70 protein-coding genes and 1 other annotated feature (2 of these 71 cut by a window edge) are annotated in these 56,426 nt (G+C 46.4%); of the genes, 1 reads left to right on the plus strand and 69 read right to left on the minus strand.

Features of this window, described 5'->3' with window-relative positions:
- The 63 genes from JNUCC31_RS10805 to JNUCC31_RS11115 all read right to left on the minus strand — a co-directional run.
- On the minus strand, nt 1–640 hold the 5' portion of the coding sequence (locus JNUCC31_RS10805) for an Mrp/NBP35 family ATP-binding protein (protein ID WP_192271079.1). It extends 461 nt beyond the left edge of the window; 640 of the gene's 1,101 nt are visible here — the first part of the coding sequence; its start codon is at nt 638–640; its stop codon lies off the left edge, out of view.
- Between the two features lie 80 nt (nt 641–720).
- A complete protein-coding gene (cwlD, locus tag JNUCC31_RS10810) occupies nt 721–1,476 on the minus strand; it encodes an N-acetylmuramoyl-L-alanine amidase CwlD (protein ID WP_192271081.1) in 756 nt (251 codons plus the stop codon).
- Between the two features lie 68 nt (nt 1,477–1,544).
- Entirely contained in the window at nt 1,545–2,714 is a 1,170-nt protein-coding gene (gene sat / locus JNUCC31_RS10815) for a sulfate adenylyltransferase (protein ID WP_192271083.1), read from the minus strand.
- A gap of 85 nt (nt 2,715–2,799) precedes the next feature.
- Nucleotides 2,800–3,492: a phosphoadenylyl-sulfate reductase gene (locus JNUCC31_RS10820; RefSeq protein ID WP_192271085.1), complete on the minus strand. Its 693-nt coding sequence runs from the start codon at nt 3,490–3,492 to the stop codon at nt 2,800–2,802.
- Nucleotides 3,493–4,161: 669 nt separating this feature from the next.
- Nucleotides 4,162–4,554 carry a 30S ribosomal protein S9 gene (gene rpsI, locus JNUCC31_RS10825; RefSeq protein ID WP_024633563.1) on the minus strand — a complete coding sequence of 131 codons (393 nt, stop codon included), beginning with the start codon at nt 4,552–4,554 and terminating at the stop codon, nt 4,162–4,164.
- Between the two features lie 19 nt (nt 4,555–4,573).
- Nucleotides 4,574–5,011, minus strand: a complete 438-nt coding sequence (gene rplM, locus JNUCC31_RS10830) for a 50S ribosomal protein L13 (protein WP_024633564.1) — start codon at nt 5,009–5,011, stop codon at nt 4,574–4,576.
- Nucleotides 5,012–5,217: 206 nt separating this feature from the next.
- Nucleotides 5,218–5,991 carry a tRNA pseudouridine(38-40) synthase TruA gene (truA, locus tag JNUCC31_RS10835; RefSeq protein WP_192271087.1) on the minus strand — a complete coding sequence of 258 codons (774 nt, stop codon included), beginning with the start codon at nt 5,989–5,991 and terminating at the stop codon, nt 5,218–5,220.
- 159 nt (nt 5,992–6,150) lie between these two features.
- Nucleotides 6,151–6,516 carry a 50S ribosomal protein L17 gene (rplQ, locus tag JNUCC31_RS10840; RefSeq protein WP_017692102.1) on the minus strand — a complete coding sequence of 122 codons (366 nt, stop codon included), beginning with the start codon at nt 6,514–6,516 and terminating at the stop codon, nt 6,151–6,153.
- Nucleotides 6,517–6,550: 34 nt separating this feature from the next.
- A complete protein-coding gene (locus JNUCC31_RS10845; RefSeq protein ID WP_024633566.1) occupies nt 6,551–7,495 on the minus strand; it encodes a DNA-directed RNA polymerase subunit alpha in 945 nt (314 codons plus the stop codon).
- 136 nt (nt 7,496–7,631) lie between these two features.
- Nucleotides 7,632–8,027 carry a 30S ribosomal protein S11 gene (rpsK, locus tag JNUCC31_RS10850; protein ID WP_017692100.1) on the minus strand — a complete coding sequence of 132 codons (396 nt, stop codon included), beginning with the start codon at nt 8,025–8,027 and terminating at the stop codon, nt 7,632–7,634.
- A gap of 19 nt (nt 8,028–8,046) precedes the next feature.
- Nucleotides 8,047–8,415 carry a 30S ribosomal protein S13 gene (gene rpsM / locus JNUCC31_RS10855; RefSeq protein WP_062329455.1) on the minus strand — a complete coding sequence of 123 codons (369 nt, stop codon included), beginning with the start codon at nt 8,413–8,415 and terminating at the stop codon, nt 8,047–8,049.
- 20 nt (nt 8,416–8,435) lie between these two features.
- Nucleotides 8,436–8,549 carry a 50S ribosomal protein L36 gene (rpmJ, locus tag JNUCC31_RS10860; protein WP_003333770.1) on the minus strand — a complete coding sequence of 38 codons (114 nt, stop codon included), beginning with the start codon at nt 8,547–8,549 and terminating at the stop codon, nt 8,436–8,438.
- Between the two features lie 152 nt (nt 8,550–8,701).
- The gene (infA, locus tag JNUCC31_RS10865; RefSeq protein WP_017692098.1) at nt 8,702–8,917 is read right to left on the minus strand and encodes a translation initiation factor IF-1; all 216 of its coding nucleotides are present in this window, start codon (nt 8,915–8,917) and stop codon (nt 8,702–8,704) included.
- Nucleotides 8,918–8,920: 3 nt separating this feature from the next.
- On the minus strand, nt 8,921–9,226 hold the full coding sequence (locus JNUCC31_RS10870) for a KOW domain-containing RNA-binding protein (protein ID WP_062329458.1): 306 nt from the start codon (nt 9,224–9,226) through the stop codon (nt 8,921–8,923).
- 10 nt (nt 9,227–9,236) lie between these two features.
- Nucleotides 9,237–9,989, minus strand: coding sequence for a type I methionyl aminopeptidase (gene map / locus JNUCC31_RS10875; protein WP_024633569.1), 753 nt, complete (start codon nt 9,987–9,989; stop codon nt 9,237–9,239).
- 4 nt (nt 9,990–9,993) lie between these two features.
- On the minus strand, nt 9,994–10,638 hold the full coding sequence (locus JNUCC31_RS10880) for an adenylate kinase (RefSeq protein ID WP_024633570.1): 645 nt from the start codon (nt 10,636–10,638) through the stop codon (nt 9,994–9,996).
- Between the two features lie 90 nt (nt 10,639–10,728).
- Nucleotides 10,729–12,027 (minus strand): preprotein translocase subunit SecY, encoded by a 1,299-nt coding sequence (gene secY, locus JNUCC31_RS10885; RefSeq protein ID WP_192271089.1) that lies wholly within the window; start codon nt 12,025–12,027, stop codon nt 10,729–10,731.
- On the minus strand, nt 12,027–12,467 hold the full coding sequence (gene rplO, locus JNUCC31_RS10890) for a 50S ribosomal protein L15 (protein WP_192271091.1): 441 nt from the start codon (nt 12,465–12,467) through the stop codon (nt 12,027–12,029). The genes secY and rplO overlap by 1 nt, the downstream gene beginning before the upstream one ends.
- A 43-nt stretch (nt 12,468–12,510) precedes the next feature.
- Complete coding sequence (gene rpmD, locus JNUCC31_RS10895) at nt 12,511–12,696, minus strand: 50S ribosomal protein L30 (RefSeq protein ID WP_017692092.1); 186 nt, start codon at nt 12,694–12,696, stop codon at nt 12,511–12,513.
- A 12-nt stretch (nt 12,697–12,708) separates the two neighbouring features.
- Entirely contained in the window at nt 12,709–13,206 is a 498-nt protein-coding gene (gene rpsE, locus JNUCC31_RS10900) for a 30S ribosomal protein S5 (RefSeq protein ID WP_024633574.1), read from the minus strand.
- A 27-nt stretch (nt 13,207–13,233) separates the two neighbouring features.
- Entirely contained in the window at nt 13,234–13,602 is a 369-nt protein-coding gene (rplR, locus tag JNUCC31_RS10905; protein WP_062329465.1) for a 50S ribosomal protein L18, read from the minus strand.
- A 117-nt stretch (nt 13,603–13,719) separates the two neighbouring features.
- The gene (gene rplF / locus JNUCC31_RS10910) at nt 13,720–14,262 is read right to left on the minus strand and encodes a 50S ribosomal protein L6 (protein ID WP_024633576.1); all 543 of its coding nucleotides are present in this window, start codon (nt 14,260–14,262) and stop codon (nt 13,720–13,722) included.
- 30 nt (nt 14,263–14,292) lie between these two features.
- Nucleotides 14,293–14,691 carry a 30S ribosomal protein S8 gene (rpsH, locus tag JNUCC31_RS10915; protein ID WP_017692088.1) on the minus strand — a complete coding sequence of 133 codons (399 nt, stop codon included), beginning with the start codon at nt 14,689–14,691 and terminating at the stop codon, nt 14,293–14,295.
- Between the two features lie 32 nt (nt 14,692–14,723).
- Nucleotides 14,724–14,909 (minus strand): type Z 30S ribosomal protein S14, encoded by a 186-nt coding sequence (locus tag JNUCC31_RS10920; protein WP_013312154.1) that lies wholly within the window; start codon nt 14,907–14,909, stop codon nt 14,724–14,726.
- Between the two features lie 73 nt (nt 14,910–14,982).
- Nucleotides 14,983–15,525 carry a 50S ribosomal protein L5 gene (rplE, locus tag JNUCC31_RS10925; protein ID WP_062329467.1) on the minus strand — a complete coding sequence of 181 codons (543 nt, stop codon included), beginning with the start codon at nt 15,523–15,525 and terminating at the stop codon, nt 14,983–14,985.
- A gap of 32 nt (nt 15,526–15,557) precedes the next feature.
- Nucleotides 15,558–15,911 (minus strand): 50S ribosomal protein L24, encoded by a 354-nt coding sequence (gene rplX / locus JNUCC31_RS10930; protein ID WP_024633578.1) that lies wholly within the window; start codon nt 15,909–15,911, stop codon nt 15,558–15,560.
- A gap of 39 nt (nt 15,912–15,950) precedes the next feature.
- The gene (rplN, locus tag JNUCC31_RS10935) at nt 15,951–16,319 is read right to left on the minus strand and encodes a 50S ribosomal protein L14 (RefSeq protein ID WP_024633579.1); all 369 of its coding nucleotides are present in this window, start codon (nt 16,317–16,319) and stop codon (nt 15,951–15,953) included.
- Between the two features lie 35 nt (nt 16,320–16,354).
- Nucleotides 16,355–16,621 (minus strand): 30S ribosomal protein S17, encoded by a 267-nt coding sequence (rpsQ, locus tag JNUCC31_RS10940; RefSeq protein WP_017692084.1) that lies wholly within the window; start codon nt 16,619–16,621, stop codon nt 16,355–16,357.
- A 48-nt stretch (nt 16,622–16,669) separates the two neighbouring features.
- Nucleotides 16,670–16,867, minus strand: coding sequence for a 50S ribosomal protein L29 (gene rpmC / locus JNUCC31_RS10945; protein ID WP_017692083.1), 198 nt, complete (start codon nt 16,865–16,867; stop codon nt 16,670–16,672).
- A complete protein-coding gene (rplP, locus tag JNUCC31_RS10950; RefSeq protein ID WP_017692082.1) occupies nt 16,857–17,291 on the minus strand; it encodes a 50S ribosomal protein L16 in 435 nt (144 codons plus the stop codon). The genes rpmC and rplP overlap by 11 nt, the downstream gene beginning before the upstream one ends.
- Before the next feature lie 2 nt (nt 17,292–17,293).
- Complete coding sequence (gene rpsC / locus JNUCC31_RS10955; RefSeq protein WP_024633582.1) at nt 17,294–17,959, minus strand: 30S ribosomal protein S3; 666 nt, start codon at nt 17,957–17,959, stop codon at nt 17,294–17,296.
- A gap of 15 nt (nt 17,960–17,974) precedes the next feature.
- Nucleotides 17,975–18,307 (minus strand): 50S ribosomal protein L22, encoded by a 333-nt coding sequence (rplV, locus tag JNUCC31_RS10960; protein ID WP_024633583.1) that lies wholly within the window; start codon nt 18,305–18,307, stop codon nt 17,975–17,977.
- Nucleotides 18,308–18,342: 35 nt separating this feature from the next.
- Complete coding sequence (gene rpsS / locus JNUCC31_RS10965; protein ID WP_024633584.1) at nt 18,343–18,621, minus strand: 30S ribosomal protein S19; 279 nt, start codon at nt 18,619–18,621, stop codon at nt 18,343–18,345.
- A 71-nt stretch (nt 18,622–18,692) separates the two neighbouring features.
- A complete protein-coding gene (gene rplB, locus JNUCC31_RS10970) occupies nt 18,693–19,523 on the minus strand; it encodes a 50S ribosomal protein L2 (RefSeq protein WP_192271093.1) in 831 nt (276 codons plus the stop codon).
- A 31-nt stretch (nt 19,524–19,554) separates the two neighbouring features.
- Nucleotides 19,555–19,845: a 50S ribosomal protein L23 gene (gene rplW / locus JNUCC31_RS10975; RefSeq protein ID WP_024633586.1), complete on the minus strand. Its 291-nt coding sequence runs from the start codon at nt 19,843–19,845 to the stop codon at nt 19,555–19,557.
- Nucleotides 19,845–20,468, minus strand: coding sequence for a 50S ribosomal protein L4 (gene rplD / locus JNUCC31_RS10980; RefSeq protein WP_192271095.1), 624 nt, complete (start codon nt 20,466–20,468; stop codon nt 19,845–19,847). The genes rplW and rplD overlap by 1 nt, the downstream gene beginning before the upstream one ends.
- Before the next feature lie 25 nt (nt 20,469–20,493).
- Entirely contained in the window at nt 20,494–21,117 is a 624-nt protein-coding gene (gene rplC / locus JNUCC31_RS10985) for a 50S ribosomal protein L3 (RefSeq protein WP_192271096.1), read from the minus strand.
- Nucleotides 21,118–21,162: 45 nt separating this feature from the next.
- Nucleotides 21,163–21,471 (minus strand): 30S ribosomal protein S10, encoded by a 309-nt coding sequence (gene rpsJ / locus JNUCC31_RS10990; RefSeq protein ID WP_017692074.1) that lies wholly within the window; start codon nt 21,469–21,471, stop codon nt 21,163–21,165.
- 436 nt (nt 21,472–21,907) lie between these two features.
- Complete coding sequence (tuf, locus tag JNUCC31_RS10995) at nt 21,908–23,098, minus strand: elongation factor Tu (RefSeq protein ID WP_062329473.1); 1,191 nt, start codon at nt 23,096–23,098, stop codon at nt 21,908–21,910.
- A 98-nt stretch (nt 23,099–23,196) separates the two neighbouring features.
- Nucleotides 23,197–25,275: an elongation factor G gene (gene fusA / locus JNUCC31_RS11000; RefSeq protein WP_192271097.1), complete on the minus strand. Its 2,079-nt coding sequence runs from the start codon at nt 25,273–25,275 to the stop codon at nt 23,197–23,199.
- A 47-nt stretch (nt 25,276–25,322) separates the two neighbouring features.
- Nucleotides 25,323–25,793 carry a 30S ribosomal protein S7 gene (rpsG, locus tag JNUCC31_RS11005; protein ID WP_007432586.1) on the minus strand — a complete coding sequence of 157 codons (471 nt, stop codon included), beginning with the start codon at nt 25,791–25,793 and terminating at the stop codon, nt 25,323–25,325.
- A 90-nt stretch (nt 25,794–25,883) separates the two neighbouring features.
- Nucleotides 25,884–26,306 (minus strand): 30S ribosomal protein S12, encoded by a 423-nt coding sequence (gene rpsL / locus JNUCC31_RS11010; protein ID WP_056697677.1) that lies wholly within the window; start codon nt 26,304–26,306, stop codon nt 25,884–25,886.
- A gap of 153 nt (nt 26,307–26,459) precedes the next feature.
- Entirely contained in the window at nt 26,460–26,708 is a 249-nt protein-coding gene (locus JNUCC31_RS11015; protein ID WP_192271098.1) for a ribosomal L7Ae/L30e/S12e/Gadd45 family protein, read from the minus strand.
- A 204-nt stretch (nt 26,709–26,912) separates the two neighbouring features.
- Nucleotides 26,913–30,527, minus strand: coding sequence for a DNA-directed RNA polymerase subunit beta' (gene rpoC, locus JNUCC31_RS11020; protein WP_192271099.1), 3,615 nt, complete (start codon nt 30,525–30,527; stop codon nt 26,913–26,915).
- Between the two features lie 112 nt (nt 30,528–30,639).
- Nucleotides 30,640–34,185, minus strand: a complete 3,546-nt coding sequence (gene rpoB, locus JNUCC31_RS11025; RefSeq protein ID WP_062329482.1) for a DNA-directed RNA polymerase subunit beta — start codon at nt 34,183–34,185, stop codon at nt 30,640–30,642.
- A gap of 393 nt (nt 34,186–34,578) precedes the next feature.
- A complete protein-coding gene (locus JNUCC31_RS11030; protein ID WP_192271100.1) occupies nt 34,579–35,196 on the minus strand; it encodes a class I SAM-dependent methyltransferase in 618 nt (205 codons plus the stop codon).
- Nucleotides 35,197–35,291: 95 nt separating this feature from the next.
- The gene (gene rplL, locus JNUCC31_RS11035) at nt 35,292–35,654 is read right to left on the minus strand and encodes a 50S ribosomal protein L7/L12 (RefSeq protein WP_062329486.1); all 363 of its coding nucleotides are present in this window, start codon (nt 35,652–35,654) and stop codon (nt 35,292–35,294) included.
- Between the two features lie 73 nt (nt 35,655–35,727).
- A complete protein-coding gene (rplJ, locus tag JNUCC31_RS11040) occupies nt 35,728–36,231 on the minus strand; it encodes a 50S ribosomal protein L10 (RefSeq protein ID WP_062329488.1) in 504 nt (167 codons plus the stop codon).
- 23 nt (nt 36,232–36,254) lie between these two features.
- Nucleotides 36,255–36,402: a sequence feature (ribosomal protein L10 leader region), on the minus strand.
- A gap of 67 nt (nt 36,403–36,469) precedes the next feature.
- Nucleotides 36,470–37,162 (minus strand): 50S ribosomal protein L1, encoded by a 693-nt coding sequence (gene rplA / locus JNUCC31_RS11045; protein WP_024633597.1) that lies wholly within the window; start codon nt 37,160–37,162, stop codon nt 36,470–36,472.
- A gap of 95 nt (nt 37,163–37,257) precedes the next feature.
- Nucleotides 37,258–37,683, minus strand: a complete 426-nt coding sequence (gene rplK, locus JNUCC31_RS11050) for a 50S ribosomal protein L11 (RefSeq protein WP_024633598.1) — start codon at nt 37,681–37,683, stop codon at nt 37,258–37,260.
- A gap of 68 nt (nt 37,684–37,751) precedes the next feature.
- Nucleotides 37,752–38,285 carry a transcription termination/antitermination protein NusG gene (gene nusG / locus JNUCC31_RS11055; RefSeq protein ID WP_024633599.1) on the minus strand — a complete coding sequence of 178 codons (534 nt, stop codon included), beginning with the start codon at nt 38,283–38,285 and terminating at the stop codon, nt 37,752–37,754.
- A gap of 22 nt (nt 38,286–38,307) precedes the next feature.
- Nucleotides 38,308–38,499, minus strand: coding sequence for a preprotein translocase subunit SecE (secE, locus tag JNUCC31_RS11060; RefSeq protein WP_024633600.1), 192 nt, complete (start codon nt 38,497–38,499; stop codon nt 38,308–38,310).
- A 21-nt stretch (nt 38,500–38,520) separates the two neighbouring features.
- Complete coding sequence (gene rpmG, locus JNUCC31_RS11065) at nt 38,521–38,670, minus strand: 50S ribosomal protein L33 (RefSeq protein WP_072735843.1); 150 nt, start codon at nt 38,668–38,670, stop codon at nt 38,521–38,523.
- A gap of 303 nt (nt 38,671–38,973) precedes the next feature.
- Nucleotides 38,974–39,618 carry an RNA polymerase sporulation sigma factor SigH gene (gene sigH, locus JNUCC31_RS11070; protein WP_024633601.1) on the minus strand — a complete coding sequence of 215 codons (645 nt, stop codon included), beginning with the start codon at nt 39,616–39,618 and terminating at the stop codon, nt 38,974–38,976.
- 171 nt (nt 39,619–39,789) lie between these two features.
- A complete protein-coding gene (locus JNUCC31_RS11075) occupies nt 39,790–40,311 on the minus strand; it encodes an NYN domain-containing protein (RefSeq protein ID WP_053779220.1) in 522 nt (173 codons plus the stop codon).
- 5 nt (nt 40,312–40,316) lie between these two features.
- Nucleotides 40,317–41,063 (minus strand): 23S rRNA (guanosine(2251)-2'-O)-methyltransferase RlmB, encoded by a 747-nt coding sequence (rlmB, locus tag JNUCC31_RS11080; protein WP_062329492.1) that lies wholly within the window; start codon nt 41,061–41,063, stop codon nt 40,317–40,319.
- 85 nt (nt 41,064–41,148) lie between these two features.
- Nucleotides 41,149–41,682: a Mini-ribonuclease 3 gene (locus tag JNUCC31_RS11085; protein ID WP_228469618.1), complete on the minus strand. Its 534-nt coding sequence runs from the start codon at nt 41,680–41,682 to the stop codon at nt 41,149–41,151.
- A complete protein-coding gene (cysS, locus tag JNUCC31_RS11090) occupies nt 41,667–43,067 on the minus strand; it encodes a cysteine--tRNA ligase (RefSeq protein ID WP_192271101.1) in 1,401 nt (466 codons plus the stop codon). Before cysS ends, JNUCC31_RS11085 begins: the two co-directional genes overlap by 16 nt.
- A gap of 26 nt (nt 43,068–43,093) precedes the next feature.
- Nucleotides 43,094–43,762 carry a serine O-acetyltransferase gene (cysE, locus tag JNUCC31_RS11095; protein ID WP_192271103.1) on the minus strand — a complete coding sequence of 223 codons (669 nt, stop codon included), beginning with the start codon at nt 43,760–43,762 and terminating at the stop codon, nt 43,094–43,096.
- 597 nt (nt 43,763–44,359) lie between these two features.
- Complete coding sequence (gene gltX / locus JNUCC31_RS11100; protein WP_192271104.1) at nt 44,360–45,823, minus strand: glutamate--tRNA ligase; 1,464 nt, start codon at nt 45,821–45,823, stop codon at nt 44,360–44,362.
- A 35-nt stretch (nt 45,824–45,858) separates the two neighbouring features.
- Nucleotides 45,859–46,335, minus strand: a complete 477-nt coding sequence (gene ispF, locus JNUCC31_RS11105; protein ID WP_192271105.1) for a 2-C-methyl-D-erythritol 2,4-cyclodiphosphate synthase — start codon at nt 46,333–46,335, stop codon at nt 45,859–45,861.
- Nucleotides 46,332–47,024 (minus strand): 2-C-methyl-D-erythritol 4-phosphate cytidylyltransferase, encoded by a 693-nt coding sequence (ispD, locus tag JNUCC31_RS11110; protein ID WP_192271106.1) that lies wholly within the window; start codon nt 47,022–47,024, stop codon nt 46,332–46,334. Before ispD ends, ispF begins: the two co-directional genes overlap by 4 nt.
- A 102-nt stretch (nt 47,025–47,126) precedes the next feature.
- Nucleotides 47,127–48,212, minus strand: a complete 1,086-nt coding sequence (locus JNUCC31_RS11115; RefSeq protein ID WP_192271107.1) for a PIN/TRAM domain-containing protein — start codon at nt 48,210–48,212, stop codon at nt 47,127–47,129.
- A gap of 174 nt (nt 48,213–48,386) precedes the next feature.
- Between JNUCC31_RS11115 and JNUCC31_RS11120 the strand changes: the two genes are divergently transcribed.
- Complete coding sequence (locus tag JNUCC31_RS11120) at nt 48,387–48,782, plus strand: nucleoside triphosphate pyrophosphohydrolase family protein (RefSeq protein ID WP_192271108.1); 396 nt, start codon at nt 48,387–48,389, stop codon at nt 48,780–48,782.
- 110 nt (nt 48,783–48,892) lie between these two features.
- On the opposite strand, the gene pssA is transcribed toward JNUCC31_RS11120, so the two are convergent.
- The 6 genes from pssA to mcsB form a co-directional block, all read right to left on the minus strand.
- Nucleotides 48,893–49,624, minus strand: coding sequence for a CDP-diacylglycerol--serine O-phosphatidyltransferase (gene pssA / locus JNUCC31_RS11125; RefSeq protein WP_192271109.1), 732 nt, complete (start codon nt 49,622–49,624; stop codon nt 48,893–48,895).
- Between the two features lie 43 nt (nt 49,625–49,667).
- A complete protein-coding gene (gene disA, locus JNUCC31_RS11130; RefSeq protein WP_062329505.1) occupies nt 49,668–50,744 on the minus strand; it encodes a DNA integrity scanning diadenylate cyclase DisA in 1,077 nt (358 codons plus the stop codon).
- A gap of 13 nt (nt 50,745–50,757) precedes the next feature.
- Nucleotides 50,758–52,125, minus strand: a complete 1,368-nt coding sequence (radA, locus tag JNUCC31_RS11135; protein WP_192271111.1) for a DNA repair protein RadA — start codon at nt 52,123–52,125, stop codon at nt 50,758–50,760.
- Nucleotides 52,126–52,443: 318 nt separating this feature from the next.
- Nucleotides 52,444–52,917 carry an IS200/IS605 family transposase gene (gene tnpA / locus JNUCC31_RS11140; protein ID WP_138227108.1) on the minus strand — a complete coding sequence of 158 codons (474 nt, stop codon included), beginning with the start codon at nt 52,915–52,917 and terminating at the stop codon, nt 52,444–52,446.
- Nucleotides 52,918–53,143: 226 nt separating this feature from the next.
- Nucleotides 53,144–55,606: an ATP-dependent Clp protease ATP-binding subunit gene (locus JNUCC31_RS11145; protein ID WP_192271113.1), complete on the minus strand. Its 2,463-nt coding sequence runs from the start codon at nt 55,604–55,606 to the stop codon at nt 53,144–53,146.
- Between the two features lie 197 nt (nt 55,607–55,803).
- Nucleotides 55,804–56,426 carry the 3' portion of a protein-arginine kinase McsB gene (gene mcsB, locus JNUCC31_RS11150; RefSeq protein WP_192271115.1) on the minus strand. The gene runs 448 nt beyond the window's last position, so 623 of the gene's 1,071 nt are visible here — the last part of the coding sequence; the start codon falls outside the window, past its right edge — the gene reads right to left on this strand; the stop codon is at nt 55,804–55,806.

Raw genomic sequence — 56,426 nt, forward strand, 5'->3', positions numbered from 1 at the left:
CTAACATTGGTCCACGCCAAATCACCGGATTGTTCTCTCGAATAAAGAATCCCATGGACATTACTTTTACACCAAACCGCTCTACAGGCTGAATGATTCCATCCTCGACGACTGGATATTCTTCAATCCCCATCATATCAGGTACACTGAAGCCGTATATATCTGCATCAATCAAACCAACCTTCTTGCCTTGACGTGCCAGAGCTGCAGCCAGATTAACGGTTACGGTTGATTTGCCGACGCCTCCCTTACCACTTGCGATCGCAATAAAGCGAACCCCGGAATCAGGACTTAACAATTCATGCCCATCCAGCCCTGCTGCGTGGCCTTTTACAAGCACTTCGTCCTGCTCACCCTCATCTTCAGCCTGTCCCATATTCAGGCTCTCACGCTCATGCTCAGACGCTGCACGCAGACGAATATGTACATCATTCACTCCGTGTTGGGACAACAGATTGCGCGCGGCATCACTAAGGGCAGTGGTCTCCTCTGAGCGGTTCTCCAACGTCACAATGGTAAGAGCAACATGATTTTCTTTAACCATGACATCGCGGACCCACTGGAGTTCAGTCAAACTTACTCCCAATTGCGGTTCCAGTAATGGCTGCAATAGTTCAAGTATCTGTTCTTTTGATAACATCAGACAGCACCTCAGCTTTATCTATTGGCATGTAATTTAGGTATGCTGGTCCAATTATATCATTACCTTTCTCATAATGACTAACTTTTAGGTCGTTCTCCTGAGGAATAACGGAGAATGCCGTTATAGATCGATGCAGCCACTTTGCGCTGATAGGCTTCATCGGCAAGCATGCGCGCCTCTTCCGGATGAGAAAGGAATCCTACCTCCACAAGTGCCGAAGGGATTTTTAGAGCCTGGAGCAAGTAAACCGTATTAACCGTTTTAGCTATTCGATCTGTATTCTCCAAATTACGAATCATTTCTTGCTGGAGCAGGTTGGCCAGCCCCTCATTGTCAGGATGGTTCGGTGTATAAAAAACTTGCGCGCCACTCCACCGGTTCGAAGGAACACTATTCATGTGAATACTGATAAAAAGATCCGCTTGTTTATCTTCGATTCTTCTTACCCTCTGTTTCAGATCCTCCGTCTTGCGTTTGGAGTAGCCTTTGGTATCTGAAGCAGCCAGATCGGTGTCTATTTCTCGGGTCATCACAACCAAGGCCCCAGCCTGCTGCAGATAATCGCGTACATATAGGGCAATGGACAAATTGATGTCTTTCTCAATGACTCCCTGCTTACTGACTGCTCCCCCATCTGGTCCTCCATGCCCGGCATCAATGGCTATGACTTTACCTGCTAACGGCAAACTCCAGTAACCGGACATTTTGGATGAAGGGAGTTCATACGTAACTACCGCAACAAACATCGCAAGCAGGCAGAGACTTAGCATGACCCTCTTGATTGTACGCAACCTGATCCAGACCACAAAGTGCTTCCCCATATTTTTACGCATAAAAAAACCACCTCGTCCCTATAAATGATTCTAATCATCTATATGGGACAAGATGGACAAATATACCGTTAGGAGCGGACTTGCTCAGCCATTCCTTCGATCAGCACCTCAGCTACCTCAGGACGCGTAAATTCAGGTGGAGGGCATTGACCGTCTCGAAGCAACCCACGTACTTTGGTGCCGGACAGCGCCATATGATGTTCTTTATCATGAGGGCAGGTTTTGCTTGATGCCATGTTGCCACATTTGGTACAGAAAAAACTATGCTCGAAAAACAAAGGAGTGATCCCGAGTTCTTCGGCTGTAAAGTTAGTAAAGATCTCCTGAGCTTCATACGTTCCATAGTAGTCACCCACACCTGCATGGTCACGGCCTACAATAAAGTGGGTACAACCGTAATTTTTGCGAACCATAGCATGGAAAATTGCCTCACGTGGACCAGCATACCGCATCGCAGCCGGGAACACCCCGAGAAATGCACGATCGGCCGGATAATAGTTCTCCAGCAAAACCAGGTAACTCTTCATTCGCACATCAGCAGGCACATCATCTGACTTCGTTTCCCCTACAAGCGGGTTTAAGAACAGAGCGTCTACTATCTCCATTGCGCTCTTCTGAATGTACTCATGGGCACGATGGACCGGATTGCGTGTCTGAAAACCGACAACCGTCTTCCACCCCTTATCCTGGAACGTTTTCCGTGTCTCAGCGGGATCAAAGTAAAACTGTTCGAATTTGGCCGGTTTGGGGCGATTCAGCACTTGAATTGGACCTCCTACATACGTTGCAGGTCGTTCCAGCAGTTTTTTCACACCCGGGTGCTCTGGATCATCCGTCTTGAAGACACGACGTGCTTCTTCACCCTGATCTACTTGGTATAAGCTCTTCACTTCCAGCAGACCATAGGTTACCCCGTCATCATCGCCAATAAGTGCCACAGTCTCACCGATCTGGAGCGATGCAGCCTGCTGTTCATCTACAGCCAGAGTAATCGGTATACTCCATACTGTTCCGTCAGCAAGACGCATACGAGATATAACCGACAAATAGTCTTCCTCATTCATGAAACCCTGAAGCGGTGAAAATGCACCCACACCAATCAGATCCAAATCGGAAATGGTCCAGCTGTTGATACGTAGAGAGGAAAGTTTCTCACTCTCCCGTAATAATTGTTCCCGTTCTTCTCCTTGTACGACACGCTGAATCAGCGTACCTCCATGAGGCAGAATCGAAGTCATCTTGTCAGCTCCCTATTACTTCATTTTTTATATCCCAAGATTGAATTCATAGCACTATAACATCTAACGCATATTCTAAACGGATTTATTTATGAAGCCCACATTCCGTTTTATCATTTCCAGACCAGCGTCCTGCTCGTGGATCTTCTCCAGGCATAACCTGACGTGTGCAATACTCACAGCCGATACTCGGATAATTCTGATCATGCAGTGGGTTGTACACGACGTTATTGGCACGAATATAATCCCATACATCTTCTGTTGTCCAGTGGGCAATCGGGTTGAACTTCATGAGACCGAACTTGGAATCATATTCAACCTTCTTCGAATTTGCACGGGTTGGAGCCTGATCCCTCCGTATTCCGGTAATCCATGCATCATACTGTGAAAGGATGCGTGTCAGTGGCTCAACCTTACGAATGTTACAGCAAGCATTCGGATCTGATTTCCACAATTGCTCTCCATGTTGAGCTGCCTGCTCTTCAGGAGTAATTTTCGGAGTAACACGTACAAAATCAAGATTGTATTTCTCTTTCATTTTGTCACGTGTTTCGTATGTTTCCTTAAAATGAAAATCAGTATCAAGATAAAATATATCCGTAGATGGGCTGATCTTCTGAAGCATATCTACAAGTACAACATCTTCCGCACCGAAGCTGCATGCAAAAGTGATATTTGGAAACGTCTCAATGGCATAACGAATAATATCCTCTGGACTCGCATGCTCCAACTCTTCAGCTTTCTTGCGTGCAAGGTCTTCCTTCTCCAACAAGTTCATCTCTGCATTTCCCCCATTCTGCTTTTCAACAACTACTAAAGCCGACTAATCTAATATGAATTATGTATAGTATAAATCTTTCATTGGGGATGTCAATGCCTCCCATGTGGTAAATTACTTCAGTTAGAGCCCATTTTTTGTTTGTTCACCTGAGTATAATTTGGTCTTAATTATGCATTCAATTGATTATATGGTAAATTCATTCATGGGTTGTATCATCGATTTTCACCTTATCCCTTTTTCCTCATTATCAAAATCCATTGCCAGTGCTGGGTTTATGGGGCCAAATGGATAAAACAAAGTATAGAACCATTCTATAGATCCTAAGAGATAAAGAATATAATAGAGGATTTGGTATTGAAATAAGAGTGCGATGGTAATCTTCATTTGTAAGGGTCCTTTATCAAAACCATAAGAAAAACTGATGAGAATGAGGTGCGAAAAATGAGTCGATTACAAAACATTGTGATATTCTAAGCGAGAATTGGGTTAGGGGATTTGGGAGAATCGGATTATAGGAATATAGGAATATTAGTGGGAGAAGAACATTACAGAGGAACCTGAAGCCACTCTGCTGCATCACCTGTGTAGTGAGCAATTTAATGTAGCCTAATTAGGCTGTAAAATACAAAAAAGCCTTTGACCGAGGCCAAAGGCTTACAATGCATATTAACGTTTGGAGAACTGAGGTGCGCGACGTGCGGCTTTGAGACCGTATTTTTTACGCTCTTTCATCCGTGGGTCACGAGTCAGGAATCCTGCTTTTTTCAGGGAAGCACGGTATTCCGGATCTGCTTTGAGCAGAGCGCGGGAAATACCATGACGGATTGCGCCGGCTTGACCGGAGATACCGCCACCATGAGCGATAACAAGAACATCATAGTTGCTGAGTGTTTCTGTAAGGTTCAATGGTTGTTTTACGATCAGTTTGAGTGTTTCCAAACCGAAGTATTCATTAATATCACGTTTATTGATGACAATGCGTCCTTCACCCGGTACAAGGCGAACACGAGCTACCGAATGTTTACGACGACCTGTCCCATAGTATTGTACTTGTGCCATGAAACTGTCCTCCTTTTAATTAACCGCGAAGTTCGTAAACTTCTGGTTTTTGTGCTGCATGTGGATGCTCAGTGCCTCTGTACGCTTTAAGTCTCAGCTTCATTTTCTCGCCCATGCGAGTTTTAGGAAGCATACCGCGAACAGCCAATTCCAACATACGTTCCGGTTTGTTTTTAACCATCTCTTCAGCTGTAGTTACTTTCAAACCACCTGGGTGCATCGAGTGACGGTAGTATTTCTTACCTTGCATTTTTTTACCAGTCAATACAATTTTCTCTGCATTGATGATAACAACGAAATCGCCAGTGTCCACATGTGGAGTGAATTGTGGCTTATGTTTGCCGCGGATCAAAGCAGCTGCTTCGCTGGCCAAACGTCCGAGCGTTTTGCCTTCGGCATCAATGATGTGCCATTGGCGCTCAACTTCGTTAGGCTTCGCCATGTACGTGGTACGCATGAAAAGTTCCTCCTTAAAATGTTCAACATCATTATATTCATTTATCTTCATTCGTTAGGTTATAACTTTAGGTGTTGATGGATTATTCTTTCGATGTGAAGCTCTTAATTGGGGCTTGTGGGAAAGCCATTAAGAAAACACAACTTTTATATTACAGGATAGGAGCTTAAATCGCAAGTGTTAATTAAGCATTTCACTTCACAAATTTAATCTTTTCTGTATTCAAGATCCCAGAGCATCAAACCGCAACTAACTGCAGTAGGTCCTGCAGCAGAACGATTGCATGCTGCAATCATATTCGGTACATCAGAGGCTTTCCGTTTGCCCTCTCCGATCTCCAGCAGTGTACCTACAATAATACGAACCATATGCTGCAAAAAGCCGTTGCCGCTCACATAGATGTGAATGACACCCTGATCGCGCGGATGGTCTCTGCACATTGAACGGTCCACTTCTATCCATGCTTCGTATACCGAACGGACATGATTGTCTTTCTGAGACTTGCGTGAAGCAAAGGAAGTGAAATCATACGTACCAATAAAATGACGCAACCCTTCCTGCATTGCCGCAATGTCCAGCTTGGCATGATGATGATATTGCAATCTTCGGTTGAATACATCAGGGAATTGATTCGCATTAACGGTATACCGATATGTTTTCTTTTTCGCTGCATAGCGAGAATGAAAATCGGATGGCACTTCCACCGCATCAATAACGACAATATCCGATGGTAATCTGGAGTTGAGCGCAATACACCAACGTTCAATCGGGATCTGGGAATCCGTAAGGAAATTGAAGATCTGTCTACGTGCGTGAACGCCCGCATCCGTTCTGCCTGAACCCGTAATTTTAACCTTCTCGCCGGTTAAAGCACGAATGGCATCTTCGAGATGGTCCTGAATGGTATTCCCTCCCGGCTGAACCTGAAAGCCGTAATAGGCCGTACCGTCATAAGTTAACGTCATACACAAGTTGCGCATTATTACCTCACCTTTGTTCCATACTATACATGTCCCTATCCCGAACAGCAAAAGAAGCCCCTTCCGGAGCTTCTATTACAGCACGAATTCCGAAATGAAGAGAAAAAAAGGGTTAATCCAGAATCAGTGATTCTGTCCCCTTTCCTCATCTCATCTGTTTTACGCGCGGTCAACCAGTTCCAAGTAAACCATAGGCGCAGCGTCACCACGACGAGGTCCCAGTTTAAGAATACGAGTGTATCCACCTGGACGCTCAGCGTAACGACCGGACAATTCGCTAAACAGTTTTTGGATTGCATCTTGCTCACCATCGATTGTTTCGCGGCGAACATAAGCTGCCACTTGGCGACGGGCATGAAGATCTCCCTTTTTCGCTTTAGTGATCAGTTTTTCAGCAATAGAGCGAACCTCTTTTGCTTTCGCTTCAGTTGTCTGAATGCGTTCGTATAAGAACAGGTCGGTTACCAGGTCACGGAACAAAGCTTTACGCGCGCTGGAATTACGGCCCAACTTTTGGTATGCCATTGTTTTCCCTCCTTCACTTCAAGCACTCGGCTGTCTATTCTTCTGTACGGAGTCCCAAACCGAGTTCCTCAAGCTTCTCTTGAACTTCTTCCAAAGACTTGCGTCCGAGGTTACGGACTTTCATCATGTCTTCTTCTGTTTTCGTAGTCAGCTCTTGCACGGTATTAATACCGGCACGTTTGAGGCAGTTGTAGGAACGAACAGAGAGATCCAGCTCTTCGATCGTCATTTCGAGTACTTTTTCTTTTTTGTCTTCTTCTTTTTCGACCATGATCTCTGCATCTTTCGCTTCGTCTGTAAGACCCACGAAGAGCATCAAGTGCTCGGTCAAAATTTTAGCGCCGAGGCTTACAGCCTCTTCAGGACGAATACTTCCGTCAGTCCAAACTTCCAACGTGAGCTTATCATAGTTGGTTACTTGGCCGACACGCGTATTTTCCACAGCGTAGTTAACGCGGCTGATCGGGGTGAAGATGGAATCGACAGGGATGACGCCGATCGGCTGGTCATCGCGTTTATTCCGATCTGCCTGGACGTAGCCGCGACCGCGATTGGCAAAAATACGCATGTGAAGTCTCGAACCTGGTCCGAGCGTAGCAATATGAAGATCCGGGTTAAGGATTTCCACATCGGAGTCAGCACGGATATCTCCAGCCGTAATTGCTCCTTCGCCTTCAGCATCAATCTCGAGCACTTTCTCCTCGTCCGAATGAATTTTGAGCGACAAAGCTTTCAGGTTAAGAATAATCTCCGTAACATCTTCCATTACGCCAGGAACTGTAGCAAATTCATGCAGAACGCCATCGATTTGAACCGAAGACACTGCCGCACCCGGCAGTGACGAGAGTAAGATTCGGCGAAGCGAGTTTCCAAGCGTCGTACCGTATCCGCGCTCCAGCGGTTCTACTACGAATTTCCCATAGGTGCCATCATCGTTGACGTCTACCGTCTCAATTTTCGGCTTTTCGATTTCAATCACTGCAATACCCCTCCTTCAAAACGTCGGTCCTCTATGAAACATTTACCTTCTCTTGCGAAAACATGTAGTAGTATGCCTAAACAACCATTATTAGCAGATTGTGCTGGAAATATACCACACGCAGGGGCAAATCTCATTAGACACGACGACGTTTTGGAGGACGGCATCCGTTATGCGGGACTGGAGTTACGTCTTTGATCAGGTTAACTTCAAGACCTGCAGCTTGCAAAGAGCGGATCGCTGCTTCACGGCCTGCGCCTGGTCCTTTAACCATAACCTCAACGGCTTTCATCCCATGTTCCATTGCAGCTTTGGCAGCAGTCTCAGCAGCCATTTGTGCAGCAAACGGAGTCGATTTACGGGAACCTCTGAATCCGAGGCCGCCTGAACTCGCCCACGAAATTGCATTTCCGTGAGGGTCCGTAATGGTAACGATAGTGTTATTGAACGTGGAGCGGATATGTGCCACGCCAGATTCAATATTTTTACGGTCACGACGTTTAGTACGTACGACTTTTTTCGGTTTAGCCATTTTCTCTTATCCCCCCTTATTATTTCTTCTTGTTCGCTACAGTACGACGAGGACCTTTACGAGTACGAGCATTCGTTTTCGTACGTTGTCCACGAACAGGCAGACCACGACGATGACGAACTCCACGGTAACAACCGATCTCCGTCAAACGTTTAATATTCAAAGAGATTTCACGACGCAGGTCACCTTCTACTTTGACCTCTTTGTCGATACTTTCACGCAATTTGCTGACTTCATCTTCCGTCAAATCACGAACACGAGTGTCCGGATTGATGCCTGTTGTGCTCAGAATTTTCTGGGAAGTCGTTTTACCGATTCCGAAAATATAAGTCAAGGCGATCTCAACGCGCTTATCACGTGGCAAATCCACACCAGCTATACGTGCCATTTTACGCTACACCCCCTTCTTTAACCTTGTTTTTGTTTGTGTTTCGGATTTTCACAGATAACCATAACATTCCCTTTGCGGCGAATGACTTTGCATTTTTCGCAAATCGGCTTGACCGAAGGTCTTACCTTCATGTGAATTACCTCCTCAAAGTTTTGCTTAGCAAAACCCTCTTCGTAAGCATTGACCTTGTTCTACTATTGTAAAACCGGCTTCGAAGCTTTCGCAAGTTTTGCCGGGCAAAACCCGCTTCATAAGCTTCACAGTTCATTGCAACTGTCTACTACTATTTACGGTAAGTTATACGACCTTTTGTCAAATCATAAGGCGATAACTGAACAACCACTTTGTCTCCAGTCAGGATACGGATAAAGTGCATCCGCAACTTGCCAGAAACGTGAGCGAGAATTTGATGACCGTTCTCAAGCTCAACCTTAAACGTTGCATTCGGTAGCGGTTCGAGAACCGTACCTTCCACTTCAATGACATCTTCCTTGGCCATTAGTCAGTCTCCTTTCTCTTCAGCTATGTTGGTGGATTCCAGAAACGAATGAACCGCGAAGCGGAGCTTTCCGTTTGTCACCCGACCACTCTCGTTTAAACTGTTTACAACCTCGCTGCTAATCATCGGCTGGAGTTCAAGATGAAGAATATTCTTCTTCTTGGGTTGATCAAACTTACGTTTGTCTCCATCCGCAATATATACGAACCTGCTGTCCGCTATAGCAACAATTACTGCGGCTTGGTCCGCATTGCGGCCTTTACGGATCTTCACAAGTTGACCGAGCTGCGGATTAGACTGATTGTTCATGCCTTATCACCTACGCATTCAGTTTTGTGAAAATTTCCATGCCTTCTGGTGTAACTGCTACGGTGTGTTCAAAGTGGGCGCATAACGATCCATCAACCGTGACGACAGTCCAGTTATCTTCCAACGTTTTCACATACCTTCTACCTGCGTTAACCATCGGCTCTATGGCCAGCACCATGCCTGCTTTAAGCCGTGGTCCCCGATCAGGAAGACCATAGTTCGGAATCTGTGGTTCTTCGTGGAGATCAGCTCCTATGCCGTGACCGACATATTCACGCACTACCGAGAACCCTTCATCTTCAATATATTTCTGAATCGCATGAGATATTGTAAACAAGCGAACGTCCGGTTTTACCAGCGCCAGACCTGCGTATAACGAAGCCTCGGTAACGTCCAGAAGACGACGGGCTTCTTCGGAAATACGGCCGACTGGATAAGTCCAGGCGGAATCTCCGTGATACCCCTGGTACTGCGCGCCAATGTCAAACGTAACGATATCGCCCTCGTTCAACTTGCGTTTGCCGGGAAATCCATGCACCAACTCTTCATTCACTGAAGCGCACACACTGGCAGGGAAACCGTTATAACCTTTGAAAGACGGCACAGCTCCTTGACTGCGGATGTATTGATCGGCCATATGGTCAAGTTCTCCAGTCGTAATACCGGGAGCGATATGCTCTGCCAAGAGACGATGCGTTTCTGCAACGATTCTCCCTGCTTCCCTCATCAAGCCCAGTTCCGTTTCGGACTTACCAATGATCATTCAATTAACCTCGCAGCAGGGACACGATTTCATGAGAGACTTGATCGATATCCTGCTCTCCGTCCATTTGACGAAGAAGACCTTTGTTCTCATAAAATGTGAGGAGTGGTGCTGTTTTGTTGATATATTCGTCGAGACGTGTGCCTACGCTCTCTTCATTATCATCAGAGCGCTGGTACAAGTCACCGCCGCATTTATCACAAATACCTTCCTGCTTGGGCGGATTGAACACGACATGATAAGTGGCGCCACAGTTCTTACAAATGCGACGACCCGTCAGACGGGCGAGCAATTTATTGCGGTCCACTTTCAGGTTGATTACATGATCGAGACCTGAGTTCAGTCGATCCAGAATACCATCGAGCGCTTCTGCTTGAGACAGGGTTCTTGGAAAACCATCCAAGAGAAATCCTTCTCTGCAGTCAGGCTGCTGCAAACGTTCTTCAACGATGCCGATCGTTACATCATCTGGTACGAGCAATCCTTGATCCATATATTCCTTGGCTTTCAGGCCAATGGGAGTTCCCTGCTTAATCGCGAGACGAAATGCATCGCCTGTTGAAATGTGGGGAATACCGAACTCTTTCACAATGACGTCTGCTTGCGTTCCTTTTCCTGCCCCCGGAGGGCCCATGAATAGGATGTTCACGTTATGTCACTCCCTCCAAGACTACCCTACATCAACAAACAGCACAATAGGTGCCGGCAAGTAAATCTTAGCTTGACCGGTACCTATTGCCTATTTATTGATAAAACCTTTGTAGTGGCGTTTGATCAATTGGCTTTCGATTTGCTTCATCGTATCCAGCGCAACACCGATTACGATCAGGAGAGATGTTCCCCCTATTTGCGCAGATTGAGGCAAACCAGAAAGTGCCCCCAAAATTACAGGCAGAACGGAAATGACTGCCAAGAAGATGGCACCTGCCGTTGTCAAACGAGTCATGACACGGGTCAGATATTTCTCGGTTGCTTTACCCGGACGAATGCCTGGGATGTAACCGCCGTTCTTTTTCATATTGTCAGCCATCTGTTGTGGATTCATCTGTACAAAAGTATAGAAGAATGTGAATCCGAAAATCATCACTACATACAGTAACATACCCAAAGGTTTATGTGTAGTGAGATTGGCTCCGATCCACTGTGCCCAACCGCGATCAGCCCAGAAGTTTGCGATGATCGATGGGAACATCAACAACGATGATGCAAAGATGACAGGGATAACACCTGCTGCATTAATCTTCAGCGGGATATGTGTATTCTGTCCACCGTACATTTTGTTACCTACGACACGTTTAGCGTACTGTACAGGAATTTTCCGAATCGCCTGCTGAATGTAAATGACCCCTATGATAATCAGTACAATAACAATTGCAACGATTACCCCTTTAAGAATGTTCATGAACAGTTGATCAGCTTGGATAAAGTCGGATTCGATTGTTTGTTTGATAATATTCGGCACCGTGGATAGGATACCCGCAAAGATCAAAATCGAAATCCCGTTTCCTATGCCCTTCTCGGTGATCTGCTCACCAAGCCACATCAGGAATGAAGTACCGGCCGTAAGTACAATCGCGATCAAGATATAATCTGCAAAGGTCGCATTAGGAACCATCTCTGTATTGTACAAGCGGTTGAATCCGATCGACGTACCAAACGCTTGAATCAATGCCAGACCTACCGTTAAATAACGGGTCAGTTGTGCAGATTTCTTCTTACCTTGTTCACCCTGCTTAGCCCACTCCGCTAATTTTGGAATAACGTCCATGGAAAGCAACTGTACTATGATAGACGCAGTGATGTAAGGCACGATCCCGAGCGCAAATATCGAGAACTGGAAGAGCGCTCCACCCGAGAACGTATTGAGAAGTCCAAAAACTTCTTTACCCGCAGAATTTGTCGCTTCGAACACATCTTTGTTGACACCCGGTACGGGAACAAAGGAGCCGATGCGGTAAATGATCAGTACAAAAAGGGTAAATAATACCCTTTTGCGCAGATCTTCAACCCGCCAGATATTCTTTAGGGTCTTGAACATTAAATCACCTCGGTTGTACCGCCGGCAGCTTCAATTTTCTCCACCGCAGATTGAGAAAACTTGTTAGCTTTAACAGTCAGCTTCACAGTGACTTCACCGTTACCCAAGATTTTGATTCCGGATTTAGCGTTTTTCACTACGCCGTTCGTCATCAAGAATTCTGGAGTTACTTCAGTACCCGCAGCAAAACTGTTCAGGTCTTCAGTATTCACAACTGCATATTCTTTGCGAGTTGGGTTTACGAAACCGCGTTTTGGCAAGCGACGATACAATGGATTTTGTCCACCTTCGAAGCCCGGACGAACACCACCGCCGGAACGAGCGTTTTGTCCTTTGTGACCGCGACCTGATGTTTTACCTGTACCACTACTTGGACCGCGACCAAGACGTTTACGTTCTTTGCGGGATCCAGGAGATGGTGAAAGCTCATGTAACTTCATCGTTCGTTGCACCTCCTTAAAGATTTGTGGGATTAACCCTTTTTTAAGCTTCTACTTCTTTAACAGCGACCAAGTGGCTTACTTTGTTAATCATACCACGAATGGCAGGATTATCGTTTTGAACCACTTTGCTGTTGATTTTGCGCAAGCCCAATGTTTTCACAGTTGTTCTTTGCGTCTCCGGACGTCCGATCAAGCTGCGGACGAGGGTAATTTCTAATTTAGCCATGAGATTCCCTCCTTAACCCAGAAGCTCTTCGACGGATTTGCCGCGCAGTTTTGCCACGTCTTCAGCACGTTTCAAACGGGACAAACCTTCCAAAGTCGCATTGACCATGTTCATGGAATTCGAAGAACCCAGAGATTTTGTCAAAATGTCACCTACACCAGCAAGTTCGAGAACCGCACGTACAGGACCACCAGCGATAACACCAGTACCTTCAGATGCTGGCTTCAACAGAACGCGTCCTGCGCCGAACTTACCTGTTACCAAGTGAGGAATCGAAGTTCCTACGAGTGGAACGTGTACAAGGTTTTTCTTAGCGTCTTCAATACCTTTGCGAATTGCATCAGGTACTTCGCCCGCTTTACCGATACCAGCTCCAACCCAGCCGTTGCCGTCGCCGACTACAACCAGTGCGCTAAAGCTGAAACGGCGTCCGCCTTTTACTACTTTAGCTACGCGATTAATATTTACAACTCTTTCAGACAGTTCCAAAGTATTCGGATCTACACGCAAGTCGTTAACCTCCTTTTGAAAAATATCTTAAAACTCAAGTCCTGCTTCACGAGCCGCTGCAGCCAATGCTGCGATACGACCATGGTACAGATATCCGCTACGGTCAAATACGATGTTGGAAACGCCTTTGTCTTTCGCACGTTTAGCAACGAGTTCGCCAACTTTACGAGCAGATTCAACAGATGCGCCGTTTTTGATGTCGCCGCTCAGTTCTTTGTCAACAGTAGACGCGGAAGCGATCGTAACACCAGCTACGTCATCGATAATTTGAGCATACATATGTTTACCAGAACGGAATACGTTCAAACGAGGACGTGCTGCCGTTCCTTGGATTTTCTTACGAACACGCAGGTGTCTTTTCAGACGAGCCTTGTTTTTATCTTGTTTCGTAATCATCTCTGGGATTCACTCCTTTCAGGTTACCTCGCTGGCTTCAAACCAGAAGCCACGGGGTATATTAGAAACACAAGAAGCAAGCAAGCCGAAAACCGCGCAAAGGCGGTAAGAGAAATCTTATTTCTTCTTACCGGCTTTACCTTCCTTACGGATGATACGCTCGCCTTCATATTTAATACCTTTACCTTTGTATGGCTCAGGTTCACGAACGGAACGGATTTTAGCAGCGTAAGCACCTACACGCTCTTTGTCGATTCCGCGAACGATGATTTTCGTGTTCGAAGGAACTTCGAATTCGATTCCCGCTTCCGGTGTAATTTCAACCGGGTGAGAGTAGCCAACGTTCAGAACGATTTTATCTCCGGATTTGCTTGCACGATATCCGACCCCAACCAGCTCCAGAGATTTTGCGAATCCTTCAGTAACACCACTCACCATGTTGTTTACAACGCTACGCGTTGTGCCGTGCAAAGAACGGTGAGTTTTGTTATCGGAAGGACGCACAACTGTAATTTCGTTGTTTTCAACTGTAACCTTCATGTCTTTATGAAGTTCACGAGTCAAAGATCCTTTTGGTCCTTTTACCGTAATAACGGTGTTGTCCAGTGTGATGTCCACACCACTTGGTACTGTAATTGGTTTGCGACCAATACGAGACATATGTTGCACCTCCTATCTTGTGACGTTATATTACCAAACGTAGCAGACGACTTCTCCGCCGGATTTTGATTGACGAGCTTCTTTGTCCGTCATGATACCTTTGGATGTCGAGATAATCGCGATACCCAGACCACCAAGTACACGAGGTACTTCGTTGCTTTTCGTGTAAACACGAAGACCAGGTTTACTGATTCTTTTCAGACCAGTGATAACGCGCTCGTTATTTTGACCGTATTTCAGGAAAACACGGATAATCCCTTGTTTGTTATCATCGATAACTTCAGCGTCACGGATGAAACCTTCACGCTTCAGGATATCGGCGATTTGTTTTTTCATTGTCGAAGCAGGCATTTCTACCGTTTCGTGACGAACTGTGTTCGCGTTACGAATACGAGTAAGCATATCTGCAATTGGATCAGACATAGTCATTGTGAGTTAACCTCCTTCCCGTTCAGGACTTTTTACCAGCTTGCTTTTTTCACGCCAGGGATCTGGCCTTTATAAGCTAATTCACGGAAGCAAATTCTGCAAATTTTGAACTTTTGCAGTACCGAATGTGGACGTCCGCAACGCTCACAGCGTGTATAAGCACGTACTTTAAACTTTGGTGTACGTTGTTGTTTAACTTTCATCGAAGTTTTTGCCACTTAGCCTGACACCTCCTAAATAATTTCGGAGAAAAGGGAGTCTTTCCAGACACCCGGAAACGTTATACCAACATTATTTAACGAAAGGCATTCCCAGTTGCGTGAGCAATTCACGGGATTCTTCGTCTGTTTTCGCCGTTGTAACAATGACAATATCCATACCGCGGACTTTGTCTACTTTATCATACTCGATCTCTGGGAAGATCAGTTGTTCTTTCAGACCCAGTGTATAGTTACCACGTCCGTCGAAAGCTTTGCTCGATACACCGCGGAAGTCGCGGACACGAGGAAGCGTAACGTTAAACAGTTTATCGAGGAAGAAGTACATGCGCTCGCCGCGCAAAGTTACTTTCACACCGATAGGCATGTTCTCACGCAGTTTGAAACCTGCGATAGATTTTTTAGCACGAGTGATAACAGGTTTTTGTCCTGCAATCAGTTGCAAATCGTTTACAGCGGAATCCAACACTTTGGAGTTTTGGACAGCATCGCCCACACCCATGTTGATAACGATTTTCTCGATTTTCGGCACTTGCATTACCGTTGTATAGTTAAACTTCTGCATCAAAGCAGGAGCGATTTCGTTCAGGTAACGTTCTTTCATTCTTGCTGCCATGAATCATATACCTCCTTTCTCATTCGGTTCAATTAGTCGATAATTTCTCCGGAACGTTTAGCAACGCGCACTTTCTTTCCGTTATCCAACACTTTGTAACCTACACGGGTTACTTTTCCGCTCTTTGGATCGATGTGCATTACGTTGGAAACGTGAATCGGAGCTTCCTTCTCGATAATGCCGCCTTGCGGGTTTTGCTGGTTAGGCTTCTGGTGTTTTTTAATCATGTTAACACCTTCCACAAGGACACGGTTCTCACGAGGATAAGCAGCGATGACACGGCCTTTTTTACCTTTGTCTTTACCGCTGATCACCATAACTGTATCTTCTTTTTTAACATGAAGTTTATTGTTATGGGATTCCAGAACTTTTTTCACTCTTGGCATTTCGTACACCTCCTGTTTCTAACATCACGAGATTAAGCTTTAGATAACTTCTGGGGCCAAGGAAACGATTTTCATGAAGTCTTTCTCGCGAAGTTCACGAGCAACAGGTCCGAAAATACGTGTTCCACGTGGGCTTCTGTCGTCTTTTACAACAACTGCTGCATTTTCATCAAAACCGATGTAGGAACCGTCTTTACGACGTACAGAACGTTTCGTACGAACGACAACCGCTCTAACTACATCACCTTTTTTGACAACGCCGCCTGGTGTTGCTTGTTTTACAGAACAAACGATCAGATCACCGATTTGAGCTGTACGACGTCCCGTACCGCCGAGTACGCGGATACACATCAGTTCCTTCGCACCGGAGTTGTCAGCCACAGTCAAACGTGTAAATGGTTGAATCATTTAGTATTCCTCCTTTCAGCTATGCTGCTGATGCATTAGATGATAACCGCTTTTTCTACGATTTCAGTAAGTCTCCAGCGTTTATCTTTCGAAAGCGGACGAGTCTCCATGATTTTCACCGTGTCACCGATTTTCGCAGTGTTTTCTTCGTCATGCGCTTTGAATTTTTTAGTAACCTTAATGCGTTTATGGTACAGGTTGTGTTTTTTGTAAGTTTCTACAGCAACAACAATCGTTTTGTCCATTTTATCGCTGACCACTTTACCGGTTTGCACTTTACGTGCGTTACGTTCTTCGCTCATTGTTGGCCTCCTTCCTGATTACGGACGGAATATACATCCGATCCCTAATTAACCGATTCCCAATTCTCTTTCACGGATAATGGTTTTAGCACGAGCTATTTCTTTCCGCACATCACGGATTCGAGTCGGGTTATCCAGCTGACCGGTAGCGAGTTGAAAGCGGAGGTTAAAGAGTTCTTCTTTAAATCCGGCAATCTTTTGCTCGATTTCAGCAGAGGTTAGGTTGCGAAATTCACTAGCTTTCATTTGCTTCACCACCCAATTCTTCACGTTTCACAAACTTCGTTTTGATTGGCAGTTTGTGAGCGGCAAGACGCATCGCTTCGCGTGCGATCTCCTCCGGTACACCAGCAAGTTCAAACATGATCTTACCTGGTTTCACAACTGCAACCCATTTTTCTACGTTACCTTTACCGCTACCCATCCGAACCTCGAGAGGCTTTTGAGTGATTGGTTTGTCTGGGAAGATCTTGATCCAAACTTTACCACCACGTTTGATGTAACGAGTCATCGCAATACGAGCCGCTTCGATTTGACGGTTCGTAATCCAAGCCGGTTCCGTAGCTTGCAGACCGTATTCGCCAAAGTTCAGCGTAGTTCCGCCTTTAGCTTGGCCCTTCATATGTCCACGTTGTTGCTTACGGTGTTTTACACGTTTTGGTACCAACATGATTAGTTGCCTCCTTCCTTAGCAGCTTGTTTCTTAGCCGTAGGAAGAACCTCTCCACGATAGATCCATACTTTTACGCCGATACGGCCGTAAGTTGTATGAGCCTCTGCTGTACCGTAGTCGATGTCGGCACGAAGCGTGTGCAGTGGAACAGTTCCTTCGCTGTAGCCTTCCGAACGAGCAATCTCAGCACCGCCAAGACGTCCGCCCACTTGCGTTTTAATACCTTTTGCACCAGAGCGCATTGTTCTTTGAATAGCTTGTTTCAGCGCACGACGGAAAGAAACACGACGTTCCAATTGTTGTGCAATGCTTTCTGCTACCAGGATTGCGTCCAGGTCTTGGTTCTTAATTTCAGAGATGTTGATGTGTACTTTTTTACCGCCTGCGATTTTCGTGATTTGATTACGCAGATTTTCAACTTCCGAACCACCTTTACCGATAACCATACCTGGTTTCGCAGTGTGAATCGTTACGTTTACGCGGTTAGCCGCTCTCTCGATTTCAACACGAGACATAGCGGAGTCTTTCAATTTATTTTTCAGGAATTCACGAATTTTCACGTCTTCCATCAAAAGATCGCCGAAGTCTTTACCTGCATACCACTTAGATTCCCAGTCACGGATAATTCCGACACGGAGTCCGACTGGATTTACCTTTTGGCCCACACATTTCCCCTCCTTCTACTTTTCAGATACCACCAAAGTGATGTGGCTAGTACGTTTGTTAATACGACTTGCACGTCCCATTGCACGAGGGCGGAAACGTTTCATTGTCGGTCCTTGGTTCACGTAAGCTTGAGAAATGACCAAGTTATTAACATCCAAAGAATAGTTATGTTCCGCATTTGCAATCGCGGAGTTAAGCAACTTCTCAACAATCGGAGAAGCGGATTTCGGAGTGTGACGGAGAATGGCAACCGCCTCACCAACTTGCTTGCCGCGAATCAAGTCAACAACGAGTTGAACTTTACGAGGAGCAATCCGGATAAACTTAGCATGTGCTTTTGCTTCCATTGTGTAACCTCCTCTCAAACATTAAAGATGTTCATTTATCTTCTTGTTTTCTTGTCATCATCAGTATGGCCTTTGTACGTACGGGTTGGAGCGAACTCACCCAGTTTGTGTCCGACCATGTCCTCAGTTACGTATACTGGCACGTGTTTACGACCGTCATATACGCCAAATGTGTGTCCGATGAATTGCGGGAAAATTGTAGAACGACGGGACCAGGTTTTAATAACAAGCTTTTTACCGGATGCTTCCATCTCTTCTACCTTTTTCAGCATGTAGCCATCAATGAATGGCCCTTTTTTCAAACTGCGACCCATGTGGAGATCCTCCCTTCAAACGTAGCTATTATGCATCCGCAGATGCCTCACGAAGTTATGCACAGTGTGTATTACTTCGTGCGGCGGCGAATGATGTATTTATCAGAAGCTTTATTTTTCTTACGCGTTTTGTAACCAAGAGTAGGTTTACCCCATGGTGACATTGGCGATTTACGTCCGATTGGAGCACGACCTTCACCACCACCGTGTGGGTGATCGTTAGGGTTCATTACTACACCACGAACTTCAGGACGTTGTCCCAACCAACGGCTACGACCGGCTTTACCGATTTTGATGAGCTCGTGGTCTTGGTTACCAACAGATCCGATTGTTGCGCGGCAAACTTTCAGAATACGACGAACTTCTCCGGAAGAGAGACGAACAGAAACGTATTTTTCTTCTTTACCAAGCAATTGAGCTTCTGTACCAGCAGCACGAACCAATTGTCCGCCTTTACCTGGTTTCAACTCGATGTTGTGGATAACGGTACCTACTGGAATGTTTTCAAGTGGCAGTGCGTTACCGATTTTGATGTCTGATTCAGGACCGGAGAATACTTGATCGCCAACTTTCAGACCTTTAGGAGCGATGATGTAACGTTTCTCACCATCAGCGTAGTGAATCAAAGCGATGTTGGATGTACGGTTCGGGTCATACTCAATCGTAGCAACGCGGCCCGGTATTCCATCTTTAGTACGTTTGAAGTCAATGATACGGTATTTACGCTTGTGTCCACCACCGTGGTGACGAACTGTAATTTTACCTTGGTTGTTGCGGCCTGCTTGTTTGCTCAACGGGGCCAACAACGATTTCTCCGGCTTATCTGTGGTGATTTCCTCAAATGTAGAAACGGACATGTTCCGTCTTGCCGGGGATGTTGGTTTATACTTTTTGATTGGCACTAGGTTTCCCTCCTTACTTCAAAAATTTCAATTATACAGTTTCAAAGAACTCAAGCGTTTTGCTGTCTTGTGTCAGCGTTACAAACGCTTTTTTCCATTCGCTTGTATATCCGGAATAACGTCCGTACCGTTTAGGCTTAGCTGGAACACGCAGAGTGTTCACGTTTTTCACTTTTACGTTGAAAATAGCTTCTACGGCTTTTTTGATCTCGGTTTTGTTTGCACGAATATCGACTTCAAATACATATTTCAAGTCATTCATCATGTCAGCAGTACGTTCCGTAATAATCGGACGTTTTACAATATCACGAGGATCCTTCATTACGCGAGCACCTCCTCTACCTTCTGAACTGCTTCTTTCGTAATGATCAGTTTGTCGTGCGAAAGCACGTCAAGAACATTAATGCCGTCAGCAGCTACGAATTTCACGCCAGGAATATTCCGTGCGGAAAGAGCCACATTATCATCATAGCTAGGAGCTACGATCAAAGCTTTGCGTCCAACTTTCAAGTTGTTCAAGATGGCTGCAAATTCTTTTGTTTTAGGTGTGCTCAGCGAGAGAGCATCCAGAACGATAATGTCATTGTCGAGCACTTTGGATGAAAGAGCTGATTTGATCGCCAAACGGCGAACTTTCTTAGGCAGTTTGTATGCATAGCTCCGTGGTGTCGGACCAAATACGATACCGCCGCCTTTCCATTGTGGAGAACGAATCGAACCTTGACGAGCGCGACCTGTACCTTTTTGTTTCCAAGGTTTACGTCCACCGCCACGTACTTCAGAACGTCCTTTTACTTTGTGGGTACCTTGACGAAGGGAAGCGCGTTGCATAAGAACTGCATCGTACAGAACGTGTTGGTTCGGCTCAATTCCGAAAACCGCATCGTTCAATTCAACTTCGCCTACTTGGCTACCATCTACATTGTAAACTGATACTTTTGGCATTTTGTGTTCCTCCTTTCTTCAGTGGTTATTTTTTCACCGTTTCTTTAACTCTTACAAGGCTGTTCTTCGGTCCAGGAATGGAACCTTTCACGAGCAACACGTTACGTTCAGCGTCTACTTTAACAACTTCAAGACGTTGGATTGTAACAGTCTCATGTCCCATGTGTCCTGGCAAGTGTTTGCCTTTAGGAACGCGGTTAGCTTGGATCGAACCCATCGAACCTGGGCCACGGTGATAACGAGAGCCGTGAGACATAGGTCCAGTGCTTTGTCCCCAACGTTTAATTACGCCGGCAAAACCTTTACCTTTAGAAATACCTGTTACGTCAACGAACTCGCCTTCTGCGAAAATGTCAGCTTTCAATTCTTGGCCAACTTCATATTCCGCGATGTTAATTCCGCGAAGTTCACGAACGTAGCGCTTAGGTGCAGTATTCGCTTTTTTAGCGTGTCCTGCTTCTGGCTTGTTAGCATTTTTCTCTTTCTTATCGGAGTAACCGATTTGAACTGCTTCGTAGCCATCGTTCTCAAGATCTTTCTTTTGTAAAACAACACAAGGTCCTGCTTCGATAACTGTTACTGGAACAACGTTACCTTCAGGTGTAAAGACTTGAGTCATTCCAAGTTTTTTTCCTAAGATACCTTTCATGTTGACACCTCTTTTCCTTTATGAATAATCTTTTGTTGCTTTAGATTACAATTTAATTTCGATATCTACACCGGACGGCAGATCCAAGCGCATCAAGGCATCCACAGTTTGTGGAGTCGGGTTAACGATGTCGATCAAACGCTTATGTGTGCGTTGTTCGAATTGTTCCCGAGAATCCTTGTACTTGTGCACCGCACGAAGAATAGTAATGATTTGTTTTTCAGTTGGAAGCGGAATCGGACCGGATACACCAGCACCCGAACGTTTTGCAGTTTCAACAATTTTCTCCGCGGATTGATCAAGAATTCTGTGGTCGTAAGCTTTCAAACGAATACGAATTTTTTGCTTTGCCATTTTAGTCCCTCCTTCTATCGCCCAATTTGGTATCGGACATACTCCGTGAAAATTTTCTAGCCACTCTCCCATGGCAAAGGGGCCGGGTGTGCCAGTAACCTCTCACATCATCGCAACGTCACAGAACAACATTCATTATTATATAGAAAAGATGGGTATATTGCAAGCATATTTAAGAAAAACATTTAAACTTATCTTTTCAGCTGAAATGACTTTGTTTAATGCGTTGTTTCGTTCGATATGCAAGCTGCCTTAACCAATCTTTCTCCACAAGCCTGAATGCTCTTCAACCTTATGACGCAGGTTCCGAATCATATACATAATAAAAGAGTTCTTTATCCGATGTCGGATAAAGAACTCTTCCGAAGCTTCGTTACAATACAATGTTACTCGTTCCAGTACACTGTTTCATATGCTTACTCAGCGTTATGCCGAATTATTTTTGGATGCTAGCTACGGAACCGGCACCAACTGTACGTCCGCCTTCACGAATGGAGAACTTAGTTCCTTCTTCAATCGCAATTGGGGAGATCAGGGAAACAGTAACAGTGATGTTATCACCAGGCATTACCATTTCTGTACCTTCAGGCAAGTTGATGATGCCTGTTACGTCAGTTGTACGGAAGTAGAACTGTGGACGGTAACCAGTGAAGAATGGTTTGTGACGTCCACCCTCTTCTTTAGTCAGAACGTAGATTTGAGCAGTGAATTCTGTGTGAGGCTTAACAGAACCTGGTTTAGCCAAAACTTGGCCACGCTCGATGTTGTTACGGTCTACACCACGAAGAAGGGCACCGATGTTGTCACCAGCTTGAGCGGAATCCAGCAATTTGCGGAACATCTCAACGCCTGTAACTACGGATTTTTTAGTTTCTTCAGTGATACCAACGATTTCGATCTCTTCGCCGACTTTAACAGTACCACGCTCTACACGGCCTGTAGCAACAGTACCACGACCAGTGATGGAGAATACGTCCTCGACAGGCATCAAGAAAGGCTTGTCAGTTTGACGCTCAGGCAGTGGGATGTAAGTATCGATTTCTTTGAACATCTCAACGATTTTTTGAGCCCACTCACCATCAGGGTTTTGCAGAGCTTCACGAGCGGATCCACGAGTGATTGGAGTATCGTCACCTGGGAACTCATATTCGTTAAGAAGGTCGCGAACTTCCATCTCAACCAATTCCAACAACTCTTCGTCTTCGACCATATCACATTTGTTCAAGAATACAACAATGTAAGGTACGCCTACTTGACGGGAGAGCAAGATGTGCTCACGAGTTTGTGGCATTGGGCCGTCAGCTGCGGATACTACCAAGATAGCTCCGTCCATTTGTGCCGCGCCAGTGATCATGTTTTTAACATAGTCGGCGTGACCTGGGCAGTCTACGTGAGCGTAGTGACGAGTGTCAGTTTCATACTCAACGTGTGCTGTGGAGATTGTGATACCGCGTTCGCGCTCTTCTGGAGCTTTGTCGATTTGGTCGAATGCTACAGCTGCGCCACCATAAGTTTTGGACAATACAGTAGTGATTGCAGCAGTCAGAGTTGTTTTACCATGGTCGACGTGACCGATAGTACCAATGTTAACGTGTGGTTTATTACGTTCGTATTTAGCCTTTGCCATTTGAACGTGGCCTCCTTAAAATTATATATTTTATGTTTACACTAGGCGAAGTGCAAAGAATACGAGATTCTTATGCACTTGAATCTAGTGTGAGAAAACTACTCGGTGCCTTTTGTTTTTGCAACAATCTCTTCAGCGATGCTCTTAGGAACTTCTTCATAGTGAGAAAGCTCCATGGAGAATACGCCGCGTCCTTGAGTACCGGAACGAAGAGTTGTGGAGTATCCGAACATTTCGGAGAGAGGTACCTTAGCACGAATGATTTGAGCTCCACTACGGGAATCCATACCTTCGATGCGGCCACGACGGGAGTTAAGCATACCCATTACGTCACCCATGTACTCTTCCGGAACAGTTACTTCCACTTTCATGATTGGCTCAAGCAGAACTGGACTACACTTGTCTTTTGCTGCTTTCAGCGCCATCGATCCGGCAATTTTAAATGCCATCTCGTTGGAATCGACATCATGATAAGATCCATCTACGATTGTAGCCTTAACGTCAACAAGCGGGAAGCCTGCGATAACGCCGTTTTTCATTTGCTCTTCAATTCCCGCAAGAGCTGGTTGAATGTATTCTCTTGGAACAGATCCACCGACAACCTTACTTTCGAACTGGCTGCCTGTACCTGGCTCTAGAGGTTCGAACTCAACCCATACGTGACCATATTGACCACGACCACCGGATTGACGAACGAATTTACCTTCAACACGTGCTGGTGCACGGAATGTTTCACGGTAAGCTACTTGTGGTTTACCCACAGTAGTTTCAACCTTGAACTCACGACGCATACGGTCAATGATGATATCAAGGTGAAGCTCACCCATACCTGCCAAGATGGTTTGACCTGTTTCTTCGTCAGTATGAGCACGAAGAGTAGGATCCTCTTCAGTCAACTTACCGAGAGCAACACCCATTTTATCTTGGTCAGCTTTGGTTTTAGGTTCAACGGCGATTTCGATAACCGGATCAGGGAAGTTCATTGACTCCAGGATAACCGGGTTTTTCTCATCACACAGTGTATCACCTGTACCAGTATCTTTCAAACCTACAGCTGCTGCAATGTCACCGGAGTAAACTTCAGTGATCTCTTGACGACTGTTTGCATGCATTTGAAGGATACGGCCGATACGCTCACGTTTGTTTTTAGTTGCGTTCAATACGTAAGAACCGGATTGAAGAACACCGGAGTATACGCGGAAGAATGTCAACTTACCAACGTAAGGGTCAGTCATGATTTTGAAAGCCAATGCAGAGAATGGCTCTTCATCGGATGACTTACGAACTGCTTCAGTTCCATCTTCAAGGTGACCCGTGATTGATGGAACATCTGTTGGAGCTGGCAAGTAATCGATAACAGCATCCAACATCAGTTGAACACCTTTGTTACGATACGAGGAACCACAGATAACTGGGAAGATTTTAACTTCTACAACACCTTTACGGAGAGCGGCTTTGATCTCATCAACTGTGATCTCTTCGCCTTCCAGGTATTTCATTGTCAACTCTTCATCCAGTTCTGCAACACGCTCAACCAACTCATTGCGGAGCTCTTCTACTTGTTCAACAAATTCCGCAGGAATTTCGGTTTCTTCGATATCTTGTCCCAGGTCATCTTTGTACATATGAGCCTTTTGTCCAACTATATCAATGATACCTTTGAAATCATTTTCAGCACCGATCGGAAGTTGAATCGCAACTGCGTTCGCTTGAAGGCGATCACGCATGTCAGATACAACATTCAGGAAGTCAGCACCGATGATATCCATTTTGTTTACGTAAGCGATACGAGGTACGCCGTACTTGTCAGCCTGTCTCCATACGGTTTCGGACTGAGGCTCAACGCCTTCTTTCGCACTGAATACACCAACTGCTCCGTCCAATACACGAAGGGAACGTTCAACTTCAACAGTGAAGTCAACGTGTCCCGGGGTATCAATGATATTAACGCGGTGGCCCTTCCAAGCAGCGGTAGTCGCAGCGGAAGTAATCGTAATTCCGCGCTCCTGTTCCTGTTCCATCCAGTCCATCGTAGCAGCACCTTCGTGTACTTCACCGATTTTGTGCGTACGGCCTGTGTAGAACAAGATCCGCTCAGTTGTAGTGGTTTTACCCGCGTCAATATGAGCCATGATCCCGATATTACGTGTATTTTTCAAGGAGAACTCTCTTGCCATGAATTGGGTCTCCCTTCAAAATTGAAGTTATTATTGTGAACTGAATCCTACCAACGGTAGTGAGCAAACGCTTTGTTCGCTTCAGCCATTTTGTGCGTATCTTCACGTTTCTTAACGGAAGCGCCTGTGTTGTTGGAAGCGTCGATGATCTCAGCCGCCAAACGCTCTTCCATCGTTTTCTCACCGCGGTTGCGGGAGTAGTTCACGAGCCAACGTAATCCCAGGGAAGTACGTCTCTCTGGTTTTACCTCGATTGGTACTTGGTAGTTGGCACCGCCGACACGGCGAGCTTTAACTTCCAGGACTGGCATGATATTCTTGATTGCTGCTTCAAATACTTCCATCGGGTCATTACCCGTACGTTCTTGAATCAACTTGAACGCATTATACAGAATGCTTTGAGCAACACCGCGTTTTCCGTCGAGCATGATGCGGTTGATCAAACGAGTAACCAACTTGCTGTTGTATACCGGATCTGGCAACACGTCTCTTTTCGTAACTGGACCTTTGCGTGGCATGGATATCCCCCTTTCTTTCTTCTTCAGCTGATTCCTGCACCTTCTATGGCCTTAACCCAGAAGGTATTCAGAATAGCTACTTATAATAGTTTAGGCTTTTTTAGCTTTTGGACGTTTAGCACCGTATTTCGAACGAGCTTGCATACGATTGTTAACGCCTGCTGTATCAAGAGCTCCACGAACGATGTGATAACGAACTCCTGCAAGGTCTTTAACTTTACCTCCGCGGATCAACACAACACTGTGCTCTTGAAGGTTATGTCCGATACCCGGGATATAAGCAGTTACCTCGAGACGGTTCGTCAAACGAACACGGGCATACTTACGAAGTGCAGAGTTTGGTTTACGTGGAGTCATTGTACCTACACGAGTGCAGACACCACGTTTTTGTGGGGCACTGATGTTAGTCGATTCACGTTTCAAAGCGTTGAACCCTTTTTGCAAAGCTGGCGATTTGGACTTGTCAACTTTTGCTTGACGTCCTTTACGTACCAGTTGGTTAATAGTTGGCATGTGATTGCCACCCCCTTCCTCAATTGTTCATGTTTCTTTATAAACCTCTTTTCGCTAAGTCCACAGACCCAGGCGGTTCATAAAAAGACAAATGAAAAGTTTTTGCCTTGGAGAATCCTTAAAAGTTCTCGGACAAAAACGTTCCTTACCCTATCATTTGACGACAGCAGCCATCGCTGCTCCCACTCCAATCCCGCAAGCTTTGCCGAGATTTTTCATTGTATCCACTTTCGTGTACTTCACATTGTGTTGTTCACATAAGGCAATGATTTTGGAAGTGAGCTGCGGATCACTATCTTCAGCCACATAGACTTCAGCAGCCATTCCTGACTGAACCATCCGCATGGTCTGTTTGGTACCAATTTTGACATGAGCATCTTGCAGACCTTTTTCATTAGACATGTTCATTCCTCCGAATAGGACCATATACAACAGCTGCCCACGCACCTTTGATATATTAGCATCTAGCGCAAGCAATGTCAATGCTAATTACAAAACATTTATTTGCAATTTTGCCGTTTCGGGAAACGTCCGCCTGTATGAAACAGTCGTCCGTCCCCCGGCGTACAAAAATCTATTCTACTCTCTTATGAGAGAGCGAATTAATTAATCAACAGAAACTGGCTCAAGTTCTTCTACTGAAGATTGGCCATCTTCTGGCTCGGCAAATTTGATGCTGCGGTAACGGTGCATACCTGTACCTGCAGGAATCAACTTACCGATAATTACATTTTCTTTCAGACCGAGCAACTGATCGACTTTACCTTTGATCGCCGCATCTGTCAAAACACGTGTAGTCTCTTGGAACGAAGCTGCTGAGAGGAAAGAGTCTGTTTCCAGAGACGCTTTTGTAATACCGAGCAAGATTGGTTTTGCAACCGCTGGCTCTTTATCACTCAGAATCGCTATTTTGTTAGCTCTTTCGTACTCATGAGTATCCACGAATGATCCTGGCAATAGCGTTGTATCTCCCGCATCAACGATACGGATTTTACGCAACATTTGACGGATCATAACTTCAACGTGTTTATCGTTAATTTCTACGCCTTGGTTACGGTATACGCGCTGTACTTCCTGCAAGATGTAGTTTTGTACGCCACGTACGCCTTTAATGCGCAGCATTTCTTTCGGATCGATAGAACCGTCAGTCAATTCGTCGCCTGCCTCAATTTCCATGCCTTCGCTTACGCGTACACGGGAACCGTAGGTAACAGAGTAAACTTTGGATTCTGCCTCACCTTGAATTTCGATTTCACGACGATCTTTCGCTTCGCGAATCTCTTTAACAACACCATCAATCTCACTGATCGTTGCTTGACCCTTAGGATTACGAGCCTCAAACAACTCCTGGATACGCGGCAAACCTTGCGTAATATCGTCTCCAGCTACACCTCCGGTGTGGAACGTACGCATTGTAAGCTGTGTTCCCGGCTCACCAATGGATTGTGCTGCGATAATACCAACTGCTTCACCAATCTCCACGTGTTTACCTGTTGCCAGGTTGCGACCGTAACACTTCTTGCAGACACCGTGACTTGCACGGCAGCTGAGTACGGAGCGGATTTGCAATTTGGTTACACCCGCTTTAATGATTGCCTCAGCTTTGTCGGAGTCAATCAGTTCATTGCGGTGTGCAATAATTTCTTTTGTTTCCGGATGACGAACAGTCTCGAAGCAGTATCTGCCTTCAATACGGTCGTAGAGATCCTCAATAACCTCTTTACCATCCTGGATTCGACTTACCGTGAAGCCTTTATCTGTTCCACAATCATCTTCACGCACGATTACGTCTTGTGCCACGTCTACGAGACGACGAGTCAGGTAACCTGAATCCGCTGTACGCAGAGCCGTATCGGCCAAACCTTTACGGGCACCGTGAGTCGAGATGAAGTATTCGAGTACCGTCAGACCTTCACGGAAGTTCGATTTGATTGGGAGTTCAATGATCCGACCGGACGGGTTGGCCATCAGACCACGCATACCGCCCAATTGGGTGATTTGCGATTTGTTACCACGCGCTTTAGAGTCAACCATCATCATGATGGAATTGTAACGGTCCATCGATTTCATCAGAATCTCGGTGATATCATCTTTCGATTTCGACCAGATGTCAATGATGCGGTCATAACGCTCCTCGTTTGTAATCAGACCACGACGGTACTGGTTCGTAACGATTTGCGCTTTTTCCTCGGACTGTCTGAGAATTTCAAATTTCTCAGGCGGTACAATAACATCCGATACCGCAACCGTAATACCGGCACGAGTGGAGTATGTGAATCCAAGTTGTTTGATTTTATCCAAAATAACGGCTGTTTCCGTTGTGTGATAAATTTCAAAACAACGTGCGATGATAGAACCGAGGTATTCTTTACCCACACCGCCAGCCAAAGGAGCATTCATGATAGCTTCTCTAAGGTCAGCACCCTTTTCATACACAAATGAATGCTCTGCAGTACCTTGGTACAGGTTTGCACGTGTTGCATCATTGATGTAAGGGAAGCTTGCCGGGAAGATTTCATTAAAGATGATTTTGCCGATAGTAGTCAGCAACATTGCATCTTGTTGCTCTTCAGTGAAGATGGTTTTACCAAGTGCTCTAACCGGGATGGCTACACGTGCATGCAATCCTGCAGTTCCACGTTGATACGCAGATACCGCTTCGTTAACTGTACGCAAAATCATACCTGTTCCCTTTTCTTCCTTGTTGTCCATGGTCAGGTAGTAAGAACCAAGCACCATATCCTGGGAAGGGGTAACAACCGGTTTACCGTCTTTCGGGTTCAAAATGTTGCCTGATGCAAGCATCAGGATACGCGCTTCCGCTTGAGCTTCAGCGGACAATGGAACGTGCACGGCCATTTGGTCACCGTCAAAGTCGGCATTGTAAGCCGTACATACGAGTGGGTGAAGACGAATCGCTTTACCTTCAACAAGAATCGGTTCAAATGCTTGAATACCGAGACGGTGAAGCGTAGGGGCACGGTTCAGAAGAACCGGATGCTCCTTGATTACTTCTTCAAGAACATCCCATACTTCAGGACTTACACGCTCAACTTTACGTTTAGCGCTCTTGATGTTGTGAGCAAGCCCTTTATTTACAAGCTCTTTCATGACGAAAGGCTTGAACAGTTCAAGTGCCATATCTTTTGGCAGACCACATTGATACATTTTCAGGTAAGGTCCAACCACGATAACGGAACGACCGGAATAGTCAACCCGTTTACCGAGCAAGTTCTGACGGAAACGTCCTTGTTTACCTTTCAGCATGTGGCTGAGAGATTTCAATGGACGGTTACCCGGACCTGTTACAGGGCGTCCACGACGACCGTTGTCGATCAATGCGTCAACCGCTTCCTGCAGCATCCGTTTCTCATTTTGCACGATAATGTCTGGTGCGCCAAGGTCAAGCAGACGTTTCAGACGGTTGTTCCGGTTGATTACACGGCGATACAGATCATTCAGGTCAGACGTTGCAAAACGTCCACCATCCAGCTGTACCATTGGACGAAGTTCCGGCGGGATAACAGGAAGTACATCCATGATCATCCACTCAGGTTTGTTACCCGAGTTGCGGAATGCTTCGATAACTTCCAGACGTTTGATTGCACGGTTACGACGTTGTCCTTGTGCAGTCCGGAGCTCTTCTTTCAGGAACTCGAGCTCTTTGTCTATATCAAGGTCTTGAAGCAATTTCTTAACTGCTTCGGCACCCATGCCAGCCTGGAAACCATATCCGTATTTTTCACGATAGCTGCGGTATTCTTTCTCGGACAACAGCTGTTTTCTCTCCAGTGGGGTTTCTCCTGGATCGGTTACTACATATGATGCAAAATAAATAATCTCCTCGAGAGATCTTGGAGACATATCCAAAGCGAGACCCATGCGGCTCGGAATACCTTTGAAGTACCAGATGTGCGATACCGGAGCAGCGAGCTCAATATGACCCATCCGTTCGCGACGTACTTTCGCACGTGTAACTTCAACGCCACAACGATCACAGACAACGCCTTTATAACGGACGCGTTTGTATTTACCGCAATGACATTCCCAGTCTTTTGTAGGGCCAAAAATCTTTTCGCAGAACAGCCCTTCTTTTTCCGGTTTCAACGTACGATAGTTGATCGTTTCCGGTTTTTTCACTTCTCCGCGGGACCAAGAACGAATTTTTTCTGGGGAAGCAAGCCCGATCTTCATGTATTCGAAATTGTTGACGTCCAACAAGGAGCAACCCTCCTTAACCAAGTCCTGTATTCTAGGTTACGCCCCCTCCGGCCGAAGCCGGAGCAAGACGCGAGCCTGATGAAAAACGCCGGTCATCATGCGCCCGAAGCGGTTACTCCGCTCCGACCTCTGTACCCTCAAGGTTGAGGCTGAGCTTATCGCTCGCAGCGTCATCTTCATCGTCCATTTCTTTCATTTCAATCTCTTGCTCATCTTCGCTCAAAATCTTAACGTCCATACCCAAGCTTTGCAGCTCTTTGATCAATACTTTGAAGGATTCAGGAACACCTGGTTCCGGAACATTCTCGCCTTTGACGATGGACTCATATGTTTTCACCCGACCTACAACATCATCGGACTTAACCGTCAAGATCTCTTGCAGTGTATAAGCGGCACCATAAGCCTCAAGCGCCCATACTTCCATCTCCCCGAAACGTTGACCACCAAACTGGGCTTTACCACCCAGAGGCTGTTGCGTAACGAGTGAGTAAGGACCTGTAGAACGAGCATGGATTTTATCGTCAACCATGTGTGCCAGCTTGATCATGTGCATGACGCCGACAGTAACTTCACGTTCAAACTCTTCTCCGGTACGGCCATCGTACAGAACGGTCTTACCATTACGTTGCATGCCTGCTTCTTCCATCGTATCGAAGACGTCATACTCCTTCGCTCCGTCGAATACAGGCGTTGCTACGTGAATACCGAGCTGCATCGCTGCCATACCCAAGTGAACTTCAAGTACTTGACCGATGTTCATCCGGGAAGGTACGCCCAGCGGGTTAAGAACGATCTGAACCGGTGTTCCATCCGGCAGGAATGGCATATCCTCTTCTGGCAGGATACGAGCCACGACCCCTTTGTTACCGTGACGTCCGGCCATTTTATCACCCTCGGAAATCTTCCGTTTTTGAGCAATATACACACGAACGAGTTGGTTCACACCTGGTGGCAGTTCATCACCGTTTTCACGGGTAAATACTTTTACGTCGACTACGATACCGTCAGTACCGTGAGGAACACGTAAGGAAGTATCACGTACTTCACGCGCTTTCTCACCGAAGATCGCATGCAGGAGACGCTCTTCTGCAGTCAGTTCTGTTACACCTTTCGGTGTTACTTTACCAACCAGAATGTCGCCGGCACTGATTTCAGCACCGATGCGGATAATACCGCGCTCATCCAGATTACGCAGCGCTTCTTCCCCAACGTTCGGGATATCACGTGTGATCTCTTCAGGTCCGAGCTTGGTATCACGTGCTTCTGACTCATATTCCTCGATGTGGATGGATGTGTATACATCTTCCTTAACGAGTTTTTCACTGAGCAGGATCGCATCCTCGTAGTTGTAACCTTCCCAAGTCATGAAGGCAACGACGACGTTACGTCCCAGTGCCAATTCACCCATTTCCGTTGAAGGACCGTCTGCGAGGATGTCGCCAGCTTTGACAACAGCACCTCTTTTGACAATCGGACGCTGGTTAATGCATGTTCCTTGGTTCGAACGCATAAATTTGTGTAATTTATATTTAACGATATCGCCTTTGACTTCTTGACCATCAACTTCTTCAATACGACGCAACCAAATTTCATTCGCAGAAGAACGTTCAATAATCCCGTCATATTTGGAGACAATACATACACCGGAATCTTTCGCGGCTTTGTGTTCCATACCTGTTCCGACCAGCGGAGCTTTAGGAATCAAGAGTGGAACGGCTTGCCGTTGCATGTTCGATCCCATGAGCGCACGGTTGGAGTCATCGTTCTCGAGGAACGGAATGAGCGCTGTAGCGACGGATACGACTTGCTTCGGAGATACGTCCATGTAGTCCACTCGCTCACTCGGCATCGTAAGGATGTTATCCGATTGCTTGTTGTAACGTACAATGATCGCTTCTTCGGCGAAAGTACTATCTTCATTCAGCTTCGCATTCGCTTGAGCGATGACATAGTTGTCCTCTTCGTCCGCTGTCAGGTAATCGATTTGCTCGGTTACGACACCCGTTTTCGGATCTACCCAGCGATATGGAGCTTCAATGAAACCATATTCGTTCACCCGGGCAAATGTAGACAGGGAGTTAATCAAACCAATGTTTGGTCCCTCTGGTGTCTCGATCGGGCACATACGACCATAGTGGGATGGATGGACGTCACGGACTTCCATGCCTGCACGCTCACGTGTCAAACCACCCGGTCCGAGTGCGGACAGACGGCGTTTATGCGTCAACTCACCCAATGGGTTCGTTTGATCCATAAACTGTGACAATTGAGAGCTACCGAAGAACTCTTTAATGGATGCGATAACAGGACGTATGTTAATCAGAGCCTGAGGCGTGATTACGTTAGCATCCTGAATGGACATTCTCTCACGAACCACACGTTCCATACGGGACAAACCGATCCGGAACTGATTTTGCAAGAGTTCACCGACCGAACGGAGACGACGGTTACCCAGGTGATCGATATCATCTGTGCTTCCGATGCCGTGCAGAAGGTTAATGAAGTAACTGATAGAGGAAATGATATCAGCCGGTGTTACGTTTTTAACTGATTTATCAATGTTAGCATTGGCAATCAATTTAACGACCTTACCATCCTCAATTGGTGAAAACACATCAATCGTTTGCATTGGAATATCATTAGCATCCAAAACACCGTTAGCCACGTGATACGTACGGAATCCAACGTTTTTCTCCAGATGCGGCATAATTTCGTCGAGCAAACGACGGTCTACCATTTGACCCGCTTCGGCGATAATCTCACCTGTGTCGGTATCAATGAGAGATTCAGCCAAACGTTGATTGAACAAACGGTTTTTGATGTGCAGCTTTTTGTTGATTTTGTAACGACCTACATTAGCCAGGTCATAACGTTTTGGATCAAAGAAACGAGCTACGAGCAAGCTTTTCGCATTATCAAGCGTTGGCGGCTCACCCGGACGAAGACGCTCATAAATCTCAATCAGAGCTTTCTCCGTGGAATCCGTATTGTCTTTGTCCAGCGTATTGCGGATATATTCGTCATTACCGAGCAGATCCAGAATCTCAGCGTCTGTGCCAAAACCAAGTGCACGCAGGAGAACCGTCACCGGTATTTTACGTGTACGGTCGATCCGGACGTATACAACATCCTTCGCGTCCATCTCCAGTTCGAGCCAAGCGCCGCGGTTAGGAATAACTGTAGCGGTATACGTTTTTTTGGCGTTTTTATCAACTTTGGTACTGAAGTAAACGCTAGGAGAGCGAACCAACTGGCTGACAATAACCCGTTCAGCACCATTAATAATAAATGTGCCAGTATCGGTCATCAGCGGGAAATCTCCCATGAATACTTCCTGCTCTTTGACTTCTCCGGTTTCCTTATTAATGAGCCGGACTTTGACCCGAAGCGGTGCTGCATAAGTAACGTCACGCTCTTTCGCGTCGTCTACTGTATACTTCGGTTCACCGAGACTGTAATCGATAAATTCCAAAATCAAGTTACCTGTAAAATCCTGGATCGGCGAGATATCCTGGAACATTTCGCGCAACCCTTCCTCCAAAAACCAATCATAGGATTTTTGTTGGATTTCAATCAGGTTCGGAACTTCGAGTATCTCGTTAATTCGTGCATAACTGCGCCGAGTGCGTCGACCATATTGAACAAGATGTCCTGCCAACTTAAACTCACCCCTCAATGTCTACTCACTTTAAAAATTTCGTTGCGAACCTCTGTTTGTAACCTTATAATGGTACACATACAGAGCAAAGCAATGCATCCACAAATAAAGAAAAGCCCTTACTCGAATGTCGTTCGAAAAAAGAGCAACTTTGATCGGCGGATGTCTTTCCAAAAGATACTTATCCCCAGTTTGCCCAAAATGTACATATTATACGCCAAACGTAGGCATAATAAGCCCGTTCGGCGTAAAAAAAGGTTGACATTTTCAGTTAGCTAAAGCCAAGTAGGGCATCTTAATACTGACATTTTACAATAATACCACGGCCTGAATTTCAAGTCAATAGTCCTATTGCAAAAAAAATGTTCCACTGCTTACTTTACAAAACTGAAATTAGCTTATACTTGCCTCTTCCGTCTTAACCGCTTTAAAAATCCGGTAGCCTTTGTCCTTCGTTACTTCCTCCACTCGTCCAAACAAAGATTCCAACTTCACTTTCGCAGAAGGCGCTCCCTGTTTTTTCTGAATGACAACCCATAACGATCCACCTATTTTCAAATGACGATACGCTTGTTCAAAAATGGTATGAACCGTTTCTTTCCCCGCACGGATAGGCGGATTGGTCAGAACCACGTCATAGTCTTCCTTTTTCACTTCAGCCAGAAGATCACTTTGCATAACCGTTACATTCATTATGCCGTTCGCTTTTGCGTTTTCTCTGGAAAGCTCAATCGCTCTCTCATTGATATCGATCATGGTGACATGCCCATCCGGTACAAGTTTGGCTGCTGTAAGACCAATCGGTCCATACCCGCAACCCACATCCAGAACATGAGCTCCAGCAGGCAAATCCATAGCATCAATCAACACTCTGCTGCCATAATCGATTCCGTTTTTGGAAAATACCCCTGCATCCGTAATAAATCGTAATTTCCACCCACGTAGCTCCGCTTCTGTAGCCCGTCTGTCATGCGCCACCTGCGGTTTGTCCGAATAATAGTGATTGGACATGTCCTCACTCACTTTCCATTACAATTACAGCAACAAACCCCTTGATATAAGTCAAGGGGTTTGTTGTTTTGTTCATTCAGCCTATAAAAGCTAAATTATTTAACTTCGATTGTAGCGCCTGCTTCTTCAAGCTTAGCTTTAACCGCTTCTGCTTCTTCTTTGCTTACTTTTTCTTTCAGTGGTTTTGGAGCGTTGTCAACCACTTCTTTTGCTTCTTTCAGGCCAAGACCTGTGATTTCACGAACTGCTTTGATAACGTTGATTTTGGAAGCACCAGCGCTAGTCAAGATTACATCAAACTCGGATTGCTCAGCTTCAGCTGCAGCAGCTCCGCCACCTGCAACAGCTACTGGAGCTGCAGCAGTTACGCCGAATTCTTCTTCGATTGCTTTAACGAGATCGTTCAGTTCCAGTACAGTCATGCCTTTGATTGCTTCCAAGATTTGCTCTTTACTCATGATTGAACCTCCATATATAATATTATTTTTTTTGTAATTCATCACTGCCTAAGCAGCTTTCAGATCAAGTTGCTTACGCGCCTTGTTCTTCTTTTTCAGCGACAGCTTTAACCGCAAGCGCGAAGTTGCGCACTGGCGCTTGAAGCACGCTGAGGAGCATGGAAAGAAGACCTTCGCGGGATGGCAGTTCTGCCAATGCTTTGACTTCTTGTACTCCGATTACGCGACCTTCTACAACTGCACCTTTCAATTCCAGTGCATCGTTCTTTTTCGCGAAGTCGTTCAGAATTTTGGCTGGAGCCACAACGTCGTCTGCGCTGAATGCAATTGCACTAGGTCCTGTCAGTACTTCATTAAGTTCTGTCAGTTCTGCTGCAGCTGCTGCGCGGCGAAGCAACGTGTTTTTCAGCACTTGGAATTCGATTCCGGCTTCACGAAGCTGCTTACGCAGCTCAGTTACTTGGGCAACGTTCAAACCGCGATAGTCAACAACAACACTAGTAGCGCTCTCGCGCAATTTTGCTGTTACTGCATCAACGGACTCTTGTTTTGCTTGAATCACTTTTGCGTTTGCCAAACTGTACACCTCCTGATCAAATTTATCCCATTAAGAAAAGCCTCCGTAGAATCACGAAGGCTTGATATATACTCATAACCGATTTGCATCGTTCTAAGTTCTATAATCACACCTCGGCAGGAAATTAAGCCAAATGGCACCTACTGTCTACGGCAAGCATATTCAAATGTCAACGGTCAGTCACTCGGACTCACAACTTTTATAGAATATCAGAACAAGACAAGCCTGTCAAGAGATATTATCTAAAAGATGCTGCATTCACGCGTGCGCCAGGGCCCATCGTGGAAGAAAGACTTACATTCTTCAGATAAACACCTTTTGCTGCCGCCGGTTTAGCACGAGTCAAAGCATCCATGAGAGCTTTAAGGTTCTCATTCAGTTGCTCTGCCGAGAAAGAAGCTTTACCGATCGGTGCATGAATTTGACCTGCACGATCCAGACGATATTCGATTTTACCGGCTTTAATTTCTTGAACAGCCTTGGAGACATCGAAAGTTACCGTTCCAGCTTTAGGGTTAGGCATCAGACCTTTACCGCCGAGCAGACGGCCCAATTTACCTACTTCACTCATCATATCTGGTGTCGCTACGCAGACGTCGAATTCGAACCAGCCTTGTTGGATTTTGTTGATCATGTCTGCATCACCAACATAGTCCGCGCCAGCCGCTTCCGCTTCTTTCGCTTTGTCACCTTTTGCAAATACCAATACGCGCTGTGTTTTACCTGTGCCGTGAGGCAAGACAACAACACCACGTACAGCCTGGTCTTGTTTACGTGGGTCTACGCCCAAGCGTACTGCCGCTTCGATTGTTTCATCGAATTTTGCAGTGGCTGCCTTTTTCACAAGCTCTACAGCTTCTGAAGGCTCGTAAGTTGCTTCGCTGTCAATCAGCTTAGCAGCTTCCAGGTATTTTTTACCGTGTTTAGCCATGTTATATTCCTCCTTTGTGGTGTTAGCGGATATACCTCCCACATCAACCGGCCGCGAATCGGCCGGCTTTACGAAGCCATGTTTCAGATGAAAAATTAGTCTTCGATGGTGATACCCATGCTGCGGGCAGTACCTTCGACCATACGCATTGCGGACTCAACGTCAGCTGCATTAAGGTCAGGCATTTTTTGTTCCGCGATTTGACGTACCGCATCACGTTTAACGGTAGCGACTTTTTTCTTGTTCGGTTCGCCGGATCCTTTTTCCACTTTAGCTGCCACTTTCAACAGAACTGCTGCTGGTGGAGTTTTAGTGATGAAAGTAAAGGAACGGTCTTCGAATACTGTGATTTCAACAGGAATAATCAATCCCGCTTGATCGGCTGTACGAGCGTTGAACTCTTTACAGAATGCCATGATGTTGACACCTGCTTGACCCAAAGCTGGACCTACCGGAGGCGCTGGATTCGCTTTACCTGCTGGAATTTGCAGTTTTACCATTTTGATTACCTTTTTTGCCATGATTGACACCTCCTTGCAAAATAGTGGTTAACGGACCTCTCGGTCCTCCCACAAGAAACTTGAAGAGACTATATCTTCTCCACTTGCGTATATTCCAACTCAAGCGGTGTTTCCCGTCCAAACATGTTCACATGCACTTTCAACTTGCTTTTGTCTACCAAGATTTCTTCCACGGAGCCCACAAAATTCGCAAAAGGACCAACTTTAATACGTACGGATTCCTTAATGTCGAATTCAATTTTAGGCTTCGGCTCAACCATACCCATATGCTTCAGAATTTGTTCCACTTCTTCAGGCAGCAAGGCTGTTGGTTTGGACCCGGAACCTGTCGAACCGACAAATCCCGTAACACCTGGTGTGTTGCGTACAACATACCAAGAGTCATCCGTCTGGACCATTTCCACCAAGACATATCCGGGGTAAACTTTACGCATAACGGTTTTTTTCTTACCGTCCTTGTTTACCACTTCTTCTTCCATAGGAACAAGAACGCGGAAAATCTTGTCTTCCATGCCCATGGACTCTACGCGTTTTTCCAAATTGGCTTTGACCTTATTCTCATACCCTGAATAGGTATGAACGACGTACCATCTTTTTTCCATATCAAGCCACCTGGGACCCTTCTTAAATAATCGCTTCGATCACAGCGGAGATGCCGATATCAACGACCCAAAAAAACAGCGTCATAACCACAACAGTACCAAGAACGATCAATGTGTAGTTGGTCAGCTCTTTACGATTAGGCCAGCGAACTTTTTTAAGTTCAGCCCAGCTTTCAGAGAAAAAGGAAATCAGAGATTTGAAACTACGTTTCACGCCGACTACACCTCCAAAAAACTATCTGGTTTCGCGATGAGAAGTCTGCTCGTTACAAAACTTGCAAAATTTCTTCATCTCCATGCGGTCGGGGTGATTACGCTTGTTTTTTGTCGTAGTGTAATTTCTTTGTTTGCAGTTCGTACAAGCCAAAGTAATAATTACCCGCATGATGTACACCTCCCGAAGACTTCCACATTGAAGCGGAGTCTCTAAATTGATCCTAAAAAAAAGCCGCGAATTTAGGCCTACCTAAAACACTTTATCATAAGGGTATAACCATGTCAATGAAAGAATAGCCTTTCATCTTTGGGTAAAAGTTCCTATCAAACACATTCAGTTTCTCATCTCTGTTTTTCTCTTCTCCTGCATGGACCAAGCGATTACTAGTATAATCATTCTTTTAGTTTATAAACTTGAGGCAGCAAAAAAAGACTCAAACCCCGAGCCTTTTCCGTCAACGACAACATGTGTTTAATTATCTCGTACTTCCAGATACTTTTCAAGTTTACGCTTGACGCGCTGAAGCGCATTGTCAATGGACTTCACATGTCTGTCCAAATCGACTGCAATCTCTTGATAAGATCTACCGTCCAGATACAACATCAATACTTTACGTTCCAGATCACTCAAAATCTCAGACATCTTATCTTCCAGGCCCACAAACTCTTCCTGATTGATGATAAGCTCTTCTGGATCACTGACCTGGGTTCCACAAATCACATCGAGTAGCGTACGATCAGACTCTTCGTCATAAATAGGTTTGTCCAGTGATACATAAGAATTAAGCGGAATATGCTTCTGACGTGTTGCCGTCTTGATTGCCGTAATAATCTGTCGTGTAATACACAACTCGGCAAAGGCTTTGAAAGAAGCGAGCTTGTCCCCTTTGAAATCCCTAATGGATTTATAGAGTCCAATCATTCCTTCCTGAATAATATCTTCCCGGTCAGCCCCAATCAGAAAATAAGATCTTGCCTTGGCGCGTACAAAGTTGCGATATTTGTTAATCAAAAACTCCAGCGCTTCGCTCTCGCCTTCACGGACCGCTTCGACAATGTCTTCGTCACTTTGGTAATCATACTTGGATAACATGATATCTTTGAGGTCGACACTCACAGACAATCCCTCCGGCTGCAACGCAAGGTACCCCGTTACTCTACTCTATGAAATATAGGATCAGTATATATGATGCTACCTCAAACCGTCAACCACGCCCTGCCTAAAAAAGAACATCAATAACATAATTGTCAAGAGTTTCAAAATTCTAAATTCTGTAAAACCGTGCTGTTATTCCCGCCGCCATCGCTCAAACTGTTTCAAAACCTCCGGACTTAATTTCCCGCCGAGTGTATTTCGCGTTGCTTTAGCCTGGTCTTCTTCCAGACGTTTCTGTAACTCTTTTTCGTTCTGCTCCACTTCGATCAACAGCTCCCTTGCGGATATACGCAGAGCCCCCTGACCAAAAATGACATGCTGCTCTACCATATCACTTGTAGCCACATAGATTTGGCGTCTTCGCGTGCTTAGTTCCCGAACGAGTCTCTCAATGCATTCATCTGCCGTCTCTTTTTCCTTTGTAAAAAAAATCTGCACTTTGCTCTGTGTAAAGGATTTACCGAGTCCAGGCACGAGGTAGGCGTCAAAAACAACAATGACTCTCAGACCGGAGAATGCCTGGTAATCAGCTAGACGGGAGAGAAGCCTGTTGCGTGCCTCCTCCAATCCACTCTCCGCCAGTCTGGATAACTCCGGCCAGTCACCAATCATGTTGTACCCGTCTACAAGAAGCACATCACGGGAATCAGCCATATTTTCTAGTCCTGCGCTTGGCGCGAACGGAGCACTTCATACATGACAACACCCGCAGCCACAGAAGCATTCAGGGAATTAATCTGTCCTTGCATCGGTAATTTGATCAATACATCGCATTTCTCGCGAATGAGTCGTCCCATTCCCTTGTTTTCATTTCCGATTACGAGGGCTACCGGGCCTGTAAAGACTCCGTTCCCAAACACGCTCTCCTGAGCAGCAACATCCGTACCTACCACCCATACGCCTTCTTCCTTGAGACGGTCAATCGTTTGTCCCAGATTGCTTACACGAGCCACTGGCACATATTCAACAGCACCTGCTGAGGTTTTGGAAACAGTCACTGTAACAGCAGCCGAGCGTCGCTTGGGTACAATGACTCCATGTGCACCCGTGCAGTCGGCTGTCCGCAGAATTGATCCAAGGTTATGCGGATCTTCAATCTCATCCAGCAAAATCAAAAATGGGTGCTCATTCTTCGCTGCCGCTGCAGCAAGAATATCTTCAACCTCCACATAAGCGTATGGTGCCGCTTGCGCCACCACACCCTGGTGCTGAATGCCAGGAACCGTTTGATCCAGTTTACGCTTGTCAACGTGCTGGATGACAATCCCTAGTTTTTTGGCTTCCGCAATAATAGGTTGCGTCAAATGTTTTTGTGCAGTATCTGCGATCCATATTTTATTAATGGTCCGGCCTGAACGCAGCGCCTCCGTGACGGAGTGCTTACCGGCAATCCATTCTTCTTCCATCGTTGTTCGATCCTCTCTTTAACGCTCTGCTGGAATCGGCACCTCAAGAGGCCGACCCACAGAAGCGGCTTTTGTTGAATTTCTATTATTTATTTGGCTTGTTTGAACTCTGTTCGTGTTCGGCATGCTCAATGCCCTTGGCAATCAGTTCAATCATACGACCATGCAAACCACTACTATACAGGTAACCGATCAGACACTCCAGAGCAGTTGCATGTCTGTATTCCAGAACATCCGCATTTTTGGGAATACTGCCTGACTTGGCGTTGCGACCTTGTCTAACGATGTCACGTTCTTCATCCGTCAGATCAGCTTCAATACCTGTAAGAATGCGGCTCTGGGCCTTGGCTGACACCAGACCGGTTGCACTGCGGTGCAGATGATTGGGACGCATATTGGCTTTGGACAACAGATATTGCCGTACAGCGACCTCATATACCGCATCACCAATATAGGCGAGTGCAATGGGAGGAATCAATCGCGCGGGACGGGATGGGGGATATGGAAACCATCCCCCTTGTGTAACATGTTTGGACTGTTCTTCTACCTGCTGTTGCTCCGTAAATTCGACAGATTCAGACAACTTATTCGACTGCTCCTCGGTCATTTGCGCCGCCATCTCATCCCCTGAGCCGTATCCTCAAGCAAGATGCCCTGCGCAGACAGTTCATCCCGAATTTCATCAGCCCGTGCCCAGTTTTTGGACTTACGCGCTTGTGTGCGCTCTTCAATCAGACGCTCAATGTCTTCATCCAAAAGCTCCGGTTCGGCGTCCGTATAGATCCGAAGCACCGCATTCAGCTCACTGAACAATTCCAGGAGCGCACGAATGTCCGCAGCGTTTACCACATCTTGTTGCAACAGTTGGTTCGCTTCCCCAGCCCATTCAAACAGTGCCGTAATCGCATCAGGCGTATTGAAATCATCCTGCATTTTCTCATGATACTGCTGACGAATCCGTTCCAGTCTCGCTGCATATTCTGCTGAAACAGGCTGGTCCACGCTTACAGCCTGCAAGCGATGATTAAGATTGCCTACGGCATTGGCGATCCGGTCTACACTGTTCTGCGCCTGTTCCATCGTATCTTCCGTAAAGTTCAATGGATTGCGATAGTGGGTAGACAACATGAAATAACGAATGGCTTCACGTTTATATTGATTGCGAAGGTCTTTGACAAGGACTCCGTTACCGAGTGATTTCGACATTTTTTCGTTATCGATGCGGATAAACCCATTATGCATCCAGTAGTTTGCCAGTGGTTTTCCAGTCAAGACCTCGGATTGAGCGCATTCGCACTCATGATGCGGGAACTGCAAATCCTGTCCGCCTCCGTGAATATCCAGTGTGTCGCCCAAGTACTCCCTTGCCATGGCAGAGCACTCGATATGCCAGCCTGGACGACCATCGCCCCATGGACTGGACCAGTAGATTTCACCCGGTTTTGCAGCCTTCCACAGCACGAAGTCTTCAGGGTGCTCTTTGCGCTCATCTACACCAATGCGGATTCCAAATTGTAATTCCTGAAGGTTTTGTTTCGACAGTTTGCCATACTCCGAGAATTTCCCAGTGCGATAATATACGTCACCGCCATTTTCATAGGCGAAGTCCTTTTCAACCAGTTCCCGGATAAAATCAATGATGAGCGGCATGTTCTCCGTCACTCTTGGATTACTGCTCGCTTTTGATATACCCAGCCCTTCGAGGTCCTCGTAGTATGCCGCAATAAACTTCTCAGCGACATGAGGAACATCTGTGCCAAGTTGTTCGGCTTTGCGAATGAGCTTGTCATCAACATCGGTAAAGTTCACAACATAGTTCACCTCATGCCCTGTCTGTTCCAGATATCCTCGAACCGTGTCGAAAAAGATGACCGGACGTGCATTCCCGATATGAATGTAATCATATACCGTTGGTCCGCACACATACATTTTTACTTTCCCCGGCTCTTGGGGGACAAAATTTTCTTTGGTACGACTCATCGTATTATAAATTTGAAGCGTCATAGTCACTTTCCTTTCATCCGTTTCCATCATTTTTCTATTGTATCACGGGAAAACTCACTTTCACGATTACTCTGCAAAGTACGCACTTCTTCACGCAAACGTTCGATCTCTTGCTGCATGCTGCGCAGGGAATCGATTACCGGATCGGGAAGCTGCTGGTTCAGACGGTCCACCCGGCGACCATCCTGTTTCACGATTCTACCCGGTATACCTACAACAGTGCTGTTTGAAGGGACCTCCTTCAGCACAACCGAGTTCGCACCAATATTGCATTGGTCCCCCACACTGAAGGAGCCCAGTACTTTCGCTCCGGATGAGATAACCACATTATTGCCAATTGTCGGATGTCTCTTCCCTTTTTCTTTACCCGTTCCGCCAAGTGTAACCCCCTGATAGATGACAACATCATCGCCAATCTCACATGTTTCCCCAATCACAACGCCCATACCATGGTCAATAAACAACCGATTGCCGATCGTAGCCCCGGGGTGGATTTCGATACCTGTCATAAAACGGCTGACCTGCGAAATGAACCGGGCCAATGAAAACCATCTCCGCTTGTATAAAACGTGTGCCGCCCGGTGCGCCCATATCGCATGCAGCCCCGAGTAAGTAAATACAACCTCAAACCATCCCCGGGCCGCCGGATCGTTTTCAAACACCGCCTGGATATCTGATCTGATCTTCTTGAACATGCTCGTTCCCCTCTTGTTCAGGTCTTCGTCCTCCGGATTACCGGACGGCGCGGCCCTCATGGTAGTGTACTTGCGACTCGATTAAATAGAAAACGCCTCTGCAGCTGTTTAAGCTGCAGAGGCGTTTATCGCGGTCCCACTCTGCTTGGTCCATGCTTTAACATGCAAGGACTGGTCAGCTAACAATAGCTGCCTCGTATCCTTGCACAAGAATGAACCCTCAATAGTTCCGTAACGGGAACCAACCGTCACAACCTATCCTGGCGTTTTCCTCTTTGCTACAGGGCAAGAGGCGGGGCCGGATTCGGCTGTGCAGCTCACGGGTGCATTTCGACTGGAGGACAGTGGATGGCTCACAGCCACCGCAGCAAAAATCTTTCTCCTTTACTGCGGGACCATCCTCTCTGAATCTGTCCGGTTCAACCTACTTCTCCCGGTCTTTGCTGTTTCTATGATGAATGATAAAATCATACCATTTAACCTTTGTGTTGCTATTATAGCGAAAAGGTCATGGACTGACAACAATCTTCCTTCAGATCGGTTCGAACAAGGTTCTTTGCTCAAGTTCAGAGCAGACTGAAACAAGTGTATATGCTACTACGCGCCTTTTACCTGAGCACGCAATCGATCAATAACCGTGTCGCGGCCTAGCAGTACGATCGTTTGGTTCAAATCGCGACCATGAGTCTGTCCTGTCAGAGCTACACGGATCGGCATAAACAGCTGTTTACCCTTAAATCCGGTCTCTTTCTGAACTTCTTTGATCAGCGCAGCCATTTTGCTTGGTGTAAATTCGTCGCTCGCCTGTACTTTATCAGCAAATGCCTTCAGCACGGTTGGTACCTGCTCCTCAGCCAGTACAGCAGCCCCTTCACTTTCCAGCTCCAGATGGGAACGGAAGAACACTTCCGACAATTCCACAATATCCGAGGCAGAATTCATTTGCTCCTGATAGAGATGAACCAGCGTATATGCCCATTCTTTCTGTTCAGGTGTCAGCTCAGAGGAAATACGACCTGCCTTTTGCAGATGTGGAATCGCCATTTCAGCAATGCGATCCGGGTCTGCATGTTTGATATAGTGGTTGTTCAAGTGAGCCAGCTTGTGGGTGTCAAATACTGCCGGGCTCTTGGACAGACGCTTCGTATCAAAAATGGAGATTAACTGCTCCTGCGAGAAGATCTCTTCCTCTCCTTCAGGGGACCAGCCGAGCAGGGAGATGAAGTTAAACATCGCTTCTGGCAGATAGCCGAGCTGATCATATTGTTCAATAAACTGAATAACAGACTCATCCCGTTTACTCAGCTTTTTGTGGTTTTCATTCACAATCAACGTCATATGACCGAATTGCGGCGGCTCCCAGCCAAGTGCTTCATAGATCATCAGCTGGCGTGGTGTATTGGAGATGTGATCCTCTCCACGCAGAACGTGGGAGATCTTCATCAGGTGGTCATCCACAGCAACTGCATAGTTGTACGTGGGAATGCCGTCTTTTTTTACAATAACGAAGTCGCCGGATTCCTTGCTGTTGAATGAGATCGTCCCTTTTACCATGTCATCAAACGTATATATGCGTTCTTCTGGTACACGGAAACGAATACTCGCCACACGACCTTCTGCTTCAAAAGCACTCTGCTGCTCCGGTGTCAGATCACGGTGCTTGCCCGAATAACGCGGAGTTTCCCCACGTGCCGTCTGTTCCTCACGTTCTTGCTCCAGCTCTTCTTCCGTGCAATAGCAGCGGTAGGCCAGACCTTTGTCCAGCAGCTCCTGCGTATATTTGCGATAGATGTCCAAACGTTCCGTCTGACGGTATGGCCCGTATTCTCCGCCGACATCAATACTTTCATCCCACTCGATTCCGAGCCATTTCAAGTATTTCAGCTGGCTTTCTTCACCACCGGCAATATTGCGTTTCACGTCCGTATCTTCAATACGAATAATGAATTTACCGTTATTATGTTTGGCATACAAATAATTAAAAAGTGCTGTACGGGCATTCCCGATATGCAGGTGTCCCGTTGGACTCGGCGCGTAGCGCACACGAACTTCCGTACTCATAAAATATCCCCTCCGTATCTAGTTGGTTGATAATATCACACGCGAACAAGGCAAACAACCGATTGGGCAGCTATACCCTCTCCCCGCCCGGGGAATCCCAGTTGCTCTGTTGTAGTCGCTTTGACATTCACCTGTGTTACATCTGCTTCCAGTGCCTTGGCAATAACCTCGGCCATCTGCGGAACGTAAGGTGCCATCTTTGGTTTCTGTGCAATAATGGTTGAATCGATATTCCCCAGACGGTATCCACGCTCTTTCACCAGCTGCCACACTTGCTCCAGCAGTTTCAGGCTGTCGGCATCCTTGAATTCCGGATCGGTATCCGGGAAGTGTTTGCCAATGTCCCCGAGTGCAAGTGCACCAAGAATGGCATCACTGATAGCATGCAGCAACACATCCGCGTCCGAGTGACCCAGCAGTCCTTTTTCATAAGGAATCGTCACTCCTCCAATAATGCAAGGGCGTCCCTCTACCAGCTGGTGTACATCAAATCCCTGTCCTACACGTATCATCGCTTCTTCTCTCCCCCTAGCAAAAACGCGGCGTACTCCAAATCTTCCGGCGTCGTTAATTTAATGTTCGCATAACTGCCTTTCACAACCTTGACCGACATTCCCTGGCGCTCAGCCAGCATGGCGTCATCCGTCCCTAGAAATCCGTCCCGTTCCGCAGATTCATATGCAAGCAGCAGCGAAGAAAGACGAAAAGCCTGCGGGGTTTGAATGCTCCACAGACTGCTGCGGTCTGGCGTCGCCGTAACGACACCCTCCGCATTCACTTGTTTGATCGTATCCTTCACTGGAACAGCCAGGACAGCTGCTCCACCCGACATCGCGGCCTGCATGCAGCCTGTAATCTGCTCACGGTTTATAAAAGGACGTACCCCGTCGTGAACAAGGACCCAATCTGTTCCCAAGGCCTTAAGGCCTTCATGCACAGAATGCTGTCTCTCTTTCCCTCCGGGGATAACACGTACACGTGATTCCAGTTGGTATTCTTTTACCCAATTCAGGCAGCGTTCAACATCTGCAGCTCCGGTTACCAGCACCATTTCTCTGACCTCGTCCAGAGCCGCAAACACCTCAAGCGTATGTATGAAAACGGGCTTGTCCTGCAGCAGCAGAAACTGCTTGCTTTCGGTCGTTCCCATCCGGGTTCCCCGACCTGCCGCCACAATGACAACCCCCCACCCTTTATCCATGCCGCGATCCCTGCCTTGTCTGTCAGTTTACCGTTCATTGATATAAAATATCTGCAAGCGATATAAAATATCTTACAACGATACACTACCCATCATACCGCTTTATTGGGCTTTTTCCAACAATTTCGGCTTGGCAAAAATCATTCGTCCCGCTGACGTCTGCAGTACACTGGTCACCAGCACTTCCATCATCATGCCGATATACTCGCGTCCGCCTTCCACAACAATCATTGTGCCATCATCCAGATAGGCTACACCCTGACCATGCTCCTTGCCGTCCTTGATGATCTGTACCAGAATTTCCTCACCCGGCAGTACCACTGGCTTGACGGCATTAGCCAGATCATTGATGTTCAGTACAGATACACCTTGGAGTTCGCAAACCTTATTGAGGTTAAAGTCATTGGTAACGACCTTGCCCTGAAGCACTTTCGCCAGCTTAACCAGTTTACTGTCCACTTCGGAAATTTCCTCGAAATCCCCCTCGTAGATCAGGACCTTGACGTCCAATTCCTTCTGGATTTTATTCAAAATATCGAGCCCGCGCCGGCCTCTGTTTCGCTTGAGCAGATCCGATGAATCGGCAATATGCTGCAATTCCTCCAATACGAATTCCGGAATCACAATCGTTCCCTCGATAAATCCGGTTTTGCATATATCTGCGATGCGGCCATCGATAATGACGCTGGTATCCAGAATCTTATGCTCTTCCATCCGCCTGTCCTCATCAACCTCAGGGTGACCCCATCGTCCTGACATCCAGAAGGCTCCCAGATCGTCTTTCTTGGCCATGGCAAGCGTGTACCCTGTATAGCTACATACGACCGTCAGCGCCACCTGAAGCACCTCTCCGGCCGTTCCCAGCCAGGCTACACAAGGATACAGCAGCAAGGCCACCAGTAATCCCGCAACGGTACCCGCAGCTCCTGCCGCGAGTTCATTCATCGGTACTTTTGCCAAGGAATCAATCCCATTATGCAGTCTGGTTGCCATCAATGTTCCTCCGATGTTGCACACAGACATAAACAATACAGCTCCTAGTAGCGTTGATACCCCAGCTCCCAACAGTCCTGCTGACTGAATCCACTCAGCCATCCAAGGGACAGATTTTCCTGCCAGATGATATGCCGTGTAGCCGAACCATGCACCGCACAATCCTGTAAAAGTTAAAATGCCTTTTTTCCACATAAGTCCCTGCACCTCCTTCAATATAACTTCTTGTTTATATCCAGTATGATCCAATTCCCAAATTGCTAATCCCGCTTTCGAAGAACTTTTTGTAAATGTTGAAATCGTCTGTTGAAAGAAGGTAAATTATTGGCATATAATGAATTCAATTCATATCCCGAGGTGAGTAGCAAAATGAGTACGCTAAGTTTACAGGCTTTTCAGGATCAAGTTTCCGAGCTGTTGCTGCGTCATCGCAGCCTGATTGATGTACTGTCCAAAACAGGACAAGCCGGAGCTTCCGTCAATCGTGCCGTGTCCAAGGCCATTACCGAATGCGGCTGCATTGAGCTGCACGCCACCAAGCAGAGATATGCCCCGGAGAGTGATATCGCTAAAACCAAAGGGCTGCTGGAAACGCATGTGGAAGGTGAATTGTGCGAGAATTGCAAAGAGGTGATCAGCTCCGAACTGGGGCGGAACCTGTTTTATATGTCGGCTCTCTGCAATCTGCTGGACATCAACATGGAAGAAGTCGTGAATCACGAGTCACAGAAATGTTCGACGTTAGGGATGTTCAATTTGTCGTAGATCTGAATAACAAAAAGCACGTATACTCCTGCACAGGAGCGTACGTGCTTTCTTTTTATTTGTTTGATATTCGAAACACAAACCAACCGAATTCCAGAATGCAGGAATACCTAGCGATCAGAAGGACGAGAAGACTTCTCTTCTTTACGCTTTTTGGCCCGGTTTCGGGAGGCGGCCGTCCGCATACTATGCTTCATCCCGTACAGGGCATATAGCACAAGTGGAATAAAGATCAATTTGGACAATTGTTCAGGAAACATTACCGCCACCAATACTGCGAAGACGATAACCCAAGGTGCAATCCAGATCGCTTTACGCGGCAAACCAACTTTTTTGAAATTCGGATACTTCAGCGAACTCACCATGAGATAGGATAACAACAACGTAGCAATCATCATACTCACAGGGCCAATATCCTTGTTAAATAGGGACAGGGTAGCTAATACCCCTCCCGCTGCTGGAATCGGCAGGCCTGTGAAGTATCCCGGGATTCCCGGACGAACATTAAACCGGGCAAGCCGAATGGCTCCACATATCGGAAAACTGGCTGTTGCGACCCAGGCAAGAACCGGCGTTGCATCCTGAAACGAGACCATAAATATAATCAGGGCCGGGGCTGCACCAAATGATACCATGTCAGACAAGGAATCGAGCTCCTTGCCGAATTCACTCTGAGCATTGAGTGCACGTGCTACCCGCCCATCCAGACCATCCAACAACATCGCAACAATAACCATGATTGCAGCCAAACTGTAATTCCCATCAATCGCAAGCAAAATCGCCATCATTCCAAGAAACAGATTACCCAGGGTAAAGAGATTCGGAATGAATCTGGTTAACATCGTTGTTTCACCTCATCATATTCAAGCCGTTATAGGAAAATCCTTACATCTGTCTGTCAATGAACATCTGCTCCTGCAAACGTTTGAGACCTTCCTTAATGGTACGGGCGCGTACTTCACCAATCCCGTCCACTTCGTCCAGCTCTTCAATGGTAGCCATGATGACATGTGGCAATTGTTCAAACTGATCCACCAGGTTATGGATGATGACATTCGGCAGGCGGGGTATCTTATTCAATACCCGATATCCGCGGGGTGCAACCGAATCTTCGGATGTAGCCGCTGACGAGGGGTATCCCAACAGGCGCACAATATGATGTGCATCCAGCAATTCATCGTCAGACAACCTTTTCAGGCCTATAATAATATCGCGGATTTTGTCATCACTGTCGTCACGGGCATAGTCCTTGTAGAGCAACCAGGCTTCTTCCTCCGTTGTTCCGACCAGCTCCTCCATCTGCATGGAGATCAGTCGTCCCTCGTTACCGAGTTCATGAATGTACCGTTTGATTTCCGTTTTGATGCGCATAACCATTTCTGTACGCTGAATCACATTGACCACTTCAGGAATGGTCACAAGTTCCTCAAATTCGGATGCACTCAGATTCGTAAGAGACTGTGTCAATACAGCTTTGTATTTCTCCAAGGTTTGAATCGCTTGATTCGCCTTGGTCAAAATAACCCCAATTTCTTTGAGCGAATATCTAAGCGTTCCCTGATACAAGGTAATAATATTCCGGCGTTGCGATATGGATACGACCAATTTGCCTGTTTGCTTGGCAACACGCTCTGCCGTTCGGTGACGAATTCCTGTCTCAGATGAGGAGATCGAAGAATCCGGGATGAGCTGGGTATTGGCATATAGAATGCGCTTCAAATCCTCGCTAAGGATAATGGCACCGTCCATCTTGGCGAGTTCATACAGATAGTTGGGGGAGAAGTCGCAGTTAATCGAGAATCCCCCATCCACAACTTCCATTACTTCAGGGCTGTATCCTACAACCAGCAGTGCCCCCGTCTTGGCGCGCAGCACGTTCTCCAGACCTTCGCGGAAAGGTGTACCTGGTGCGATCAGCCTTAACAAATCGTTCATGTTATCCAGTTGGCTCGAATCTTTCATTTTATTATGCCCCCTAATCTAAAGCAACCGCTAGTGCATCTGCCACGGTATTCACACCGATCAGTTGTATCCCGCGAGGATGTTTCCAGCCCTTTAAGCTTTTTTCTGGTAAAATGACACGCTTGAAGCCCAGTTTCTCGGCTTCTTTCACACGTTGTTCAGCCCGTGATACGGCCCGAACCTCACCCGTCAAACCGATTTCCCCAAAAATGACGTCATCCGGCTTGGTCGGTACATCCCTCAGACTGGAGGCGATGCTGACAGCAACCGCCAAATCGATAGCCGGCTCATCCAGCCGTACACCTCCAGCCACATTCAGATACGCATCCTGCGTTTGCAAGAACATGCCCATTCGTTTCTCAAGTACAGCAATAATGAGGTTTAGCCTGTGATGGTCTATGCCTGTTGCCATACGACGCGGAGAAGGAAAATGAGTAGAAGAGATAAGCGCCTGCAATTCCACAAGCAGTGGACGCGTCCCCTCCATACTGGCAACTACGGTAGAACCCGCCACACCAAGTGGACGTTCTGACAAAAAGAGCTCAGAAGGGTTACCTACTTCACGAAGTCCTTCCTCCCCCATTTCAAAGATGCCTATCTCATTGGTCGAACCAAAACGGTTCTTAACCGCACGCAACAGGCGATACGTATGATGCCGTTCTCCTTCAAAATAAAGAACACAGTCCACCATATGTTCGAGCATACGCGGACCGGCAATGGCGCCTTCTTTCGTAACATGCCCCACAAGTACGGTTGCAATGCCTCGCCCTTTTGCAATCCGCATAAACCGTGAGGTACATTCCCTTACCTGAGCTACACTGCCGGGTGCACTGGTGACTTCTGGCAGATATACCGTCTGAATGGAGTCGATGACAAGAAAATGCGGCTGGATCTGATCCACCGCTTCCTCAACTCGTTCCATATTAGTCTCACATAGTACATATAACTCAGGAGATAATGCACCCAGACGGTCAGCCCGCAATTTGGTTTGCTTGACTGATTCCTCGCCAGAGACATATAACACGCGCAAACCCGAATGAGTTAATGCATGAGATGTTTGCAACATCAACGTTGATTTTCCGATTCCGGGGTCTCCGCCCACCAGAACGAGAGATCCTGGAACAATTCCGCCGCCCAGTACACGGTTCAGCTCTTCAATTCCAGTCTGTACACGCGGCTCCTGACCGCTATCTATATCTATGATGGGAAGTGGTTTATCTTTACTCTCAAAGAGTGGGGAATTTCTCCCTTGTGTTTTGACCACCGTTTCGGTTTCTTCCACCATTGAATTCCAAGACTGACAACCTGGACATTTGCCGTACCATTTGGGGGCTTCATAGCCGCATTCCGTACACTGAAACTTGGTTTTAACTTTGGCCACTTCAGCACTCCTAGAATTTATTTTATAACAGCATTTTGCATTTTTCGACGAATTTTGAACTAAACTTCCTGACGTGCAGGGTTAATAAAAGTTTACCATTGTTTGAGATTTTTCGTAAAGGATTATCGCAAACTTTACACCTGTTCCTAAGCTGCTCATTTGGGTTGAGTCCATACAATCAGGACCACCCGTCCAACGGGTGGTTTGCTCTTGGGGTATAACCCCTTGTTGCCAAACTGCGCCTAAAGACGCTAGCCTGACCACAAATACGTTCAGGCTCAATGTTTTTGTCACTTTCACTTACCAGTGAAACTGGTCCTACTTCTTTTTGCTCCGGTTACTGCTAAATGGATCTTCGTATTCTTTTACACTCAGCTTATCTACCGCTTGATCATGTGCTTCTTGCTCACGAATATACTTTCTTACGGTTGCTTCATTTAACCCCACTGTACTCACATAGTACCCTTCAGCCCAAAACTTACGATTCCCGTATTTATACTTCAACTGGGCATGCTTTTCGAATATCATTAGAGAACTTTTCCCCTTTAAATATCCCATGAACGTTGAAACTGCAATTTTTGGTGGAATTGCTACCAACATATGGACATGATCGGGCATCATGTGACCTTCTATAATCTCTACTCCCTTGTATTTACACAAACGTTTGAAGATTTCGATTAAATCTCTTCTCACTTGATTATAGATTTCTTTCCGTCTATACTTCGGGGTGAACACAATATGGTATTTGCACATCCACTTTGTGTGAGCTAGACTGTAGCTCTTGGTTGCCATGAATGACCATTCCTTTCTTTTGAGCCTGAACATCTCAATTGTATTGGAATGGTCATCGTGGTCAAACCTTCAATCCCTCCACCCGCATAGCGGGTGGTTTTTTGTTTCGCACGTTTCACGCACTCAACTGGCTAAAGCCATAATAAAAAAATCCTCCCTGACAGAAGCCAGGAAGGATTAGAAATGAATCAAACGCTCAGGTGTGATCCGAGAGTTTTACATCACATTACTTTGTTTCGATTTCCTCAGTGGAGGGAACAATTACATCTTTTTTCGTAACAGTCAATGCTCCGTTCTCTTCGTCAATGAGCAACGAATCTCCTTTGACCACATTACCTGTGAGCAACTCTTCAGACAATTTGTCTTCGATATGCTTCTGGATCGCCCGACGAAGTGGACGAGCACCATAAGCTGGATCGAAACCTGCTTTGGCAAGGAAGTCCTTGGCATTGTCAGTGAGCTCGAAGTCGACCTCATACTCACGCAGCCGTTTACGAAGCTCTTCACTCATCAGTGTAACAATCTCTGCAATGTGTTTCTCCTCAAGAGAGTGGAACACGATAATTTCATCAATCCGGTTAAGGAACTCAGGACGGAAGCTTTTCTTCAGCTCATCCATTACTTTACCCTTCATGTTATCGTAATCCGCACCTGCATCCACAACAGCGGTAAAGCCCAGTGTAGAGTTACGTTTAATCGCTTCTGCACCCACATTGGATGTCAAAATGATCAACGTATTCCGGAAGTCCACGACGCGACCTTTGGAATCAGTCAGACGACCATCCTCAAGCACTTGCAGCAAGATGTTGAATACTTCCGGATGTGCTTTCTCGATTTCATCAAGCAGGACGACGGAGTAAGGTTTGCGACGAACTTTCTCAGTCAGCTGTCCACCTTCTTCGTATCCCACGTATCCCGGAGGCGCGCCGACGAGTCTTGAAGTGGAATGCTTCTCGCCATACTCGGACATGTCGATCCGGATGACTGCATTTTCATCTCCAAACATGGCTTCTGCGAGCGCACGAGCCAGCTCGGTTTTACCTACCCCAGTTGGACCAAGGAAGATAAATGAACCCATCGGACGTTTCGGATCTTTAAGTCCGGCACGGGCACGACGAACGGCACGGCTGACGGACTTCACAGCCTCATCTTGCCCAATGACACGTTCATGCAGAATCGATTCCAAAGTCATCAGACGTTGTGTCTCTTCTTCTTTCAGCTTGTTCACCGGAATTCCAGTCCAGTTAGCCACCACTTGCGCGATATCCTCAGGTGTTACTTCGGAATCCGTACGTCCTTGTTTTTCTTTCCATTGGTTCTTCGTTACATCCAGCTCTTCACGAATTTTTTGTTCCGTGTCGCGCAGTGCTGCTGCTTTTTCGAACTCCTGACTTTGGACCGCTGCGTCTTTTTCCTTACGGATATCTTCGAGACGGCTTTCCAGTTGTTTGAGGTTTGGTGGGATGGTGTAAGAGTTCAATCTTACTTTGGAACCCGCCTCATCAATCAGGTCGATCGCTTTATCCGGCAGGAAGCGGTCGGTAATGTATCGGTCAGACAGTTTAACCGCCTGTACAATCGCTTCATCCGTAATTTTCACCCGGTGATGCGCCTCGTAACGATCACGCAAGCCGTGTAGAATCTGAATGGCTTCTTCCGGAGAAGGTTGATCTACCGTAATCGGTTGGAAACGACGCTCAAGCGCAGCATCCTTCTCAATATATTTGCGGTACTCATCCAGGGTTGTTGCACCGATGCACTGCAATTCTCCACGAGCCAGAGCCGGTTTCAGAATGTTCGAAGCATCAATTGCACCTTCCGCTCCACCTGCACCAATCAGGGTGTGTAATTCATCAATGAACAGGACAATGTTACCCGCTTGACGAATTTCATCCATAATTTTTTTCAGACGATCTTCGAACTCACCACGATATTTTGTACCTGCAACAACAGAGCCCATATCCAACGTCATGACACGTTTGTCGCGCAATGTTTCCGGAATTTCGTTAGCGATGATTTTTTGTGCAAGTCCTTCAGCGATGGCTGTTTTACCTACACCTGGTTCACCGATCAGTACCGGGTTATTCTTCGTACGACGGCTCAGGACCTGAATAACACGCTCGATTTCCTTGCTACGTCCAATCACCGGATCGAGATTATTCTCTCTGGCATACGCCGTAAGATCACGTGCCAGACTATCCAGGGTTGGTGTGCTGACATTCGCAGGCGTACCGTTATGACTGGATACGGCTTCACTACTGCCAAGCAGTTGCAGCACCTGTTGACGTGCCTTGTTCAAACTGATACCCAGGTTGTTCAGCACACGTGCTGCAACCCCTTCACCTTCACGAATCAGTCCGAGCAGGATATGCTCAGTGCCTACATAGGTGTGGCCTAGTTTCCGTGCTTCATCCATAGACAGTTCAATTACTTTTTTCGCACGAGGCGTATATGCAATGTTCGTAGGCTGCTCCTGGCCACGGCCAATCAGCGTTTCTACTTCATCCTGAATTTTTTCCAATCCGAGTCCCAAGCCGATCAGCGCTTTGGCTGCGATGCCTTCGCCTTCACGAATGAGGCCGAGCAGAATGTGCTCTGTACCGATGTTATTGTGACCAAGACGGACAGCTTCTTCCTGCGCCAATGCGAGCACCTTTTGGGCCCGTTCCGTAAATCTTCCAAACATCATATCTCCTGCACCTCCATGGTTTTGGATAAAACGGGGGCTGTAGAACGGATCCCACCGTATTCTTCATATCATTTTTGTTTGCAGCCGTGCTGCGAATAAATCATTCGGCATTTATCTCATTGATGGGTAGAAAATGCCCTTTTATATAAAAGCCGCAGATGCGACGTGAAACCTTTGTAAATAACGGTTGAGACAATCTAAGATTGATTGGCTGCACTGATCGTATCCCGGATTAACTGGGCACGATATATGTCACGCTCATCTGTCCGCATTTCTTCCCCGAATGTTTTCTGTAAAAAACCCGGCTGGGTCATCACATTCAACTCGTTCATCACGGTTATGGACAGACCGTCCAACAAGCCGAGATCTACACCAAGTCGAACATCGGACAGACGCTGTGCAGCTTCCTTCGAATCGACGATGGCTGCATGCGACAATATGCCGTATGAACGCATTACTCTGTCGGTAATCCGTAATCTGGAGTCGGTCATTAACCGTTCTCTGGCGGTACGCTCATGCCCTATCATCTGTAACACAACACTGTGCAGGTTATCAATGACTTCTTGTTCTGTCTGCCCCAGTGTAATCTGGTTCGAGATCTGAAACAGGTTCCCCATTGCCTCGCTGCCTTCACCGTAAATTCCCCGTACAGTCAGTCCCACTTGGGAGACTGCGGTTAGAATACGGCCAATCTGCTGTGTCATCACCAGAGCGGGCAAATGCATCATGACAGAAGCTCTTACACCTGTACCTACATTCGTAGGACAGCTGGTCAGGTATCCTCTGCGGTCATCAAAAGCATAATCCACATGCGCTTCAA

It is taken from the genome of Paenibacillus sp. JNUCC-31, from assembly GCF_014844075.1.
Classification (GTDB): domain Bacteria; phylum Bacillota; class Bacilli; order Paenibacillales; family Paenibacillaceae; genus Paenibacillus.

Coding starts and splice junctions, on each gene's coding strand:
- cwlD (WP_192271081.1), bottom strand. CDS start 1,476: ATGCGTAAAAATATGGGGAAGCACTTTGTGGTCTGGATCAGGTTGCGT.
- sat (WP_192271083.1), bottom strand. CDS start 2,714: ATGACTTCGATTCTGCCTCATGGAGGTACGCTGATTCAGCGTGTCGTA.
- JNUCC31_RS10820 (WP_192271085.1), bottom strand. CDS start 3,492: ATGAACTTGTTGGAGAAGGAAGACCTTGCACGCAAGAAAGCTGAAGAG.
- rpsI (WP_024633563.1), bottom strand. CDS start 4,554: ATGGCACAAGTACAATACTATGGGACAGGTCGTCGTAAACATTCGGTA.
- rplM (WP_024633564.1), bottom strand. CDS start 5,011: ATGCGTACCACGTACATGGCGAAGCCTAACGAAGTTGAGCGCCAATGG.
- truA (WP_192271087.1), bottom strand. CDS start 5,991: ATGCGCAACTTGTGTATGACGTTAACTTATGACGGTACGGCCTATTAC.
- rplQ (WP_017692102.1), bottom strand. CDS start 6,516: ATGGCATACCAAAAGTTGGGCCGTAATTCCAGCGCGCGTAAAGCTTTG.
- rpsK (WP_017692100.1), bottom strand. CDS start 8,027: ATGGCTAAACCGAAAAAAGTCGTACGTACTAAACGTCGTGACCGTAAA.
- rpsM (WP_062329455.1), bottom strand. CDS start 8,415: ATGGCACGTATAGCTGGTGTGGATTTGCCACGTGATAAGCGCGTTGAG.
- rpmJ (WP_003333770.1), bottom strand. CDS start 8,549: ATGAAGGTAAGACCTTCGGTCAAGCCGATTTGCGAAAAATGCAAAGTC.
- infA (WP_017692098.1), bottom strand. CDS start 8,917: ATGGCCAAGGAAGATGTCATTGAAGTGGAAGGTACGGTTCTCGAACCG.
- JNUCC31_RS10870 (WP_062329458.1), bottom strand. CDS start 9,226: ATGAACAATCAGTCTAATCCGCAGCTCGGTCAACTTGTGAAGATCCGT.
- map (WP_024633569.1), bottom strand. CDS start 9,989: ATGATCATTGGTAAGTCCGAAACGGAACTGGGCTTGATGAGGGAAGCA.
- secY (WP_192271089.1), bottom strand. CDS start 12,027: ATGTTCAAGACCCTAAAGAATATCTGGCGGGTTGAAGATCTGCGCAAA.
- rplO (WP_192271091.1), bottom strand. CDS start 12,467: ATGAAGTTACATGAGCTTTCACCATCTCCTGGATCCCGCAAAGAACGT.
- rpmD (WP_017692092.1), bottom strand. CDS start 12,696: ATGGCTAAATTAGAAATTACCCTCGTCCGCAGCTTGATCGGACGTCCG.
- rplR (WP_062329465.1), bottom strand. CDS start 13,602: ATGATTACGAAACAAGATAAAAACAAGGCTCGTCTGAAAAGACACCTG.
- rplF (WP_024633576.1), bottom strand. CDS start 14,262: ATGTCTCGTATTGGTCGCAAACCAATTACAGTACCAAGTGGTGTGGAC.
- rpsH (WP_017692088.1), bottom strand. CDS start 14,691: ATGACTATGTCTGATCCAATTGCAGATATGCTTACTCGTATTCGTAAC.
- rplE (WP_062329467.1), bottom strand. CDS start 15,525: ATGGCAGCAAGAATGAAAGAACGTTACCTGAACGAAATCGCTCCTGCT.
- rplX (WP_024633578.1), bottom strand. CDS start 15,911: ATGCCAAGAGTGAAAAAAGTTCTGGAATCCCATAACAATAAACTTCAT.
- rplN (WP_024633579.1), bottom strand. CDS start 16,319: ATGATTCAACCATTTACACGTTTGACTGTGGCTGACAACTCCGGTGCG.
- rpsQ (WP_017692084.1), bottom strand. CDS start 16,621: ATGAGCGAAGAACGTAACGCACGTAAAGTGCAAACCGGTAAAGTGGTC.
- rpmC (WP_017692083.1), bottom strand. CDS start 16,867: ATGAAAGCTAGTGAATTTCGCAACCTAACCTCTGCTGAAATCGAGCAA.
- rplP (WP_017692082.1), bottom strand. CDS start 17,291: ATGTTGGTACCAAAACGTGTAAAACACCGTAAGCAACAACGTGGACAT.
- rplV (WP_024633583.1), bottom strand. CDS start 18,307: ATGGAAGCAAAAGCACATGCTAAGTTTATCCGGATTGCTCCTCGTAAA.
- rpsS (WP_024633584.1), bottom strand. CDS start 18,621: ATGGGTCGCAGTTTGAAAAAAGGGCCATTCATTGATGGCTACATGCTG.
- rplW (WP_024633586.1), bottom strand. CDS start 19,845: ATGAAGGATCCTCGTGATATTGTAAAACGTCCGATTATTACGGAACGT.
- rplD (WP_192271095.1), bottom strand. CDS start 20,468: ATGCCAAAAGTATCAGTTTACAATGTAGATGGTAGCCAAGTAGGCGAA.
- rplC (WP_192271096.1), bottom strand. CDS start 21,117: ATGAAAGGTATCTTAGGAAAAAAACTTGGAATGACTCAAGTCTTTACA.
- rpsJ (WP_017692074.1), bottom strand. CDS start 21,471: ATGGCAAAGCAAAAAATTCGTATTCGTTTGAAAGCTTACGACCACAGA.
- tuf (WP_062329473.1), bottom strand. CDS start 23,098: ATGGCAAAGGCTAAATACGAACGTAATAAACCACACGTTAACATTGGT.
- fusA (WP_192271097.1), bottom strand. CDS start 25,275: ATGGCAAGAGAGTTCTCCTTGAAAAATACACGTAATATCGGGATCATG.
- rpsG (WP_007432586.1), bottom strand. CDS start 25,793: ATGCCACGCAAAGGTCCAGTTACGAAAAGAGACGTGTTGCCAGATCCG.
- rpsL (WP_056697677.1), bottom strand. CDS start 26,306: ATGCCAACTATTAACCAACTGGTACGTAAAGGACGTCAAGCAAAAGTT.
- JNUCC31_RS11015 (WP_192271098.1), bottom strand. CDS start 26,708: ATGTCTAATGAAAAAGGTCTGCAAGATGCTCATGTCAAAATTGGTACC.
- JNUCC31_RS11030 (WP_192271100.1), bottom strand. CDS start 35,196: ATGTCCAATCACTATTATTCGGACAAACCGCAGGTGGCGCATGACAGA.
- rplL (WP_062329486.1), bottom strand. CDS start 35,654: ATGAGTAAAGAGCAAATCTTGGAAGCAATCAAAGGCATGACTGTACTG.
- rplA (WP_024633597.1), bottom strand. CDS start 37,162: ATGGCTAAACACGGTAAAAAATACCTGGAAGCTGCTAAGCTGATTGAC.
- rplK (WP_024633598.1), bottom strand. CDS start 37,683: ATGGCAAAAAAGGTAATCAAAATGGTAAAACTGCAAATTCCAGCAGGT.
- nusG (WP_024633599.1), bottom strand. CDS start 38,285: ATGGAAAAAAGATGGTACGTCGTTCATACCTATTCAGGGTATGAGAAT.
- rpmG (WP_072735843.1), bottom strand. CDS start 38,670: ATGCGGGTAATTATTACTTTGGCTTGTACGAACTGCAAACAAAGAAAT.
- JNUCC31_RS11075 (WP_053779220.1), bottom strand. CDS start 40,311: ATGGCTGATTCCCGTGATGTGCTTCTTGTAGACGGGTACAACATGATT.
- rlmB (WP_062329492.1), bottom strand. CDS start 41,063: ATGGAAGAAGAATGGATTGCCGGTAAGCACTCCGTCACGGAGGCGCTG.
- JNUCC31_RS11085 (WP_228469618.1), bottom strand. CDS start 41,682: ATGGCGGCGCAAATGACCGAGGAGCAGTCGAATAAGTTGTCTGAATCT.
- cysS (WP_192271101.1), bottom strand. CDS start 43,067: ATGACGCTTCAAATTTATAATACGATGAGTCGTACCAAAGAAAATTTT.
- cysE (WP_192271103.1), bottom strand. CDS start 43,762: ATGTTCAAGAAGATCAGATCAGATATCCAGGCGGTGTTTGAAAACGAT.
- gltX (WP_192271104.1), bottom strand. CDS start 45,823: ATGAGTACGGAAGTTCGTGTGCGCTACGCGCCGAGTCCAACGGGACAC.
- ispF (WP_192271105.1), bottom strand. CDS start 46,335: ATGATACGTGTAGGACAGGGATTTGATGTACACCAGCTGGTAGAGGGA.
- ispD (WP_192271106.1), bottom strand. CDS start 47,024: ATGGATAAAGGGTGGGGGGTTGTCATTGTGGCGGCAGGTCGGGGAACC.
- JNUCC31_RS11115 (WP_192271107.1), bottom strand. CDS start 48,212: ATGTGGAAAAAAGGCATTTTAACTTTTACAGGATTGTGCGGTGCATGG.
- JNUCC31_RS11120 (WP_192271108.1), top strand. CDS start 48,387: ATGAGTACGCTAAGTTTACAGGCTTTTCAGGATCAAGTTTCCGAGCTG.
- pssA (WP_192271109.1), bottom strand. CDS start 49,624: ATGTTAACCAGATTCATTCCGAATCTCTTTACCCTGGGTAATCTGTTT.
- disA (WP_062329505.1), bottom strand. CDS start 50,744: ATGAAAGATTCGAGCCAACTGGATAACATGAACGATTTGTTAAGGCTG.
- tnpA (WP_138227108.1), bottom strand. CDS start 52,917: ATGGCAACCAAGAGCTACAGTCTAGCTCACACAAAGTGGATGTGCAAA.
- JNUCC31_RS11145 (WP_192271113.1), bottom strand. CDS start 55,606: ATGATGTTTGGAAGATTTACGGAACGGGCCCAAAAGGTGCTCGCATTG.